Annotated in this window: 45 protein-coding genes (1 of these 45 running past the window's edge); 26 read left to right on the top strand and 19 right to left on the bottom strand. The window is 58.9% G+C overall.

Annotated features, from left to right (window positions below):
* The 3 genes from ACZCED_RS16045 to ACZCED_RS16035 form a co-directional block, all read right to left on the bottom strand.
* Nucleotides 1–214, bottom strand: part of the annotated coding region (locus ACZCED_RS16045) for an acyl-CoA dehydrogenase family protein (RefSeq protein WP_464861186.1) (this coding region is incomplete at its 3' end). Its footprint begins 256 nt before the window's first position; 214 of its 470 annotated nt are in view.
* A gap of 36 nt (nucleotides 215–250) precedes the next feature.
* Entirely contained in the window at nucleotides 251–1,543 is a 1,293-nt protein-coding gene (locus tag ACZCED_RS16040) for a thiamine pyrophosphate-dependent enzyme (RefSeq protein ID WP_464861185.1), read from the bottom strand.
* On the bottom strand, nucleotides 1,544–2,656 hold the full coding sequence (locus tag ACZCED_RS16035; RefSeq protein ID WP_462967579.1) for a transketolase C-terminal domain-containing protein: 1,113 nt from the start codon (nucleotides 2,654–2,656) through the stop codon (nucleotides 1,544–1,546). It lies immediately after the preceding gene.
* 356 nt (nucleotides 2,657–3,012) lie between these two features.
* Between ACZCED_RS16035 and ACZCED_RS16030 the strand changes: the two genes are divergently transcribed.
* From ACZCED_RS16030 to ACZCED_RS15990, 9 genes are all read left to right on the top strand, one after another.
* Nucleotides 3,013–3,462 carry a hypothetical protein gene (locus ACZCED_RS16030; protein WP_464861184.1) on the top strand — a complete coding sequence of 150 codons (450 nt, stop codon included), beginning with the start codon at nucleotides 3,013–3,015 and terminating at the stop codon, nucleotides 3,460–3,462.
* Between the two features lie 330 nt (nucleotides 3,463–3,792).
* Nucleotides 3,793–3,975, top strand: coding sequence for a hypothetical protein (locus ACZCED_RS16025; RefSeq protein ID WP_462967577.1), 183 nt, complete (start codon nucleotides 3,793–3,795; stop codon nucleotides 3,973–3,975).
* 331 nt (nucleotides 3,976–4,306) lie between these two features.
* A complete protein-coding gene (locus ACZCED_RS16020) occupies nucleotides 4,307–4,567 on the top strand; it encodes a hypothetical protein (protein WP_462967576.1) in 261 nt (86 codons plus the stop codon).
* An 82-nt stretch (nucleotides 4,568–4,649) separates the two neighbouring features.
* Entirely contained in the window at nucleotides 4,650–6,473 is a 1,824-nt protein-coding gene (locus ACZCED_RS16015; RefSeq protein WP_462967575.1) for a metal transporter, read from the top strand.
* A 48-nt stretch (nucleotides 6,474–6,521) separates the two neighbouring features.
* Nucleotides 6,522–6,998 carry a hypothetical protein gene (locus ACZCED_RS16010; RefSeq protein WP_462967574.1) on the top strand — a complete coding sequence of 159 codons (477 nt, stop codon included), beginning with the start codon at nucleotides 6,522–6,524 and terminating at the stop codon, nucleotides 6,996–6,998.
* 85 nt (nucleotides 6,999–7,083) lie between these two features.
* Nucleotides 7,084–7,977, top strand: a complete 894-nt coding sequence (locus ACZCED_RS16005) for a poly(R)-hydroxyalkanoic acid synthase subunit PhaE (protein WP_462967573.1) — start codon at nucleotides 7,084–7,086, stop codon at nucleotides 7,975–7,977.
* Nucleotides 7,978–8,108: 131 nt separating this feature from the next.
* Nucleotides 8,109–9,350 (top strand): class III poly(R)-hydroxyalkanoic acid synthase subunit PhaC, encoded by a 1,242-nt coding sequence (phaC, locus tag ACZCED_RS16000; RefSeq protein WP_464861183.1) that lies wholly within the window; start codon nucleotides 8,109–8,111, stop codon nucleotides 9,348–9,350.
* Between the two features lie 32 nt (nucleotides 9,351–9,382).
* Nucleotides 9,383–10,429, top strand: coding sequence for a GAF domain-containing protein (locus ACZCED_RS15995; protein WP_462967571.1), 1,047 nt, complete (start codon nucleotides 9,383–9,385; stop codon nucleotides 10,427–10,429).
* Nucleotides 10,430–10,569: 140 nt separating this feature from the next.
* Nucleotides 10,570–10,908, top strand: coding sequence for a hypothetical protein (locus tag ACZCED_RS15990; protein ID WP_462967570.1), 339 nt, complete (start codon nucleotides 10,570–10,572; stop codon nucleotides 10,906–10,908).
* 14 nt (nucleotides 10,909–10,922) lie between these two features.
* On the opposite strand, the gene ACZCED_RS15985 is transcribed toward ACZCED_RS15990, so the two are convergent.
* On the bottom strand, nucleotides 10,923–11,957 hold the full coding sequence (locus ACZCED_RS15985; RefSeq protein WP_462967569.1) for a DUF933 domain-containing protein: 1,035 nt from the start codon (nucleotides 11,955–11,957) through the stop codon (nucleotides 10,923–10,925).
* Nucleotides 11,958–12,275: 318 nt separating this feature from the next.
* Here ACZCED_RS15985 and ACZCED_RS15980 point away from each other — a divergent pair, with 318 nt between their 5' ends.
* Complete coding sequence (locus tag ACZCED_RS15980; RefSeq protein WP_462967568.1) at nucleotides 12,276–12,788, top strand: hypothetical protein; 513 nt, start codon at nucleotides 12,276–12,278, stop codon at nucleotides 12,786–12,788.
* A gap of 134 nt (nucleotides 12,789–12,922) precedes the next feature.
* Here ACZCED_RS15980 and ACZCED_RS15975 read toward each other — a convergent pair whose 3' ends face one another.
* From ACZCED_RS15975 to ACZCED_RS15940, 8 genes are all read right to left on the bottom strand, one after another.
* A complete protein-coding gene (locus ACZCED_RS15975) occupies nucleotides 12,923–13,936 on the bottom strand; it encodes a radical SAM/SPASM domain-containing protein (protein WP_464861182.1) in 1,014 nt (337 codons plus the stop codon).
* A 16-nt stretch (nucleotides 13,937–13,952) separates the two neighbouring features.
* Nucleotides 13,953–14,519 carry a cyclic nucleotide-binding domain-containing protein gene (locus ACZCED_RS15970; protein ID WP_462967566.1) on the bottom strand — a complete coding sequence of 189 codons (567 nt, stop codon included), beginning with the start codon at nucleotides 14,517–14,519 and terminating at the stop codon, nucleotides 13,953–13,955.
* A gap of 141 nt (nucleotides 14,520–14,660) precedes the next feature.
* Nucleotides 14,661–16,100, bottom strand: coding sequence for an amidophosphoribosyltransferase (purF, locus tag ACZCED_RS15965; RefSeq protein WP_464861181.1), 1,440 nt, complete (start codon nucleotides 16,098–16,100; stop codon nucleotides 14,661–14,663).
* Between the two features lie 53 nt (nucleotides 16,101–16,153).
* A complete protein-coding gene (gene carB / locus ACZCED_RS15960; RefSeq protein ID WP_464861180.1) occupies nucleotides 16,154–19,420 on the bottom strand; it encodes a carbamoyl-phosphate synthase large subunit in 3,267 nt (1,088 codons plus the stop codon).
* A 118-nt stretch (nucleotides 19,421–19,538) separates the two neighbouring features.
* Nucleotides 19,539–20,675, bottom strand: a complete 1,137-nt coding sequence (carA, locus tag ACZCED_RS15955) for a glutamine-hydrolyzing carbamoyl-phosphate synthase small subunit (protein WP_462967563.1) — start codon at nucleotides 20,673–20,675, stop codon at nucleotides 19,539–19,541.
* A gap of 166 nt (nucleotides 20,676–20,841) precedes the next feature.
* On the bottom strand, nucleotides 20,842–23,175 hold the full coding sequence (locus ACZCED_RS15950) for an FAD-dependent oxidoreductase (protein WP_462967562.1): 2,334 nt from the start codon (nucleotides 23,173–23,175) through the stop codon (nucleotides 20,842–20,844).
* Nucleotides 23,176–23,294: 119 nt separating this feature from the next.
* On the bottom strand, nucleotides 23,295–24,929 hold the full coding sequence (locus ACZCED_RS15945) for a glutamate synthase-related protein (RefSeq protein WP_462967561.1): 1,635 nt from the start codon (nucleotides 24,927–24,929) through the stop codon (nucleotides 23,295–23,297).
* Complete coding sequence (locus tag ACZCED_RS15940; RefSeq protein WP_462967560.1) at nucleotides 24,893–26,023, bottom strand: class II glutamine amidotransferase domain-containing protein; 1,131 nt, start codon at nucleotides 26,021–26,023, stop codon at nucleotides 24,893–24,895. The genes ACZCED_RS15945 and ACZCED_RS15940 overlap by 37 nt, the downstream gene beginning before the upstream one ends.
* A gap of 397 nt (nucleotides 26,024–26,420) precedes the next feature.
* Between ACZCED_RS15940 and glnE the strand changes: the two genes are divergently transcribed.
* The 3 genes from glnE (at nucleotide 26,421) to ACZCED_RS15925 (ending at nucleotide 35,306) form a co-directional block, all read left to right on the top strand.
* Complete coding sequence (gene glnE, locus ACZCED_RS15935) at nucleotides 26,421–29,330, top strand: bifunctional [glutamate--ammonia ligase]-adenylyl-L-tyrosine phosphorylase/[glutamate--ammonia-ligase] adenylyltransferase (protein WP_462967559.1); 2,910 nt, start codon at nucleotides 26,421–26,423, stop codon at nucleotides 29,328–29,330.
* A gap of 182 nt (nucleotides 29,331–29,512) precedes the next feature.
* Nucleotides 29,513–33,667, top strand: coding sequence for a response regulator (locus ACZCED_RS15930; RefSeq protein WP_464861179.1), 4,155 nt, complete (start codon nucleotides 29,513–29,515; stop codon nucleotides 33,665–33,667).
* On the top strand, nucleotides 33,648–35,306 hold the full coding sequence (locus ACZCED_RS15925) for a diguanylate cyclase (protein ID WP_464861178.1): 1,659 nt from the start codon (nucleotides 33,648–33,650) through the stop codon (nucleotides 35,304–35,306). Before ACZCED_RS15930 ends, ACZCED_RS15925 begins: the two co-directional genes overlap by 20 nt.
* Before the next feature lie 133 nt (nucleotides 35,307–35,439).
* Here the strand turns inward: ACZCED_RS15925 and ACZCED_RS15920 are convergent, their stop codons facing one another.
* Nucleotides 35,440–37,347, bottom strand: a complete 1,908-nt coding sequence (locus ACZCED_RS15920) for a propionyl-CoA synthetase (protein WP_462967556.1) — start codon at nucleotides 37,345–37,347, stop codon at nucleotides 35,440–35,442.
* A 495-nt stretch (nucleotides 37,348–37,842) separates the two neighbouring features.
* On the opposite strand from ACZCED_RS15920, the gene ACZCED_RS15915 reads away from it, so the two are divergent.
* Together ACZCED_RS15915 and ACZCED_RS15910 are read left to right on the top strand one after the other, a co-directional pair.
* On the top strand, nucleotides 37,843–40,122 hold the full coding sequence (locus ACZCED_RS15915) for an ATP-binding protein (protein ID WP_464861177.1): 2,280 nt from the start codon (nucleotides 37,843–37,845) through the stop codon (nucleotides 40,120–40,122).
* Nucleotides 40,119–41,258, top strand: coding sequence for a sensor histidine kinase (locus tag ACZCED_RS15910; RefSeq protein WP_462967554.1), 1,140 nt, complete (start codon nucleotides 40,119–40,121; stop codon nucleotides 41,256–41,258). The genes ACZCED_RS15915 and ACZCED_RS15910 overlap by 4 nt, the downstream gene beginning before the upstream one ends.
* A 53-nt stretch (nucleotides 41,259–41,311) precedes the next feature.
* On the opposite strand, the gene ACZCED_RS15905 is transcribed toward ACZCED_RS15910, so the two are convergent.
* On the bottom strand, nucleotides 41,312–41,764 hold the full coding sequence (locus ACZCED_RS15905; protein WP_462967553.1) for an RrF2 family transcriptional regulator: 453 nt from the start codon (nucleotides 41,762–41,764) through the stop codon (nucleotides 41,312–41,314).
* A gap of 360 nt (nucleotides 41,765–42,124) precedes the next feature.
* On the opposite strand from ACZCED_RS15905, the gene ACZCED_RS15900 reads away from it, so the two are divergent.
* The 11 genes from ACZCED_RS15900 (at nucleotide 42,125) to ACZCED_RS15850 (ending at nucleotide 52,851) form a co-directional block, all read left to right on the top strand.
* The gene (locus ACZCED_RS15900) at nucleotides 42,125–42,565 is read left to right on the top strand and encodes an RrF2 family transcriptional regulator (RefSeq protein WP_462967552.1); all 441 of its coding nucleotides are present in this window, start codon (nucleotides 42,125–42,127) and stop codon (nucleotides 42,563–42,565) included.
* Between the two features lie 52 nt (nucleotides 42,566–42,617).
* Complete coding sequence (gene hmcA / locus ACZCED_RS15895) at nucleotides 42,618–44,210, top strand: sulfate respiration complex hexadecaheme cytochrome HmcA (RefSeq protein WP_464861176.1); 1,593 nt, start codon at nucleotides 42,618–42,620, stop codon at nucleotides 44,208–44,210.
* A gap of 43 nt (nucleotides 44,211–44,253) precedes the next feature.
* Nucleotides 44,254–45,354 carry a sulfate respiration complex iron-sulfur protein HmcB gene (hmcB, locus tag ACZCED_RS15890; protein ID WP_462967550.1) on the top strand — a complete coding sequence of 367 codons (1,101 nt, stop codon included), beginning with the start codon at nucleotides 44,254–44,256 and terminating at the stop codon, nucleotides 45,352–45,354.
* A 47-nt stretch (nucleotides 45,355–45,401) separates the two neighbouring features.
* The gene (hmcC, locus tag ACZCED_RS15885; RefSeq protein WP_462967549.1) at nucleotides 45,402–46,571 is read left to right on the top strand and encodes a sulfate respiration complex protein HmcC; all 1,170 of its coding nucleotides are present in this window, start codon (nucleotides 45,402–45,404) and stop codon (nucleotides 46,569–46,571) included.
* 24 nt (nucleotides 46,572–46,595) lie between these two features.
* Nucleotides 46,596–46,724, top strand: a complete 129-nt coding sequence (gene hmcD, locus ACZCED_RS15880) for a sulfate respiration complex protein HmcD (RefSeq protein WP_462967547.1) — start codon at nucleotides 46,596–46,598, stop codon at nucleotides 46,722–46,724.
* Between the two features lie 109 nt (nucleotides 46,725–46,833).
* Complete coding sequence (gene hmcE / locus ACZCED_RS15875; protein WP_462967546.1) at nucleotides 46,834–47,511, top strand: sulfate respiration complex protein HmcE; 678 nt, start codon at nucleotides 46,834–46,836, stop codon at nucleotides 47,509–47,511.
* 27 nt (nucleotides 47,512–47,538) lie between these two features.
* A complete protein-coding gene (hmcF, locus tag ACZCED_RS15870; protein WP_462967545.1) occupies nucleotides 47,539–48,924 on the top strand; it encodes a sulfate respiration complex iron-sulfur protein HmcF in 1,386 nt (461 codons plus the stop codon).
* Nucleotides 48,925–48,936: 12 nt separating this feature from the next.
* Nucleotides 48,937–49,470: a hypothetical protein gene (locus tag ACZCED_RS15865; RefSeq protein WP_462967544.1), complete on the top strand. Its 534-nt coding sequence runs from the start codon at nucleotides 48,937–48,939 to the stop codon at nucleotides 49,468–49,470.
* A gap of 47 nt (nucleotides 49,471–49,517) precedes the next feature.
* Entirely contained in the window at nucleotides 49,518–50,447 is a 930-nt protein-coding gene (locus ACZCED_RS15860) for a universal stress protein (protein WP_462967543.1), read from the top strand.
* A 41-nt stretch (nucleotides 50,448–50,488) separates the two neighbouring features.
* Nucleotides 50,489–50,917: a response regulator gene (locus ACZCED_RS15855; protein ID WP_462967542.1), complete on the top strand. Its 429-nt coding sequence runs from the start codon at nucleotides 50,489–50,491 to the stop codon at nucleotides 50,915–50,917.
* A 2-nt stretch (nucleotides 50,918–50,919) separates the two neighbouring features.
* Nucleotides 50,920–52,851: a hybrid sensor histidine kinase/response regulator gene (locus ACZCED_RS15850; RefSeq protein ID WP_462967541.1), complete on the top strand. Its 1,932-nt coding sequence runs from the start codon at nucleotides 50,920–50,922 to the stop codon at nucleotides 52,849–52,851.
* A gap of 121 nt (nucleotides 52,852–52,972) precedes the next feature.
* On the opposite strand, the gene ACZCED_RS15845 is transcribed toward ACZCED_RS15850, so the two are convergent.
* From ACZCED_RS15845 to ACZCED_RS15825, 5 genes are all read right to left on the bottom strand, one after another.
* Nucleotides 52,973–54,040, bottom strand: coding sequence for a DUF362 domain-containing protein (locus ACZCED_RS15845; protein ID WP_464861175.1), 1,068 nt, complete (start codon nucleotides 54,038–54,040; stop codon nucleotides 52,973–52,975).
* 254 nt (nucleotides 54,041–54,294) lie between these two features.
* Complete coding sequence (locus tag ACZCED_RS15840; RefSeq protein WP_462967539.1) at nucleotides 54,295–54,831, bottom strand: cytochrome b; 537 nt, start codon at nucleotides 54,829–54,831, stop codon at nucleotides 54,295–54,297.
* A 162-nt stretch (nucleotides 54,832–54,993) separates the two neighbouring features.
* The gene (locus ACZCED_RS15835; protein WP_462967538.1) at nucleotides 54,994–55,905 is read right to left on the bottom strand and encodes a nitrilase-related carbon-nitrogen hydrolase; all 912 of its coding nucleotides are present in this window, start codon (nucleotides 55,903–55,905) and stop codon (nucleotides 54,994–54,996) included.
* A 55-nt stretch (nucleotides 55,906–55,960) separates the two neighbouring features.
* A complete protein-coding gene (locus ACZCED_RS15830) occupies nucleotides 55,961–57,319 on the bottom strand; it encodes an MmgE/PrpD family protein (protein WP_464861174.1) in 1,359 nt (452 codons plus the stop codon).
* Nucleotides 57,307–57,671 (bottom strand): GFA family protein (locus ACZCED_RS15825; RefSeq protein ID WP_464861173.1); only part of this gene is annotated, 365 nt, incomplete at its 5' end. The genes ACZCED_RS15825 and ACZCED_RS15830, both read right to left, overlap by 13 nt.

Below are 57,671 nucleotides of genomic sequence, written 5' to 3'. Positions count from 1 at the left end.
TCATCGCCGCCAGCCAGCCCATGTCCTCGCCTTCGTACTCCTCGGGTATCACCGTGCCGAAAAAACCCAGCTGACCCATGGGCTTGATGGCCTCCTCGTAGGGAAAGTAGTGGTCCTTGTCCCACTGGTCCGCGTTGGGCGCGATCCGCTTTACGGCAAACTCGCGCACCGCCTTGCGCAGCATCTCCAGTTCCTTGGTCGGCTGAAAATCCATGGGGTCTCCTTTGTTTCCGCGTTGATGATGTTTCGGCTAATCGGTGACTCGATCAACCAGTTCCACGGCTGTTTCCAGAATGGCCGTTTTGAACCGCACGGCCAGTGCCGCCTTGAGCATGTCCATTGAGATCACCCGGTCCTTTTTGGCCAGCAAGGCCAGGCTGGCCAACGCCCAGTCCTGGGTTTTGATCTTCTGGGCCTTGAAATCCACTTCCAGCACCGTGGCGCCGGTTTCGGGAAGCGTGACCCCTGTCGCCTTGATGATCAGGGTGTCGCCGCCCAGCCGGGCCAGCATTTTTTTACGCCGCCCCACCCCTTCGTCGGCCAGGGCCACCACCACATTGGGCCGCTCGATGCCGGTATAGTCCACCGGCTGCGGAGACAATACCATCTCGCTGACGCTGTGGCCGCGAAGCACGGTGATCGGATAGTCGTTTTTCAAGGTGGCATGCCAGCCGGCAGTCATGCCGGCCAGGCAGAAGATCTCACCGGCGGTGACGATGCGCTGTCCGGCGCTGCCCAAAATGAGGACTTCCTGGCGGCCGCGGGCGGGCGGCTGAAAGCGTGCCTCTATTTTTGCCGGCCGGGCCGGGGTGGGCAGTCCGGCGGCCACTTCCCGGTAGGCGCTGCCGTATTCCCGGCGTTGGTTTTCAGGTACCGGCCCCTTGAATCGGGGCAGGTTGGCCAGGTCCGCATCGATACTCTTGGGTGTGATTTTATTGCGCTTGGTATAGCGGCCCGGGCACATGCCCCACATGTCGACGACGGAAAACCCGTCGAAGCCGATGGCGGCGACCATCTCATCCACCAGCTCCGGCGCATACGAGGAGGTGCGGGTCACGAAGGCGGCGCCGGCCGCGGCGGCAAGCTGGCAGATGTCTACCGGTTTTTCCAACTGGTTGAGAAACCCGGATCCCACCACAGCCTCTTGGGGAGTGGTCGAGGAACATTGCCCGCCGGTCATGCCGTAGTTGAAGTTGTTGAGGATCAGCAGGGTGAGGTCGATATTGCGGCGGCAAGTGGAGAGCACGTGGGCGCCGCCGATGCCCAACCCCCCGTCGCCCATGGTGACGATCACTTTCAGGTCCGGACGGGCCATTTTCAGCCCCATGGCATAGGTCAGTGCCCGGCCGTGAAGCCCGTGAAAGGCGTGCGTGTTGAAAAAGGTATCGAACAGCCCCGAGCACCCGATATCGCTGACGATGACCACCTGGCTGCCGTCCAGGCCCATGCGTTCAAGGGCCTTGTCCAGGGTGTGAACGATGCGTTCATGACTGCATCCCGGGCAGAAGACCGGGGGGCGGCTGGTATTGATCAGACTGCTCATCTATATCACCTCCCTGATCTGCTCCGGTTTGATCAGATTGCCGTTCATCTGGCCCAGAAAGCTGACCGGCTTACCGGGAAGCAGCCGCTGGATCTCCCTGACGTATTGCCCCATGTTCATCTCCACCACCACGACCCGCTCGTAAGCGGCCGCTGTATCGACGATCAGCCGTTCGGGTACCGGCCACAGGGTCTTGGGGATCAGCAGCGAAACCGGCTTGCCGGCCGCCCTGGATGCGGCCACCGCCACTCTCGCCGCACGGGCGGTGACGCCGTAGGCCACTACCAGGGTCTCGGCCTTTGGGTCCAGGTCCTGTTCGAAAAAGGTGAATTCATCCACATGGGCTTTCAGCTTCTTCTCCAGCCTGATCTGGAAGGCCTGGATTTCATCCGGGTCCACGGTGATGTATCCGTTGACCCCGTGCGTAGAGGAGGTTTGACGCACCAGGGTCGCATCGCCGACCGGCAAAAAATCCGGGGCGGTGTGGTCGTTGGGAGCGGCAAAGGGCATAAACGGCTTGTCCGGGTCTGCCGTTTTGCGGGTGATGATATCCGGCAGGTTGACGGCCTCGAGATCGACGCTTTCACGCGTCATGGCGATCTCCTTGTTGGAGGCCAGAAAGACCGGACAGCGATACTGCTCGGCCAGGTTGAACGCGTGGGCGGTGAACCGGTAGCAGTCGGCCACGTCCACCGGTGCCAGAACGATCACCGGCAGCCCGGAACTGGAGCCCCAGCGCATGAACTGGATGTCACCGTCGGCCCCCTTGGTGGCCGAACCGGTGGAGGGCCCCAGCCGCTGGACATTGACGATGACAAGGGGAATTTCGCTGCCGATGGCAAATGAGATCTGTTCGCTGTAGAGGCTGATGCCCGGCCCCGATGTAGCGGTGAGCACCTTGTTGCCTGCCATGGATGCCCCCAGGCAGTACCCGATTGACGCGATCTCGTCCTCTCCCTGAAGGCAGACACCGCCTTCCGGGGGCAGGTATTTGAGCATGGCGTTATAGACGGTGGTGGCCGGTGTGATGGGGTAGCCGGCAAAAAACCGGCAGCCGGCAGCCAGGGCCCCCAGTGCGACCGCTTCATTGCCCTCGATGAAACTCAATGCCATTTCAATCCTCCACAAAATATATTATCATAAATTTGATCAAATTTAGGATCAAACGAACCCACCCATAGCGAACCCGAATTTGGGTGTCAACGATTTTTAATTCGCCCCAATCTCAAAAATAAAAATCAGGGTTCAGGGCAAGGCATGCAACGGCAAAACAGCGCAGCAACCAAGTAAGTACGTGAGCATGTTGAGCTGCTGCCTAACGCCGCCCTTGCCACTCAGACTATTTTTCGATAGCTTCTAACAGGGAATCGGTCAAGGGTGATCTGGTCGCCCACCTCCTGATTCGGCGTATCGCATCAGGGCGTGGGCGTTGTAAAGCGGATGGGCGGCTATTTGAAAAGGCTCAGGCCGTGCCGGCAGCCGTCATCGATGTAGGCTTTGAAATCGGTGCGGTTGGTCTTGCAGGCATCGACAGAGCTGTCGCAGATTCTGCGGCTTTCGCGGGGCATCCATGCCGCATGGCCCATCAGTTGGTCCACGGTGCTGGACGTTTGTGTCTGCGCAAGATCCCACATGCTCTAAAAAGTGTTGACGGCTTGTTTGTGGAAAGCCAGCATCTGTCGGGTAACGGTCAAAGGCTCCATCTGTTTTTCCTCCTGTTGAGCACAGCAAGTCGTTTTTTGTACCGCAAAGTCATTTGCATTTATAATTACATCCTTATATTCGAAATATTCGAATTTCATCTCATGCCAAGCATTTTTTGCATTGCAACATTTTTTGACAAGATCGTTAAAACCCTGCTTATCCGTGGGGCATTCGCAGGCGCCACGCGTCGAACCTGTCGCGAGCCGATGTTTTAAGCTTGCGCGTTTCGGCCGGGCAGGCTAATATGAAAATATAAACAGTTGCGCCACAGATGTTGCAACATCATCTCCTCTCACCTCTTTTTGTGGCTAACTCTTGCTGGCGTCACGCTTAGGCGCGACAAGCGAAAGCAACCCGGACCGACGGACTGCCGATGCTTCCACAGGTGGTGCACATAAACCCCGATCACGGTTAAAGGCCCGTGCTGACTCCGGGCAGGCAGGGTCGCCAGAAGGTACCGGTAGCCGGGCACCCGTCACGTCCATGATGTGTCGGCAACCGCCCGCCCCCCCTTTTTTTGACGGGCCCTGCGAAGGAGGTGTGCCATGACAGGCCAGCAGGAAAAACGTCACCGCCATGAAAAAAAAGCCGCAGCGGCCAGGGATCAGAACCAGCGCAAAAAGAACCGGCGCGAACGGGAATGCGAAGGTTACACCTACATTGAAATGGTCGGTTGGATGGATCGTCGTGAAAAATGCCGCCGAAATGATGACCGCCTCAGCGAATGATTGCCTTGGACCGCATGGTGGGCTTTATCTACGGCAAATCGATGGCAGGTTTTTTTTGTCGCCGCATTTTTTGTGCATCGCAACATTTTTGTATTGACACGGCTGTGGGGCCGTTTATGATGGGCACGGCGGTACCCGCCAACGTCGAGCCGCGGCCGCAGCGGCTACACGTCCGGCAAGGGCTGCTTCCTGAGCGGATCACCGGAGGGCTTGATTTGGCGGCGCTAAGAGCTGGAGGGGGACGACATCGCCGCACCCGGTGCCGCCCATGGGTTGCACCTGACAATTGTGTGTCGTAACTTATTAGAACAATCCGGTGGAGGGAAGACGCATGGACAACAAGCAAATCGCCAAGCAGATGATCCAATTCAACAAGGCGGTCTTCGACAACAGTTTCAAGGCCATGACTATGGTCGCCGATCAGAATGAAAAGATGATCGATACCTTTTTTGCCCAGGCGACGTGGCTGCCGGAAGAGGGCAAAGCGGCCATAAAAAAATGGGTGTCAGCCTATCGCACCGGCTGTGATGATTTCAAGAAACTGATGGATGATAATTACACCAGGGTCGACAAATTTTTTGACAACGCCTGATCGATCACTGACAAAATGGGAACGCACCGCTGCCGTGCGGCCCCAACGGCTGCCAACGCGTGACAGCTACAAGGAGGACCGTATGCCGGGCGTAAAAAAACACTCCACCCAGACCACTGCCAAGGATGACCCGTTCGGTAACGGGATCTCTGTCCTGCAAAACATGTTGTCCGCATCTCAAACCTATCTGAAGGGCATGCTGGCTTACACCGACAGCTTCTACACGCCCTACCTGCTTGCAACCCGTTATTTTCAGCAGGCGGAGGCGCTGCGTTTATCGGAAAACCCGCCGGCGGACAGCCTGGAGGCCTACATGGGTCTGCTGGAGAACAACATTGAATTGATGACGCGCAGCCTGAACGGAAGCGCCCGGATGATGGAGGCCTATGCCCGAAACGAGGCCGACGGATTGGCTGAAGCCCTGCACCAGGGTTTTTGGGAATTCAACCCCGACAAACTGGCACAATTCACCGCACGGCAGGCACAATTGCTGGACCTGGTGGTCAATGTCTACCCCAAAGCCATCGATGCCATCGAGCCCGAATATGGTTTTCATTTTGAGCGCGGCGAGCATGCGCTGGTGGATGAAACCGATCGTTTCTTGCTCTACCGGGTGGCCCCGTCCCTGCCTGGCGTGAAAACGCGCAGCGGCGCCAAACCGGTCCTGATCTTGCCGCCCTATGTACTGGGCGCCAATATTTTGAGTTTTTTGCCCGGCGAACAGCGCAGCTACGCCCACAGTTTTTCCAATCAGGGCATCCCCACCTATATCCGCATCCTCAAGGCGATCGACGCGACACCCGCGCTCCAGACCATGAGCGGAGAGGATGATGCCTTAGACACCCAGCGCTTCTGCCGGACCATATTCAAGGCGCATGGCAAGGGGGTAACCCTTAACGGCTATTGTCAGGGCGGCTTCAATGCCCTGTGCGATCTGCTCAGCGGGAAATTGGACGACCTGGTGGATGCCTTCATCACCTGTGTCTCCCCCATGGACGGTACCCGCAGCAAGGGACTGGCCCGCTTCCTGAAACGGCTGCCCCGACGATTCAACGACCTGGCCTATGGCACCAAGTCGCTGCCCAACGGCAATCAGGTAGCCGACGGCAAGCTCATGGGATGGGTGTATAAACTGAAGAGCATCGAACAGGAGATCCCTGCAGCGGCCTTTTATCGCGACCTGATGATGTTCGCCCGTCAGAAGTCAGGCGATCATCCGATCAGCAAAACCGCCGCGGCCTTGAACTATTGGCTCCAGAACGAGCGCAACGACCTGCCTCTGGAGATCACGCGCATCAGCTTTGCATCCTACAACACCCCCATCACCCGAGATGGTACCCTGCCGGTGCGTCTGTTCGACGGCAAGCTGAATTTAAAGCGCCTCAAGGAAAAAAAGATCCCATGGTTGATCTGCTATGGCACCCATGACGACCTGGTCGAAAAAGAGACCGCCCTGGCGCCCCTTGACCATATCGACGCCGAGGTGACACCCTTTCCCAAAGGGCACGTGGCCATCGCCACCTCCTGGTCGTTTCCGCAGTCCGCCTGCGCCCTGCACACGCGCTTTGGCGACGGCGACTATCGCGGCCCGGTTCGTTTTCACATGGATTTGGACGCAGCCCTCGACGAAGCCAGAAACCAGGCGGCCAACGCATCCCGTCCCCGGCCTTCAACACCCGCTGTAACGCGCGCCGGGGAGGCCGCCCCACACGCGGCCGAAGAGACCGCCACTGCCCGCAAAGCAGCCCCGAAGGCCAATAAAAAATCATCCGCGCCCAAGCTTGCTGCCAAAAAGAAGCCCACGCCAAAGGCCAAGGCGGCTCCGGCAAAAACAAAAAAGACCGCGGCATCGCGTGCCCCATCCGCCAAGCCGACCGGTCATCGCGGGAGGGGCACGCCCGGCTAACATTCACCCCGGCATCGGGGCAATGCCCAAAAAGGAGATGTGAATCCCATGAACACACAGTTCCTTGAATTCTGGGGCCAATTCCTGATCAATGTCGCCCAGGGGCAGAAACAGCTCGATGAGATGTCGACCTGGATGAAGCGGGGATACGCCGACGCAGACGACCTGGCGGCCCTGTTCCGTCGCTGTTACGGCCTGAACGCACCGAATACCGGCAGCGCCCAGGACCCACAGGCCTGGCAAAAAGCCGTTGACGAATTTCAAAAAACATTCACCCAATTTGCCGCCCAGTGGGGATGGGTGCCCCAAGTGGCGCATCAAGAGACGCTCGACAAATGCGCCGCCCTTGAAAAACAGGTTGCGGAGCAGCAGGCCACTATCCGGCAATTGCGGGACCTGCTAGCACAAAAAGGGCTCGGATACAGCGAGTTGCTGCAACACATGCAAGGGTCCCTCAAAGACCAGAGCGATCAGTTTCAGGCGCTGATGGAAACGGTTCGCAGCGCCTTTAGCGACAAGCCTTAGCCAACTGCGCTGATGGTTGAAGATTAATCCAGACATCTCCACCGGGCCGGCATAAAAAGCCCCGATGATGGGAAAGAGGCTTTCCATGAACAAGACGAACGAAGATCCTTTCGGAATGGCGACGATGCTCACCACCTGGGTGAAATCCATGGGTGAGCTGTGGGGGAACACGGCCGGTCAATGGGGTGCCCCCTCCCCGGGACAACAACAGGCCGGGTCAAAGACGAGCCATGGGGCCACTCCCAAGGCCCAGGCGGCCATGGCCGCAGCGCTCAAGAATTGGCAATCCCTGGCCGGTGCCATGGCAGCACCGGAATCCATGACCGCGCTTTTCAAAGGCAGTGGGGCCATGCCGGAGCTATTGCTCAAACTGGCGCAGACATCCATGGGCAGTTGGATGGAATTGCAGCAAAACATGCTCCAGCGCCTGGGCCGTCTGGGAGAATCGGTGGAGGCGTATCAATTCCAGGACATCGATGAGAACCTGTTTCGCGTGTGGACCGATATCTATCAAAAGGAGTTCCAGCAGTTCTTCCAGATCCCGCAACTCGGCCTGATGCGCACCTACCAGGAAAAGGCCAATCAGGTGGCCGACAAATACAACCTGTTTCAGTCCACGTTGTCTGAATTTTTAAATTTGCTGGGTCTTCCCTTCAACCGATCCATGCAGGTCATGCAGGAAAAATTGGGTCAAATGGCCGAAAACGGCGAACTGACCGACGACACCAAGGTCTATTACAACATGTGGGTAAAGGTGTTGGAAGGGCATTTTATGACCCTTTTTCAAACGCCTGAATATGTGGAAACGCTGACCCGCACCGTCAATGCCCTGGCTGATTTTTCGGCCGCCCGGAATGCGGCCCTCGAAGATATGCTGAGTGCGCTGCCCGTGGCCAAAAAGACCGAGATGGATGATATGGCCCGGGAACTCTTTGAATTGAAAAAGCGCCTTCGACGACTTGAACAAGCACAAAAATAATTAGGTTCTAAATTGTAGGCACCGTTGTCATGAAACCGAACTCGCTGTTGAACGCACCTGAACCTGAAGCCGCCGAATGTCGATAAGTAACGGGCCTCATCCCAACAACCCGGCTCCCAAGGGGGTAGTGCATGTCGCAAACCAAAATACCTGTGGATCTGATTCTGTCGAAGCTGGCGGAAGATGCCGAAAAAGTACAATCTCGCGCCCACAAGGCGTCTGAAGTATTACTGGACGATCTGGACACGGACCTGGCCAAAACCGCCTATGACGTCGTCTACCAGGAAGACCGTGTCAAATTGAAGCATTACCTGCCCCGCGCCAAAATCCGCTACCAGACTCCCCTGCTGGTCGTCTATGCCTTGATCAACCGCGAAACCATGCTCGACCTGCAGCCTGGACGCAGCGTGGTCGAGCGTTTTTTGGAGGCCGGAATCGACCTGTACATGATCGACTGGGGCTACCCCACGCGCAAAGACCGTTTCCTGGGTTTTGACGATCACATCAACGGCTACATGGATAACGTTGTCGATTTCATCCGTGAAAAGCACGCGGTTGAGAAAATCAACCTGATGGGCATCTGCATGGGCGGCACCTTCAGCGTCATCTATTCCGCCCTGCACCCGGACAAGATAAAAAATCTGGTCACCACGGTGACGCCCACCAATTTTGACACCAATAAGGGGTTGCTGCACGTGTGGATGGAGCATCTCGATGTGGATCGCGTGGTGGATACCTACGGCAATCTGCCGGCCGACATGATGAATCTGGGTTTCCTGCTGCTCAACCCCGCCCGCCTGATGATCGACAAATACGTCGGTTTCATGGAGAACATGGACAACAAGCAGTTCGTCGAAAATTTCGTGCGCATGGAAAAATGGATTTTTGACAGCCCCGACCTGCCGGGCGAAGTCTTTCGCCAATTCATCAAGGACTGCTATCAGGGCAACAAGCTCATCCAGAGCCAGCTCGAGGTCGACGGCCAGCGGGTCGACCTGAAAAAACTGACCATGCCGCTGCTCAACATCTATGGCAAATACGATCACCTGGTGCCGCCCGAAGCCTGTGAGCAGTTGGTCAATCATGTGGGCAGCGCGGATACCGAAAACCTCTGCCTGGACACCGGACACATCGGCATCTATGTCAGCTCAAAATTCCAGGAGGCCTTTGCCCCCAAAATCGCCAATTGGCTCAAAGCACGCGATCAGGACCCCGAAAAAAAGCCATCGCATAAAAAAACGACGACGGCCAAGTCGTCTGCCGGATTGAGAAAGACCGGGCGGAAGACCATCCCCGACAAAAAAGCGACCCGACCGACAGCCAAACCAAAATCATCCCGATCCAAAACTGTTAAAAATGCGACCAATGGGTAATGCGGAAATAACACACCAGTAGGAGGTACCCGATGACCAGGGAGACGGACTATTTCAAAACCTTTTGCAAAATAAGTAAAGCCTTCGGCACCACCGCAACGAAAAATGAGCTGCTGAAACTGATTGTGGAGAGTGCGGTGGACTCCCTGGAGGGCAAGGCCGCCTGCCTGTTCCTGGCCGATGAACGTCAGGGGATCTTCGTCCCGACGGCCCAGACCGGTTTATCGGACAACTACCTGCATGCCAATCCCCTCCAAGCCAAAGGGATAATGGCGTCGCTGGAAAAGGAGGGATACCTGGCCTTTCCCGATGCCACGTCCGACCCGCGCCTGGAAAATCATTCAGCCAAGAAAGCCGAGGGCATTGCCTCGCTGCTGACGGTTCCCGTTACGGTGAATGACCGCACCATCGGGGTGTTGTCACTGTACACCGGCACCCGGCGCGAGTTCAAAGCGGATGAAATCGAATTCCTGCGCGCATTGGCCGAGCAAGGGGGAATCGCCATCGAACACAACCGCCTGCTCCGGCGCATGCAAAAAAACGCCATGCTGTTCTTGGAGTTGGCCTCCAACATCAACTCCACGCTCGACATCCAGAAGGTGCTCAGCAACCTGACGGAGAACATCTGCGACACCCTGGGAATGAAGGGGGCGCTCATTCGCCTGATGGACGAGGACACCGGATCACTGAAACTGATGGCCAGCCATGGCCTCAGCTCGGAATTTCTCGAAAAGGGCGCCATCACCACCACGGAAACCGCGGCCCGCGCCCTGAAAGGGGAGACCATCGTCATCAGCGACGCCACCACCGATAAACGAATTCAGTTCAAAGATGCCATGAAAAAAGAGGGCATCGTCTCCATGATCGTGACCCCCGTTCTGGCCCGGGACAAGGTGATCGGTGTGATGCGTCTTTACAGCGGTGTCCAGCGGGAATTCCCCTCGGATCTGATGGTGATGGTAGAGGCACTGGCCCACCAGGGGGGCCTGGCCATCCAGAACGCCTCCATGTACCTGAAACTCCAGGAAGACAAAAAAAGCCTCGAAGAAGACATCTGGAGCCATCGATCATGGTTCTGATCATCGCATCGCTTGGGCACACGCGGGGTCGGTGCGCCCCCCGCAACCAGGCTCCCGCGGGCAGGGCTTGACAACCGTCCGTGTCAGAACGATCTTGACCCCATGGATTGCTTACCCCCATGGTGAAAGGATCGGTTGTCATGAAGACGATGATCATATTTTTGTGCTTGGCGGCTTTGTACGGAGCACTCAAAATCATACTGGAGCGTCGCCTGGCGCCGCTGGATGTGATCGGTGAAGACGGAGATCTGTCGGATGTGGCCTTTTCCTGTGGTTGCAGCGTGCATGCGCTTTTTCAACAGGCCGGCGGCGTGTGGCCCTTTTCCATGGCCAGAATTGAAAACGATTTCAAAACCTATCTGAACACGGGAGAGATACCCGGTTACGTTCGCCAGTTTATCAGGGCGCAGCCCGTGCAGGCAAGGGACCGCACCTACAGCAAGCTGATCTTTTCCGGTGGCCGGCCGCCTTACCTGTAATGGGCCGTGCGGCGTCAGACGTTGAAACGGAAGTTGATGATATCCCCGTCACAGACCTTGTAAGTCTTGCCTTCCAGCCGGACGGTTCCCTTTTTGCGGGCCTCGGCATAGGTTCCGGCCTCCATGAGGTCGTCGTAGGCCAGCACCTCGGCCCGGATGAACCCTTTTTTGATGTCCGAGTGAATCACCTCGGCCGCATCCACGGCATCGGTATCCCGGCCGATCGTCCACGCCCGCACTTCGTCTTCACCCACCGTGAAAAACGAGATCAGCCCCATCAGATCGTAGGATCGCACGATGACCCGGTCGGTCGCCGAGGCGTTGATATTGAACTCGGCCAGGAATTCGAGGGCCTCGTCGTCGGACATCTGGGCCAGTTCCTGTTCCAGCTTGGCCCGGATCACCATGCACGCCTGCCCATCGGGCAGTTGGTCGGCCGCAGGCAGGCTGTCATCATCGTCTTCATTGTTGCACAGGACCAACATGGGTTTGGCCGACAGAAAAGCGAATCCACGCAACAGCTTGGCCGTGGCGATCTCGGGAAAGCGGCGCAACGGGATTTCATTGTCCAGGTGTTCCTTGCAGCGATTCAGCAGGGCGATCTCCTCGGGATTGGGTTTCTTGCCGCGACGCTCGTCCAGGGCCAGGCGTTCCAGGCGCTTTTCCACCACGACCAGATCGGAGATGATCAACTCCTGGTCCAGGGCAGCCATATCGGCGCTGGGTGTCGGCGCATCCATCCCGTAAATGTTGAAATTGCGCACTGCGTGGATCAGGGCATCGCAGTCCCGTACCTGGGTCCAGAGAAGCTGGTCCTTTTTGGCGGCCCCAGCGTGATCCCCCTTGCCGGGCAGGAAGTACTCCACCTGGGCGAAGATGGTTTTGCGGGGATTGTACATCTCGCTCAAGACCTCCACCCGCTTGTCCGGGACGGTGATCGTGCCGATGCGGCTTTCCTGGCGGTTGCCGTCGGCGGCGACACTGCGGGTCAACGCTTCGAAAACAGTGGTTTTGCCCGACTGGGGCAGGCCGATGATGCCAAGTCTCATGGTTGTCATACTCCTGGTTGCAGCACGTTTGGCGCTTATTCCGGACGCGGATAGTGTGCTGCGAAATCGAAGGGGTTCATGTGTTGCCGGTTCAGTTTAAAGGAAAAAGCAGGTATAATTATCTGTTTTACATCAAAGACCCAAGACGGCAGAAATACTATTCTGGGAACTTGCCTTGCCCGGCGGACGGATCCGTTTTTGTTCCATCGCTGCGAGGTCAGTTGCGAGTTTGGCCTTCTCATATCCGCATGCATCCGTCAAGGCAACAAATAAGGCCGGGAATTTGAAAAACCGATGGAAAGGGGGTATGAATCGGCCATGGCTTCCCACCTTTCATCGGTCCCCTGGCACACGCCCGCCCTGTGGCAGGAGGCCAATACCTGCCTGGCGCACACCATTGGGAAAAACCGGGCGGTGCTCATCGAATCCCACCTGCAGGCCCACCGGATGAAACGCCGACTCGAATCGATTTCCCCCCTCATGGAGCGCCTGTGCCGGACAACCTGCCCCGGCTGTAGAGACGTCTGCTGCCGGCGGGCATGGGTGTGGGCCGATTTCAAAGACCTCCTCTTCCTCCACCTCGCCGGCCTTCCGGTGCCCGAGCGGCAGCTGCTCGACCGGCAGGCAGACCACTGCCGCTACGAAAGCCCGCACGGCTGCCGACTGGATCGGATCCAGCGACCCTTTGTCTGCACCTGGTACCTGTGCCCGGCACAGACACGCATCCTGAAAAAAAAGCCTGCAGAAATGCAGATCCTTCAGGCGTCCCTCAAAAGAATCAAAGGACTTCGGCAAACGATGGAAATGTCATTTATTCGGGCCGTGACTTGAACCGGACATCACCACCGTAGGCCGACGTCCATGGCGTTGCGATAGCCGGAGGGCTTCAGAGCCAAGGCGCCACGGGTGAAGCCGTAGCAATTCTACTGCGAACCCTTGACAACACAGGATCTGGAGGCCGCCGGCTATTGCAACTGGGGGGTGATCTCTTCTTTGAGCATACAGCAGGCGATTTGATAAGGCAGTTCGCCATTCACGGCAGGGGGAAGGTTGCGCGGCTGGATGATGCGGTTCATGACACATCCTTCGGGGATCAGCAGGGGAAACAGGTCCAACTCGTTGACCTTGGCGGTCTCAATCAGCCGGTCATCGCGGATTTCGAGGCTGTGCAGGGCGTAATCCTCGCACAGGGGGCACCGGTAGACCCGGCCGTTAGGAAAGATGAAGTAGTTGTCCGCCACCAGTCCGGCGCATTCGAAAGGCTCGTCGGGGTCCAGGAACACCTTGGGAAAAGTGACGGCAATTCCCCGCCGGGCAACGCTTTCGGCCACCGGAGGGATGACTGCCAGCCAGGTGTCCCGGTCTACCTGGGAAAGGGTCTTTACCCGTTGGGCATCTTCTTTCCACTGCCCCCGAACGCCGATGACCTGAATGAAAAAGCGGTCCACCCCCAGTTTTGCCAGCAGGGGCGGCATGCGCTGCAGATGATCGATGTTGGCCCGACTCACCGTATAGATCAGGCTGACTGAAAAACCATGCCTTTTGGCTGCCGCAATGCCCTGGGTGCACTGCTTGAAACTACCGTCTCCGCGCAGGGGGTCGTTGACCGAGGGATCGGGTCCGTCCAGGCTGAAGCTGAAGTAATCCACCTCCTCGGGCGACACCCGACTCAAAATGTCGTGAAAAAGATACCCGTTGGTGTCGATGGTCACCGAGGCGTAGCCCAGCTGCCTGGACCGCTTGACGGCAACCGACAGATCCGGGTGCAAGGTGGGTTCGCCGCCCAGAAAAATCACATTGGGCAATGGGTGCCGGTGGGCAAACAGCGCCAGCCACCGCTCAATGGTATCGATATCAAGGGTATTCCGGCCATGCTGATCGGGATTGATGTAGCAATGGCGGCAGCGAAGATTACACCGGGTAAGGATATGGAAGAAGATGTTGGCGGAATGACGGGTAAAAGAGACGGTTTTTCGCATCGGGTGATGTCCGCCCCTACATCGATTTCATGAAGTTTTCCAAATCGTCGTCGTCCTCCGGGTCCGAATTCGGACTGGCGGCACCGCCCAGACGCCGCACTTCTTTTTTGGACCGGATCAGTTCTTCATTGGTCAGGCGCAGGCGGTAGGTCATATACTCAGCGAAAATCCGGTAGAGCAAAAGCAAAAAGTCCAGGCGCTCGTCCTTTTGCTCGGAGGTGGATAGCCGGTTTCCGGCCGAGGTGTCCACGGCCAGGCAGATGGTCTTGCCGTCGGCCAGTACCGTGGCGCTGCGCGTCTGGTCGTCGATAATGCGCATTTCACCGAAGATTTCACCTTTTTTGCTGATGGTGCTGATCTCCTCGCCTTCTTTGGTGATCCGGATTTTCCCGGACAGCAAAAAGTAGAGCCAGGGATCCATGTCCCCTTCCTGGATGATGATTTCCCCGTCTTCGTACTGGCGTATTTTGCTGAGGCGAAGCAGCTTGCCCAGATTGCGGGTCTCGAAATGCTTCAGCGCCGAGATGGACATGAGCCGTTGAATATTTTCGATATTTTCCTTCAGGTATTTGGACTCGATCATGAAATCCCCCTGGCGATAACGATTCGTTGATGTTCCTATACAACGTATACTAATGTGACGGCGCCGGAAAGGCAAGCGTCATGGGCATCATTAACGGAACACAAGTCGGCTGTCAAAGCCCGGACCGAAAATCACGGATCCCTATTTTGCTTCCATGCAGTGCTTGGACAGGTTCTCATCGAACTGGACCGGGTAGCATCCGTCGAAGCAGGCCTTGCAGAAATGGTCCTCCGGGTTTTCGATGCCGGTGGATGAGAGCAGTCCTTCCAGGCTCAGGTAGTTCAAGGTGTCGAGTCCTAAATGCGTGCGGAGTTCCTCCACGCTCATTCTGGCCGCAATCAGTTCGCCTTTGGTGGAAAAATCGATGCCGTAATGACAGGGAAAGCGGTGGGCCGGCCCGCTTACCCGCAGGTGAACGCGCTTGACGCCCAGCTCCCGCAGGGCCTTGACCCGGGTCTTGACCGTCGTGCCACGGATAATCGAATCTTCGATGATGATGATGTCCTTGCCCTTGAGCAGTTCCTTGATGGGATTGAGTTTTACCCGGACCCCGAAGTCCCGCATGCTCTGGGTGGGCTGGATAAAGGTTCGCCCCACGTAGTGATTGCGGATCATGCCCGTTTCGAAGGGAATACCCGAGGCTTCCGAATAGCCCAGGGCCGAGTAGGTGCCGGAATCGGGAAAGGGCATGACCAGGTCAGCGTCCACCGGGGACTCTTCGGCCAGCCGCCGGCCGTGGGCCTTTCGCGTGAGGTAGACGTTGTGGCCGAAAAAGGTGCTGTCCGGCCGGGCGAAGTAGATGAACTCGAAAATGCAGAATGACCGGCGCTTGGGGGTTTTGGTGTGGACGCTCTTGACGCCCTCGCTGCTGATGATGACGATCTCGCCCGGATCCAGTTCCCGGACGAATTCCGCCTGCACCAGATCAAGCGCGCAGGTTTCCGATGCCAGCACCCACGTGCCGTTGAGTTTACCCAGGCACAGGGGACGGAAGCCGAGAGGGTCCTTGATGCCGATAATTTCTCCCCGGCTGGTGAGCACCACCATGGAAAAAGCCCCTTTCATCCTGGCCACGGAGGCCTTGAGCGCCTCCTCGAAGCCGAGATTCAGGTTGCGCACGAAAAGGTGCAGGAACACCTCGCTGTCCATGGTGGTCTGGAAGATGGAACCACTATCCTCCAGCTCCGCTTTCAAATGGTGAGCGTTGACCAGGTTGCCGTTGTGGGCCACGGCATAGGCTCGATTGCGGTGGCGGGCCACGAGGGGCTGGGCGTTGGCCACCACCGAACTGCCGGTGGTGGAGTAGCGCACGTGTCCGATGGCGCTGGGACCGCTAAGGCCCTCCAGGATGTCCATGTCGAAGACGTCGGGAACCAGTCCCATGCCCTTGTATTCATCGATGGCGCCAGACTCGGCAACGGCGATACCGGCGCTCTCCTGGCCGCGGTGCTGAAGGGCATAGAGCCCGAAATAACACATTTTCGCCGCATCCGGATGATTGAACGCCCCGAAAAGGCCGCAGGCTTCGCGGGGTTTGTCATCGCCGATGGATTCCCGGCTCATGGTCGCAGATGGGTTCATGGTCTTTTGCCTTGCAGGCCTCAAGGCTGCACACGGGAAACCGGCATGGCCCGTTACCCGTGGTAGTCCTGAATCGCCTTGACTTCAAAGGGTTTTTCTCTCAAGGCGCCGACCGCCCGGCATACCGCCAGCGCGCCGGCGGCGGTAGTGGCGTAAGGCACCTTGAATTTGAGGGCTGCCCGACGGATAGTATAGCCGTCGCGGCGCGGTTCGTCACCGGTGCCGGTGTTGATGATCAGCTGTATCCGTCCGTTCTTGATGGCATCGGCGGCATGGGGTTGGCCCTGGGACACCTTGTTGATCCGCTCGGCCGGGATCCCATTGGCGCAAAGATGGGACCACGTGCCGTCGGTGGCCAGAATGGTGAATCCCATCTTATCAAATTGATCGGCCACCGCCAGAATGGCCGCCTTGTCTTCGTCGCCCACACTGATGAAAACCGTTCCGGACAGGGGCAATCGCTGACCGGCCGCCAACTGTGCCTTGGCATAGGCCAGGCCGAAATCGGTCCCGATGCCCATCACTTCTCCGGTGGATTTCATCTCCGGCCCCAACAGGGTATCCACATCCGGGAAGCGGTCGAAGGGAAGCACGGCCTCCTTCACCGACTGGTGTAGGGGCACCACCTCTTGGGTAAGTCCCAGTTCGGCAAGGGTTTTACCCAGCATGACCTTGGTGGCCAGCTTGGCCAACGGGATACCGGTGGCCTTGCTGACGAAGGGAATGGTCCGGGACGCCCGGGGATTGACCTCGATTACATAAAGCTGGTTGTCCTTTAGGGCATACTGGACGTTCATCAGCCCCACCACCTTCAGTTCGGCGGCCATGGCCTTGGTGGCCGCTGTGATCCGGGAAATCATGTCACTGCCGATGCTGTAGGGGGGCAACACGCAAGCGGAGTCGCCGCTGTGGACACCGGCCGCCTCGATGTGTTCCATGATGCCGCCGATAATGGTGACGGATCCATCAGAAATGGCGTCCACATCCACTTCCATGGCCGCCTCCAGGAATTTGTCGATGAGCACCGGGTGACCCGGAGAGGCCAGGATGGCCAACCGGGTAAACGTCTCCATATCTTTGGGATCGTATACAATCTTCATGGCCCGCCCGCCCAGGACGAAGGAGGGGCGCACGATCACCGGATAACCGATGGTATCGGCGATCGCCAGCGCCTCGGCGATGGACAGGGCCGTGCCGTTGGCCGGCTGCATGAGCCCCAGCTTGTTGAGCATGGCCTGGAACAGCTCCCGGTCTTCGGCCCGGTCGATGCTTTCCGGCTGGGTACCCAGGATGGGAACGCCCTCTGCGTGCAGCGGGGTGGAGAGATTCAGCGGGGTCTGGCCGCCGAACTGGACGATGATGCCGGCAGGCTTTTCCTTCTCCACGATGTGCAGCACATCCTCTCGAGTCAGCGGTTCGAAGTAGAGCTTGTCCGAGGTATCGTAGTCGGTGCTCACCGTTTCCGGGTTGCTGTTGACCATGATGCTCTCCACACCCATCTCCCGCAGGGCGAAGGAAGCGTGCACACAGCAGTAGTCGAACTCGATGCCCTGGCCGATGCGGTTGGGCCCGCCGCCCAGAATCATCACTTTTTTATGATCCGACACCCGGGCTTCGCATTCGGTTTCAAAGGTGGAATAGTAATAGGGGGTGGCGGCCCGAAATTCCGCCGCGCAGGTGTCCACCAGTTTATACACGGGCCGGATGCCCAGGTCTTTGCGTGTCCGCTCCACCGCTTTTTCCGTACTGCCGATGAGATGGGCGATCTGGACGTCGGAAAACCCAAAAGCCTTGGCCCGGGTCAGCCGGTCGGCGGTCAGGGCGGACAACCGCTCCTCTGCCGGGGCGCCGGACCGTCCTGCCGTCTCGCCGGCCTTCACCAAGTCCTGCTCCATACGGAAAATCTGTTCCAGCTGGAAGAGAAACCAGGGGTCGATAGCGGTCATCTGGTATATCGTCTCGATGGACATGCCCGCCTGAAGGGCGTAACGCAAGTAGAACAGCCGCTGGGAATTGGGAATGACCAGCTTCTGCTCGATCTCGTCCAGGGAGGGTGACGCACCGTCCGCCTCCGGCAGATCCTTGCCGTCGGCGCCGAAACCGAAACGGCCGATTTCCAGGGACCGCAGTCCCTTTTGAAAGGCCTCCTTGAAGGTCCGGCCAATGGCCATGGTTTCACCCACCGACTTCATGGCCGTGGTCAGCAGGTCCTGGGTTTCCGGAAATTTTTCGAACGTCCACCGGGGAATTTTAACCACGCAATAGTCCAGGGTGGGTTCGAAGGAAGCCAGGGTCTCCCCGGTAATGTCATTGGGAATTTCGTCAAGGGTGTAGCCCACGGCCAGTTTGGCGGCGATTTTGGCGATGGGAAAACCCGTGGCCTTGGAGGCCAGCGCGCTGCTCCGCGACACACGCGGATTCATCTCCACGACGATCATGTCCCCGTTCTGCGGATTGACGGCAAACTGGACATTGGAGCCGCCGGTATCCACCCCGATCTCGCGCATGATATCCAGGGAGGCGTCCCGCATGGCCTGGTACTCCCGGTCCGTGAGGGTCTGAGCCGGGGCCACGGTGATGGAGTCCCCGGTGTGCACGCCCATGGGGTCCAGGTTTTCGATGGAACAGATGATCACCACGTTGTCGGCGTGATCGCGCATCACCTCCAGCTCGTATTCCTTCCACCCCAGCACCGACTCTTCCAGCATGATCTGATGGGTCAGACTGGCGTCCATACCCGATTTGGCGATGTTTTCCAGGTCCTCGGGATTATAGGCCACGCCTCCGCCGGTGCCTCCCAGGGTATAGCTGGGCCGGATGATCAGCGGGAAACCGATGTCGTCGGCAATGTCGCGGGCCGCTTCCATGGAGTTGGCGATACCACTGCGGGGAATGCGCAAGCCGATGCGGTGCATGGCATCACGGAAGCGGTCCCGGGATTCGGCCTTTTCGATGGCATCCAGGGAGGCGCCGATGAGTTCCACGTTGAAGCGTTCCAGAACCCCTTGCCGGGCCACCTCCACGGCGGTGTTCAAGCCGGTCTGCCCCCCCAGGGTGGGCAGTAGGCCGTCCGGGCGTTCTCTTTCGATTATGCGAGCCAGGACTTCCACGGTGAGCGGCTCGATATAAACAACATCGGCGATGCCCTCGTCGGTCATGATGGTGGCCGGGTTGGAATTCACCAGCACCACCTCGTAGCCCTCTTCCTTGAGGGCTTTGCACGCCTGGGTGCCGGAGTAGTCGAACTCACAGGCCTGGCCGATGATAATGGGGCCGGCGCCGATGATCAGGATTTTATGGATATCCGTGCGTTTGGGCATTTGCGTTTGGGTAGAATCCGAAAGTCAGAATCCAGAAGTTGGCGTCATGAAATTGTCTTCAGCCGGGTCACCATTATGCAGAGAAAAGTCTTATTTCCTGCGAATCCGTCTGCCATTTTCAGATGGTTTTCATCATGTCCCTGAACTGATCGAACAGGTAGGCCGCATCGTGCGGCCCCGGAGATGCCTCCGGGTGGTATTGGACTGAAAAGGCCGGCAGCCGGCGGTGCCGGATGCCCTCCACGGTGTTGTCGTTCAGGTTGATGTGGGACACCTCGACGGTATCGGCTCCCAGGCTGTCCATATCCACGGCGAAACCATGATTCTGGGAGGTGATCTCCACCTTGCCAGTGGCCAGGTTCTTGACCGGCTGATTGGTACCGCGGTGGCCGAATTTCAATTTATAGGTACGCCCGCCCAGGGCCAGACCCAGAATCTGGTTGCCCAGACAGATGCCGAAGATGGGCAAGCGGCCCAGCAGTTCCCTGACCGTATCGACGCCGTAGACGACCGGTTCCGGGTCGCCGGGGCCGTTGGAGAGAAAGAGGCCGTCCGGCGCCATGGCCATGATGGCCGATGCATCGGTTGCGGCCGGCACGACCACGACCTCGAATCCGACGCGCTCCAGGCATCGGGCAATATTGTACTTCAGGCCGAAATCAATGGCCACCACCGATGGGCGATCCCCGCGATGCCGCCAGACGCCGGCATTCAATTTCAAGCCAGCGTCCAGCTGTTCAGGTTTGCCGCCGTTCCAGCGGTAAGCCTGCGCGGTGGTGACGTCCCGGGCCAGGTCCATACCCACCATGCTGGGAACAGCCTTGGCACGCCGTGTCAGGGATACGGGATCCCGGTCAGTGGTGGAAATAATGGCGCGCATGGCGCCGCCATTGCGGATATGGCGGGTCAGGGCACGGGTATCCAACCCTTCGACGCCCAGAACCCCCTGGCCGGCAAGGTAGTCGGCAAGGGATTGCGTGGATCTGAAGTTGCTGGGAAACGGCTGGTACTCCTTGACCAGAAATGCGGCGACCTGGATCCGTGCGGACTCGACATCTTCGTCGTTGACACCGTAGTTGCCGATCAGCGGATAGGTCATGGTGACCATCTGGCCGCTGTAGGACGGGTCGGTGAGCACCTCCTGATAACCGGTCATGCTGGTGTTGAACACCACCTCGCCGCTGGCTTCCCCGGGGCCGGTAAAGGATCGGCATGGGAACGTGCGGCCGTCTTCAAGTACTAACAATGCTTGCATACTGTCTGCTTTTTTTAGCGGGTCGGACTCGCCGCTGTGCTTATGTACAATTGATGAACACGTCAAAGTCCTGTGGTCAATTACCACATCTGCCCGGCAAATCAACCCCCTAAAAAAGGCAGACCAACCGGCCTGCCTTTTCAGTCAATCAATTAGGCGGCCGACATCACCCCATGGGGGTATTCTCCACCAGATCCCAGATGCCGCAGGGACAGGCGCCGGCACAGAATCCGCAGCCGATGCAGCGGTCCGGGTCCACCACATATTCGAAGGAGACATCCCCCATAGCCTTCCGGCTGATGGCCGCTTCCGGACACATGGCCACGCAGATGCCGCAGTCCCGGCAGGTGCCGCAGGAGGAGCACTGGGAACCGCACTGATCCATATCTTCATACTGAATAATCCGGGGGTCCAGGTATTCCAGGGAAATGCGGTTGATGTCGATGACCATCTTGCGGTCCGCGCCGGGCCGCTTGCCGGCCAGGATCTCCGAAATGGTTTCGGCAGCCCGCCGCCCGGCACCGATGGCGTCAGTGAGCAGTCCGGGCCGCACCGCGTCACCGATGGCATACACCTTGGGGTTGGATGTCTGGTAGTCCTCGTTAACAGCCACGAAGCCACGCTCCGTAGCCACGTCGCCCGGCAGGAAGTCCAGATCCGGTGCATCGCCGATGGAGACGACCACCGTGTCGGCGGGGATCAGCTCCCCGGATTCCAGTTCCACGCCCCGGTCGGTAATCTGGCGGGTAAACACCGGCCAGCGGAACAGGGCGCCCGCCGCCTCGGCGTCTTCACGCTCCTTGCCGAAGCTGGCCGGCTCCTGGACGTCCAGCAGGGTAATCTGCCTGGCGCCCAGGCGGGCTGCCTCGGTGGCCACGTCGCAACCCACGTTGCCCGCCCCGATGATCACCACCCGATCGCCCGGCTTGACCCGGTTTTGCTTGGCGTCGGACAGAAAGTCCATGGCCGTAACCAACCGCTCTCTGCCCGGAACGGGCAGGGTCCTCGGTTTTTGTGCACCGGTGGCCACAATCACGAAATCATAATCGGCAACCAGTTGGGCCATATCGGACTGGTTCAGCTGCTGCTGGAGGTGAACATGGGGGATCACCTCGGCCGCCCGTGCCAGTTCCTTTCCCACCACCTCGGCTGGAATTCGGCTGTTCGGGATCACCGATGCGATCTTGCCGCCCAGCGTGGGGGCGTTGTCGAACACCACCGCCTCATGGCCCAACCGCCGCAGTTGCCAGGCCGTGGATATGCCGGCGGGACCGCCGCCGACCACGGCGATGCGTTTGCCGGAAAGGGGCGGCAGCTGCGGCATGCTGGCATGGATGCTGGCCCGGCCCAGTTGGGACACGTCCACCGGCGTCATAAAGGCCGACCCTTTGGTGCATGCGGTCATGCAGGGGTGGGGGCACAGATACCCGCACACAGAGGCCGGAAAGGGGGTGAAGGCCAGGGCCAGGTCCACCGCCTCATCGACCCGCCCCTCGCGCACCAGCCGCCAGCGCTCCTGCACCGGTATCCCTGACGGGCAGGTGGATTCACAAGGAGCCTTGAATTTGCGGTTTTCCCACACGGGAACGAAGCGCCGCAGGTCACCGTGGGTGATCAGCGGAATGGCGCTGCGGTCAAGGTCGGTGAGATCGCCGACGATGCCGCCTTTGCCCAGCTTGACATCCCAGACGTTTTTTCTGAAGTCGGCCATGGAGCGCCGTTCGACGCCAATCTTGTCCTGGGGCGTCCGGGCGGCAATCAACTGCCAGGTGTCGCGGACCGTCAGGCGCTCGAGCAGTTCAAGCCGGTCGATGGCCCCCAAAAAACCTTCAAGCCCGTCAGCCAGCCAGCGCCAGGTGTCGTCATCGATGGGCACCATCTTGGCATCGGCATGACTGAAACCCTGATGCGGGCCGCGAAACAGCACGCGGCCGCCAACCATACCCACCATGGGGCGGTGGCCCAACACGTTTTCGGGATTCTGGGGTTCGTGGCCGCAGATCACGGCCACGCCTCCGGCCATGAACTCGGCGAAATAGTCCCCCGCAGACCCCAACACCCAAAGCTCGGGCGGCTCGAAGCGGGGGTTGAACTTGGTCATGGTCATGCCCCGGGCGCCGATATTGCCGGCAATGTATACCTTTCCCTGGGCCATGCCGTTGGCCACGCCGTTGGACGCGTGACCGTGAACGGTGATCGTCGCACCGGCGTTGAGCCAGCCCACATCGTCCGAGGCCGGACCCAGCACGTCGATAAACGTACCCGGATATCCCATGGATCCCAACCGCTGGCCGGCATGGCCGTCGATCGTGACCTGTACGGGCTCGCCATCGGACCGCCAGAGACGGCCGCCGATGCCGTGCTGGCCAAAGGCGCGAATGACCAGCTGACGATGGCCGGCCTGCACGGCTTGTTGAATCTGTTCTTCGAGGACCCGTGAAGCCAGGCGCTCCCCGTCACGCTTTCCCGATATACTGAAAGGCTGTCTGTTTTCCGTCATCAGGTGTTCTCCGATGGATATAAAAAGGTGTTCAGGTTGTTCGCCTATAGGCTGCAGAAACATTCGGCATTGCTGCCGGTTTTTTCTTTAGTCTGAACCGCTGCAGCCTACCAACCTGTTTACACCACATACTTGATGTCAAGCCGCTGGGCGGCATGGTAATCGCTGATGCCCAGGGCGTCCGACATACCGATGGGCAGCGCCGTGGACCGGCCCAGGGGGGCCATGATTTTTCTCAGTTCCGTGTCAAAGGCCAGGAAAAGATCCACCACCCGTTCGGCCACCAACTCGACATCCAGGCGCCGGTAGAGGCGCGGATCCTGGGAGGTGATTCCCCGGGGACAGCGGCCGATGTTGCAGATGTTGCAGCGATCCGTCTCCGATCCCAGGCAGCCGGCGGCGGCCTGCATGATGTATTTTCCAGTCTGGACGCCGCTGGCCCCAAGCATGATCAAAGCGGCGGCATTGGCAGCCAGATTGCCGCTTTTTCCGACACCGCCCCCGGCAAAAATGGGGATCTCGTTCTGCATGCCCACCTTGACCAGGTTCAGGTAGCTGTCCCGGACGTTGGTGGCGATCGGGTGGCCCATGTGATCCATGGAGACGTTGTAGGCGGCACCGGTGCCCCCGTCCTCTCCATCGATGGCCAGACCGGCGGCATAGGGATTCCGGGTAAGGTTGTTGAGTACCGCCATGGCCGTGGATGTGGCCGAAATCTTGGGATATACCGGGACCCTGAAGCCCCAGGCCATGTACATGGATTGAATCATCTTGGCCACCGACTCTTCAATGGAGTACTGGGTCTGGTGGGTGGGCGGACTGGGCAGGCTGACCCCGGCCGGCACACCGCGGATGGCGGCAATCAGTTTGTTGACTTTATGCCACATGAGCAATCCGCCGTCGCCGGGCTTGGCCCCTTGGCCGTACTTGATCTCGATGGCGCAGGGATCTTCCACCATCTCAGGTATGGCGTGGATGATCTCGTCCCAGCCGAAATAACCGCTGGCGATCTGCAGGATCACGTATTTCAGAAAGGGGCTTCTGAGGAGGCGCGGCGGACAGCCGCCTTCACCGGTGCACATGCGCACCGGCATGCCCATTTCCTCATTGAGGTAAGCCACCCCCATCTGCAGCCCCTCCCACATATTGGGGGAAAGCGCACCGAAGCTCATGCCGCCGATGATCAGGGGGTAGATCTCCCGAACCGGCGGGATCCATCCATTCTCATTCACGAACTTCAGGTTCTGTTCCGGAGGCAGGATCCTGCCCAGCAGGGTCCGCAGCTCAAATTCGTGACGGCCGGCATCCAGGGCCGGGTCCGTGAGCATGGAGATGCGGATAAACTTGATCTGGTCCAGGATACCGCCGGGTGTGTTGCGCCGGCCGCCGCGGCTGCGCGGCTGGCCGCCGCGGTTGATGTGGTAGCGAAGCTTGTCCGCCTCGTCGGACCGCATGGGGAAAATGGCGTCGTTGGGGCACACCAGACTGCAGGTGGCACAGCCCACACAGGCATAAGCCGGGTCGGTCTTCTGACGGATGCCGTGGTAAACGTCGAAGCTGCTGGCGGGGTTGCCCTGAGGCTGCAGGGAGACCTTGACGCGCCGTTTGCGGAACACGCCCAGTTCGATGGCATTCACCGGGCATACCGCCGTGCAGCGGCCGCACAGGGTGCACTTGTCTTTGTGCCAGAGGATCTGCCATGGCAGATCCTTAACGCTCAGTGTAGAAGGGCTAATGGTTGCGTTTGGCTGCATATGGAAACCTCCTGGCGCTGCGGTCCGACAATGACCGTGTCCAGATGCATGGGTTGAAAGTCTTTGCTCTTGTCGCGATCGGGAACCGCAAAGTCCAGGCCGCAAATTTCAGAGGAGAAGGCATATCGACCAGGTCGGCCGCCCACCACGCCGGGACGCAGCTTCTTGCGGTCCTGGACCATGAAGAGACTGTGATCCGGCAGGCATCCGATAACGCAGTTGGGCCCGTCGATGATCAACCGACGGCATGACTGCTTGAGCTGGGTCAACAGCTCGGCGTCGGGGTGCGCCGCGATATCGGCATCCTGCAGCGGCGTAATCACGTGTTTGTAGGCCGAAATATCCAGTCCCAGCCGCGTCTGGGTGTAGTGCAGGATGTGGGTGAATACCTCCGAGTCGCTCTGGTAACCCGAGTACCCGGGAAAGTTGCGCGACAGCAGGAACTCCCGGATAGGGGTGAATGCCGTGCATTCGCCGTTGGTCATGGAGGCGTAGCCTTGGATGAAAAACGGGTGGCAGGCGTACAGGTTGATGGCATAGTTGGTGTTCTGCCGGCCCTGGGCCATAATGACCCGGGCGTGCAGCTCCTTGCGGTCCAGTTTCAGGTAGTTGGCTACCTGCAGGGGGTCGCCGATCTCCTTGAGCATGATCACGTCCGGCCAGAAGGAGAAAACGATCATATCATCCTTCTCCTCGCCCATGGTCCGCAGCCGGAGGCGAATCTCCAAAAGCTTTTCATAAAGCGCCGCCTGGGTATAGTCATCCCACTCTTCGGGGTATTCGTAGGCGCGAATCAGGTAGATGTCCCGCTTGGGGACGCCGGGGGGCGGGTTTTTGGGGACCTTGATGGTGATCTTGTATTTGGTCATGAACCCGTTATCCATCATGAAGGAATCCAGACGCCGCAGTCCCGCTTCGCTGAAGATTCCGGACAGGATGGGTGCGTCCTTGATCTCCTCGAAGGGCCCGCCAAGGTCGCGCAGAAACAGACCGACCCCGGATCCGTCGTGGCCCTCACGCATGACGTCCATGGCTTCCAGGGCGATCATGGGAGAGACGGGGGTGTCACTGGTCATGGCAAACAGTCGGCACATGGTTGATAAACTCCTTTGGCTGCCGTGGCAAAAAAGGCCGCCATTGACCTGTCAATGACGGACCGGGAGTGAACGAATGAGCAAGTTGCATACCATAATATAGAACTCACTGAAATCCAATTGCATATTAACCTGGCGAATCGGTCAGATCACTGTCTATAGGGCAAGTTTTTACATTACTGCAATATAATTTTCAATCAAATGACAATATTGTAAATTCCAGGGCTGTCGTCCAGAGGGATTGTAACCTATCGAAAAAATACTGATCTTGGCAAATTTCAGTGAATCTGATACCCTCCTGTTACACCTGCCGCATCCTGTTCAGCAGTTTTTTCGGGCAGCTACCGGCACCTGACCGATCATTCCATTATACCACAAAAACGAAAGCCCCCTTGCCATGAAAACCCTCCCCGCCGAATTCCTGGACCGACATCAACACGATCAATGGCTGGTCTTCTGCCGGGAAGCCCGGGCCACCGGCAGGCCTTTTTCCTCCACCTCGGCCGGCGCAAAGGCACTGGCAGCGGCCTTCGATTTCAGCGAGTTCGTCTCGGCCAGCTGCATCCGCAACGCGCACATGGCCTTGGATCTGGTCGACAGCAACGATCTGTTCAACTCATACGACGACGGCCACATGGCCGTCCGCCTGACGCAGTTGCTCCTGCCGGTGTCAACGGCGGCCCCGGACATCCCCATGGACGACCTGCTGGCACGCTTGAAAACCGCCCTGCGTCAATTCCGGCGGCGGGAGATGGTGCGCATTGCCGTGCGGGACCTGGCCGGCATCTGCGATCTGGACGACACCATGGCCGATCTTTCCGCCCTGGCCGCGGCGGCAATCGATGGGGCCCTGGGGTTGCTGTTTGACCGCATGCGTGCGACCGACGGCGTTCCCGAGAACGAAGCCGGCACCTGCCAGCACCTGGTGGTCATCGGCATGGGGAAGCTGGGTGCCGGCGAGCTCAATTTCTCGTCCGATGTGGATCTGATTTTCACCTTCCCGGCCAGCGGTGAAACCCGGGGCGGCCACCGCCCCCTGTCCAACGAGGCTTTTTTTACCCGGCTGTGCCGCTACCTGATCCAGGCCATCGGTGAAAACACCGCCGACGGCTTTGTGTTCAGGGTGGATACACGGCTGCGACCCTATGGAGACGGCGGTCCGCTGGTCATGAATTTCGACCATATGGAAGACTATTACCAGTTCCAGGGCCGTGAATGGGAACGTTACGCCCTGATCAAGGCCGATGTGGTGGCCGGAGACCGGGTTGCGGGGCAAAAGCTGCTTCGGCGCCTGCGGCCGTTCGTCTATCGGCGGTACCTCGATTTCGGCGTGTTTGAGTCGCTAAGGGAGATGAAGCAAAAGATCACCGCCGAAGTCCGCAGAAAGAAGCTGCACGACAATATCAAGCTGGGCAGCGGCGGCATTCGGGAAATCGAATTTTTTGGCCAGATGTTCCAGTTGATCCGGGGCGGCATTCTGCCGGCGCTCCAGCAACCGGCAATCCAGACCGTGTTGGATACCCTGGGCAAAGAGGGGTTTGTACCCCTGCCGGTGTGCCGGGAACTCATCCATGCCTATCGCTTTTTCAGAAAGACCGAACACCGGCTCCAGGAGGCCAGCGACCAGCAGACCCATGCACTGCCGTCGGACCCGCTGGCCCGTTTACAGCTGGCCCGGTCCATGGGTTTCGACACCTGGGAAAGCTACGCGCAGGTCCTCGACAGACATCGCGAGCGGGTCCGGTCGCATTTCGACGGCCTGTTGGAACCCGAGGCCAAGGCAACCGCCGACAGTGGTGCCGGCCAGGCGGCAGCGGATATGTCGGATGCCTGGTCCTTTTCCACAGCAACCGCCGAACGCCATGGGCTCCTTGAAGCGGCGGGATTCCATGACAGCGCTACCGCCGCCACCCTTCTGGACACCTTTAAGTCCGAACCGGCCACCCGCTCGCTGAGCAGCGCAGGGAAGCGCCGCCTGGACCGACTGATCCCGCGGGTGTTGAAGGCGGCCGGTGGCTGCGACGATCCCGAAACCGTGCTGAATCGCGTTCTGCAGCTGCTTAAGGGCATTCAACAGCGGATCAGCTACCTGTCCCTGCTCCTCGAATACCCCGATGCACTGACCCACCTGATTCGACTGGTCAGCGCCAGCCCGTGGATCGCCGCCTTCCTGAGCCGCCACCCGGTGGTGCTGGATGAGCTGTTGGATTCACGCACCCTGTACGCCCCCCCCGGCCCCGATGCCTTGCGCAGCGGCCTTGCCCGACAGCTGGCCAGCGTGCCGGATGACGATCCGGAATACCAGATAGAGGCCTTGTGCATCTTCCGCCAGATCAACACCTTGAGGGTGGCGGCCTCGGACATCACCAATGTGCTGCCGTTGATGAAGGTCAGCGATCACCTCTCCTGGATTGCCGAAACGATCCTTGACAAGGTGGTGGAGATCTCCTGGAACCATCTGGTCGAAAAGCATGGCCGCCCGTCATGCACCCTGAAGGGCCAGACCTGCGAACGGGGCTTTGCCGTCATCGGCTACGGCAAACTGGGGGGAATCGAGCTGGGATACGGATCTGACCTGGATCTGGTCTTTCTGCACGCAGCCGACCCCGGTGAAACCGTCGGCGGCAAGCGTCCCATCGACAACACCCACTTCTTTTCCCGGCTGGGTCAACGGGTGGTCCACATGCTTTCCACCCACACGGCCGCCGGCACCCTTTACGAAACCGATATGCGACTGCGGCCCAACGGCGCGTCGGGACTGTTGGTCAGCCATGTCAACGGATTCCACACCTACCAGATGAACGAGGCCTGGACCTGGGAACACCAGGCCCTGATCCGGGCCCGCCCCATCACCGGCGATGGCCTGCTCACAGAGGCCTTTTCCACGATCCGGCGCCAGGTGCTCTGCCTGCACCGGGAACCGGAAACATTGAAGGCCTCTGTGCGCGAAATGCGCGAACGCATGCGCGAAAGCCGCTTGTCGGCCGGACCTGACCAGTTCGACATCAAAGAGGATGTCGGCGCGATGGTGGATATCGAGTTCTTGGTCCAGTACCTGGTCTTGCAGCACGCGGCCGGCCATCCGGAAATCTGCCGCTGGACGGACAATGTCCGCCTGCTGCAGGCACTGGCCGAAACCGGTGTAGTCGACGGGGTAACGGCCTACCGCCTCCGGCAGGCCTACCTGATTTTCAGGGCCGTGGTTCACCGGCTCAATCTGCAGGAACGCTCGCCCCTGGTCGATCGCCATCGATTCGAACACCTGAGGAATCTGGTCCGGCGTTTCTGGCAGCAGACCTTGAGCTGAAGAACGGGGGGCTGACGATGCCTGCTGAGCATGAAAAGTATACTCAATTCGTCCGGAGACCGGTCGATAATACCAGGGTGGGCATTCGATTCGATCGCCGCGGCCATCGCGCGGTCCGATTCTGCCGGCCGGTTGAGGCCGTGCAACGACTGCTGAACGAAAATATGCCTTGAAGAAAGGCCATGGCAATGGAAGACAGGTCTCCTGAACGATTGTTACCCTTCACCCTGAACCCGGTGTTTCGCCGGGGTTTGGGTCGGCAGCTGCTGTTTATCTGTTTTGGCCTTGCCATGGTACCCATGGTCCTCGTCGGGTTGATCGGCCACCAAGCGGCCTACCAACGCTTGGAGCAGGAAGTCCGCCAGAACATCCGCATGGCTGCCGAACTGAAAAGCCGTCAGCTTCAACTGTTTTTCGATGACCGGTTGGCTGACGCCGACAAGCAGGGCCAGGCACACGCCACGGTCTCTTTTTTCAACACCCTGGTCAGAAAGCATGCAGCGCTTGAGGCACCGGTTGCCGAGTTCGTTGGCAGCGTTCCCTGGGCCATGGCCGCTTCCGCATACGGATCCGACATACAGCTGCACGCCAGCCTGCACGGCTACAGTGACATTCTGATGATTGATCCGACCGGGAATATTCTGTTCTCCAGCGCCGGGCAAGCGGACCTGGCGGACAACCTCAATCAGGGAGGTTTAGCAAAAACCCGCTTTGCCGAGGCCTTTCGCAGAACCCTTGAATCAGGAAATCCCGGGTTTGCCGGCTTTGCGCCCTATACCCCTGCCGGCGAAACCGTAACGGCCTTCGTGACCGCCCCCATTCGCGATGAAAACAGCCCGGTCGCCGGCGTTATTGCCTTTAAAGTTCCCCACAGCAGCGTGCAACAGATGCTGGAAGCACCGTTGGCTATGGGGCCGGGTTCGCACCTGTACCTGGTGGATTCCGACCTGGGCCTGCTGGCGGGCGCCACCGGATCGCCGCATCTTCAGCGGGGCGCCACCATAGACACCGCGCCAACGCGGTTGTGGCGGGAAGGCCTGACCGGTGAGGGTTTCGCGTCGTCCCTGGCGGAGCCTTTTGCCTATAAAGGGCCGGGTGGCAAGCCGGTGATCGGCACCTACGCAGGGATACGTCCGGGCGACACCCATTATGCCTTGATTGCGGAAATCGAAACGGCGGCTGCGTTCGGTGCCATCCATCCGTTGCGGGCGATCACCCTTGGCATCGTCATCCTGACTGGCGTGGGAGCATTGGTGGCATCTGCGATCCTGGCACAAGCAATCGTTGAACCGGTGCGCGACCTTTCCCGAAAGACGGCGATGGTGGCCCAAGGCCGCTTCGACCAGACCCTCCATATACCCGCCCGCCATGAAATCGGAGAACTGGCAGCATCCTTCAACAGGATGATTCAGCATCTCAACACGCAAGACCAGACCCAGTCGCGGTTCATATCCGGCCTGGCCGACCTGCACCGCATGGTCGGCGATGGACAGGAACTGGGGGAGCTGTGCCTCAATTCACTCGAATGGCTTTCCGGGTTTCTCGATCTGTGTCAGGCGGATTTTTTCATCATGGATGACAAGGGTGTGCTGACATGCATCAGCCGCTTCCCGGGCCATCCGGATGATGCGCGGCAACCGGTCATGACCCCGAAAGATGGACGGTTGGACCGGAGGCCCCGTACAGGAACCCCCGCGATGTTTCACAAGGAGGCGCGCGGCAGCCTGGTAATGCCTGTTTCCACGCCTGACCTGGCCAATCTGATCGTGGCGCCGTTGATGTGCCGGCAAACCGCCAACGGGGTTCTGGAATTGTCGAAAACAGGCGTATTCAGCCGATTTGATTACCATTTCGTAGAGGCGGCGGCGGCAGTCATTGCTGGTGCCGTCGACGCCGCAGCAACCCGGCAGGAGGCGGAAGCACTGCTGGAGCGGTCCCGCAAACGGGCTCAGCAATTGAAAGCGCGTGAAGCCTCGCTGGAAGAGAGCACCCGCGAACTGAAGGTGCAGAGCCGAGCGTTTCAGGCGTCCGAGGAAAAGCTCCAGCTCAAGCAGATGGAGTTGGAGGCGGCCAACGCCCAGATGGTGAAAAACGCTGCCGATCTTGAAGCTCACATGGCCATCCTGGAAAAACAGAAGCTGGACATGCTGAAGCAAAATACCGAACTGGAAAAAACCCACCGGGAACTGGCGGAAAAGGCCCAACAGCTCGAGATATCAAGCCGCTACAAAACGGAGTTCATGGCCAATATGTCCCACGAGCTGAGAACACCGCTCAACAGCATCCTGCTGCTCTCCCGGCTGCTTCTGGAGAACAAGGAAAAAAACCTGACTTCCAGGCAGTCCGAGTTTGCACGGACCATCCATTCGGCGGGAGAAGACCTGCTGAACCTGATCAACGAAATCCTGGATCTGGCCAAGGTGGAATCGGGGAAAATGGAGGTGGAGCTTCAAGCGGTGCGGGTCCAATCCATTGCCGACGCCGTTCAGGTGAGCTTTGCTCCCCTGGCCGAACAGCGCGGCATCCGGTTTACCGTAGATGTGGCACCGGACGTACCGGAGCGACTGATCACCGACCGCAAGCGGATCGAGCAGATCCTCAAGAATTTTCTCTCCAATGCCTTCAAGTTCACCGCCAGGGGAACCATCCGCCTGGAAATCACGGTTTCCCGCGAGCTGGTCATCTGCCGGGGTGCCGACGACACCGGTGACCATGGCTGCCTGGCCATCAGTGTCGTGGATACGGGAATCGGTATTCCGGCGGCCAAGCAACAGATGGTGTTCGAAGCTTTCCAGCAGGTGGACGGCTCCACCCGGCGCAAGTATGGCGGCACAGGATTGGGCCTTTCGATCTCACGGGAACTGGCCCGGATGCTGGGCGGCATCATCACCCTCGAAAGTGAAGATGAAAAGGGCAGCCGGTTTACGCTTCACCTGCCCATCATCCCCCTGGCGGAGAGCCAACCGGCGGTGATCCGCAAAGATACGCACCAGCGCACGTCCGTCCGGACAGCGGCGGCTTCTTTCCCGGATGAGAAGGAAGCACCCCCCGGAGTGGATCCGGTTCCGGATGACCGCAATCGACTGTCGCCCGGGGACAGATGTGTTCTTATCATCGATGCGGATCCGGCTACGACCGAGCCGATCAAAGCCCATGCTTGCCAGAACGGGTACAAGGTGCTGGTGGCCGAGCAATTAAAAACCGGCCTCCATTTCGCCGATTACCATCTCCCGGCTGCCATTTTCGTAAACCTGAAGTTGACCGATGCCAACGGCTGGACGATGGTCCATCGAATCAAAGCCAACCCCAGGAGCCGGCACATTCCCGTTTTTACTTTTTCTTCGCAAGCCGATGACTTTGCCGCGGCGGTTCACGGGGCCGCCGGCCATGTGATCGCGCCCATCACCACCCATCGCCTAAAGGCGGCCTTTCACCGGATCGGCCAATTGCAATCGACGCAGGATCGAACGATCCTCGTTGTCGCCCCGGATGCGGACGCCACCGCCCAGGTCACCGACGCCGTCAGCGGCAAAACGATTCGCACCCTAACGGCAGCCACGGCTGCCGGGGGTACGAGGGTACTGAAAACCAACGCCGTCCACGCCGTGATCGTAAATCCTGTCATCGGTGCAGACCAACTGCACCGTTTTCTGACCAGCCTCCAGCAGGATCCACTGCCGGTGTTCCTTTTCCCGGGGACTTCACCGGACGGTAAACCTGCAGGCGGCATCGATCCATTTTCAAAGGTCGTGAACCTACAGGTGATCGACACACCGGAGCAACTGCTGCCAGCGCTGGTCTCGCGTCTCCACCTGCGGCCTGAAGCACTGCCCCCCCACCACCGGGATCGGCTGCTGGCCGCGGACAACCACCAGTCAGGGTTAAAGGGCCGTAAAGTGCTCCTGGTAGACGACGACATGCGAACGGTGTTTGCCGTATCCAACGTTCTGGAGGACCAGGGTGCAGTGGTGATCACCGGAAAATCCGGCAAGGAAAGCCTTGACAAACTGGACAGGTTTCCGGACATTGATCTGGTCCTCATGGATGTCATGATATCCGAAGTGGACGGCTACCGGGCCATTCAGGAAATTCGAAACCGGGATCGCTACCGATCCGTCCCCATTGTCGCCCTGACTGCCAAAGCCATGCGAGGAGACCGAGCCAAGTGCATCGAGGCCGGCGCCGACGATTACCTGGCCAAACCGGTGAACCTGGATAAACTGACGTCCATGCTCAAGACCTGGATGGCCCCGCAACCGGCCAACCCGCAAGGGGCGGCGCAGCGCCTTTCCGTCAGTGAACCCACAGGACGCGACCATGACCATGACATCAGATGAAAAGATAAAAATCCTGGTTGTGGACGACAGGCCCGAGAATCTCATGGCCATCGAAGGCGTCCTTGAGCGGCCGGAGCTGTCCATCATTACCGCCACGTCCGGCAACGAAGCGCTTGGACTGGTTTTGGAGCACCCCTTCGCCCTGATTCTCCTGGATGTTCAGATGCCGGGAATGGACGGCTTCGAGGTGGCTGAACTGATGCGGGGCAGCGAAAAAAGCCGCCATATCCCCATCATCTTCCTCACGGCCATCAGCAAAGACGACACCCACGTCTTTACCGGCTATGAAAAAGGGGCGGTGGACTACCTGTTCAAGCCGCTGGACCCGCTCATCCTCAGAAGCAAAGTCAATGTCTTCGTCGAATTGTTTCAGCAGCGCAAAAAGCTTCGGCAGAGCAATTTGGAGCTGAGCCGTGCCGTGGCGGAACTGGAGGCCGTCAACCGCCAGATCCGCGAGCAGCAGAAATCGGTGGTCGAGGAGGAACGCCTGAAGGTTCTGCTTCAGATGGCCGGTGCCACGGCCCACGAACTCAACCAGCCGTTGATGATCCTGATGGGAAATGTCCAGCTGATGGAAATGGACGGCAATATCCCGGCCCATTTGGCCGGGCGGGTCAGCAAAATCACCGAGGCCGCCAACCGGATTTCCGACACGGTGAAGAAGATCCAGACCCTGCGCCACGACCAACCCAAAACATACGCCGGCGGGAAGACGATCCTCAACCTGGACCAGCATGTCTCTATCCTTGCCATTGAGGACAAGGATGATGATTTCGCCAAAGTCAGGCAGATCCTGCGAAATCACGGGCAGATCGCACTGACCCGGGTGAAGTCCATCCGGGAAGCCCTGGCCAGTCTGGACAAGGATAGCTTCGATCTCATTTTTCTGGATTACCTGCTGCCCGACGGCACCGGCCTGGACTTTCTAGAAGCCATCCACAGCAAGGGATTGGAGACGCCGGTGGTGGTTATCACCGGCCAGGGAGACGAGCTGATCGCCTCGCGGATCATCCAGGCCGGTGCCTATGACTATCTGCCCAAGGCCAAGGTGAGCGGCAAGGCCCTGCTGCGTATCATCCCCAATGCCCTGGAAAAAGCCGGTTTGAAGCGGGAAATGCGCATGGCGCAGGAGAAGCTGGCAGAGATGTCCGTACGGGATGAACTGACCGGCATGTTCAACCGGCGCTATTTTCGTGAAGCGCTGGAACGCGAGATCTCCGGTGCGCAACGCTACGGTCACGGGCTGGCGCTGTGCATGATCGATCTGGATCATTTCAAGCGGGTCAACGACACCCACGGTCATCTTTGCGGTGACCGGGTGCTCCGAGAATTCGGGCGGCTGCTGAATGACAGCATCCGAAAATATGATGTGGGCTGCCGCTACGGCGGCGAGGAGTTCGCCGTCATCCTCCCGGACACCCCGCTGGAGAAAGCCTCGGCCCTGTGCGAGCGTTTTCGCGAGCGGGTGGAGGAGCACCCATTCACCTACGAAAAGCTGACCCTTCAGATCACCGCCAGCGTCGGTGTCGCCGCCCGGCCGGCCGATGGAATAATCACCGGCCGGCAGCTGGTGGACCTGGCGGACAAAGCCTTGTACCAAGCCAAGAGCCAAGGGAGGAATCAGGTCGTAGCCATTTAGTCATCGGGTGAAAAATGTGGGCGACGGTCAGAATGGAACCCATGAATAAAAAGAGAAACGCCGGGGCTTCTTCGACAGATGCGCCCGGCGTTTTTTGTCGCGTTTAAATCGATCGCTCAGGACCGGTTAACCATCAGGATTTCCTGGCACTGGCATAGCCGATGCCCTTGAGTGCCTCTTCCATTTCTCCCAGGATGGTCGGGTCGTCGATGGTCGCCGGCACATTGTAATCCTTGTTGTCGGCGATCTTCTGGATCGTGCCGCGCAGGATCTTGCCCGAGCGCGTCTTGGGCAGCCGTTTGACCACCGTCGCCGTCTTGAAGGCCGCCACCGGACCGATGCGATCGCGCACCATCTGGATCACCTCCTTGACGATCTCGCCCTCGGCCTTGGTCACGCCGGCTTTGAGTACGACGAAGCCCACCGGCACTTGGCCCTTGAGGTCGTCATCCACCCCCAGCACCGCGCACTCGGCCACGTCCGGATGATCCGAAAGCACCTCCTCCATGGCTCCCGTGGACAGACGATGACCGGCCACGTTGATGATGTCGTCCGTGCGGCTCATGATGTAGGCGTACCCTTCGGCATCGATGTACCCCGCGTCGGCCGTCTTGTAATATCCGGGGAACTCTTCCAGGTAGGACTCCACGTAGCGCGCATCGTTCTGCCACAGCGTCGGCAGCGTGCCCGGCGGCAACGGCAGCTTCACCACCAGCGCACCGATCTCCCCCGGCGCCACCTGCTTGTTATTTTCGTCCACGACCTGCAGGTTCCAGCCCGGGGCCGGCTTGGTCGGCGAGCCCTCTTTGACCGGAAATACGTGCAGCCCCATGCAGTTGGCGCAGATCGCCCAGCCCGTCTCCGTCTGCCACCAGTGATCCACCACCGGCACCTTCAGGGCATCTTCGGCCCAGTGCAAGGTGTTGGGGTCCGTGCGCTCGCCGGCCAGGAACAGGGCCTTGAAGTTCGACAGGTCGTATTTTTTCATCAGTTCCGCCTTGGGGTCCTCGCGCTTGATCGCCCGAAACGCCGTCGGCGCCGTGAACATCGTCTTGACCTTGTGTTCGCCGATCACCCGCCAGAACACGCCCGCGTCCGGCGTGCCCACCGGCTTGCCCTCGAACAGGATCGTGGTGCAGCCCTTGAACAGCGGACCGTATACAATGTAGCTGTGGCCTACCACCCAGCCCACATCGGAGGCCGCCCAGTACACGTCGCCCGTGTCCACGTTGTAGATGTTCTTCATCGTCCACTTCAGGGCCACCACATGTCCGCCGTTGTCGCGCACCACCCCCTTGGGCTGGCCCGTGGTGCCCGACGTGTAGAGAATGTAAAGCGGATCGGTGGCCGCCACCGGCACGCACTCGGCCGGTGTTGCCGCGGACATGGCTTCCACCCAGTCCACGTCCCGCCCGGCGATCATCGACGCCTTTTCCATGGGCCGCTGAAAGATGATGCATTTGCCCGGCTTGCTCGTGCTCATGTCGATCGCCTTGTCCAGCAGCGGCTTGTAGGCGATGACCTTCTTCACCTCGATGCCGCACGACGCCGTCACGATCACCTTGGGTTTGGCATCGTTGATCCGCGTGGCCAGCTCTTTGGCCGCGAATCCGCCGAACACCACCGAGTGCACCGCCCCGATGCGCGCACAGGCCAGCATGGCCATGGCCGCTTCGGCGATCATGGGCATGTAGATCAGCACCCGGTCACCCTTTTCCACCCCCTGGGCCAGCAGCACGCCGGCGAAACGGGCCACTTCGTCGCGAAGCTGGCTGTAGGTGTATTTCTTGATCGTGTCGGTGACCGGGCTGTCGTAGATCAGGGCCAGCTGGTCGCCCCGCCCCTGGTCGATGTGATAGTCCAGGGCATTGTAGCAGGTATTGATCTGACCGCCGGTGAACCAGCGGTAAAACGGCTTGTTGCTGTCGTCAAGCACCTTGTCCCAGCGCTTGTACCAGTGGCAGTCTTCCGCCGCCTTGCCCCAGAATCCGTCCGGGTCGTTGATCGACTGTTCAAATGCCGCTTCATAGGGATTGGTCATGTGGCCTCCTTTAGCCGTTGGTTGAAATATAGAAGGGAAACACCGTTGTATCGTGACTGTGATATTTTGGATCCATCGGCTCCGGTTTCTCTCCGGATGAAGCGGTTTTAGGGATAACCGCCCGTGATCGTTCGGCAGCCTTTTAGCTGTGGAGAGGCCAGACCGCCAGCAAACAATAGAGAAAAACAACGATTAATGTCAAGTGTAAAAGATGAATTTCATCCAGTATGTGAACGCTCGAATTTGTCTGCCCCGTCCTCGTCTCAGACAAAATTGCTGCAGGAGCAATCCATGAACGGACGTGCCGCTTAACCCGGAAAAACCGCCGCAACCGCGATGGGGCGGAGGGCCTTTTAGCAATCACGATATCGATCGACGCGCCACCGCCGAAGGGAGCGTGTTGACCCGTGATGGCTTTTCGGATATCGTCTCCCCATGCATCCTGCCGCGGGTCAACCTGCTGGTTTCCTGCGACCCTTCCAAGGAAATGACCGCATGCCGTCACTGAAAGCCATTGTTCACAAGAGCCTGTCGCTCAAACTGCTGATCAGCGTCGGCTTGTTGCTGCTGCTGTCGCTTACCGTGTGGGGCTTTTTCAATTTCAGATACATGCAAAAAAAGATGATCGACAACATCACCGCCGGCACCCAGCGGCTGAGCAACACGATCCGACTGGGCACCCACTATGCGATGATGATCAACTCCAGGGATGACATCAAGCAGATCATCAACAACATCTCCAAACAACACGACATCGTCAATATCCGCATCTACAACAAGCAGGGGGAGATCAAGTTTTCTAATCGGGATGCCGAGATCGACACCGTTACCAACATCAAGGACGAGGCCTGCTTCATCTGCCACCGCAGCGAGCCTCCGGTGCACCAGGTGTCACTGGCCGAAACGGTCCGCACGTTCCGTTCGAAAAGCGGCTATCGACTGATGGGTGTCATCAGCCCGGTATACAATGAACCGGGCTGTTCCGCCGATGCCTGTCATGTTCATCCGCCGGATAAAAAGGTGCTGGGTGCCATCGACCTGGTCGTTTCACTGGAAGAAGCGGATCTCGAGCTGGCCCGCTACGAAAGGAATCTGCTGGCGTTGGCGGCATTCATTTTTCTGGCCACTTTGGCGATGATCTTCCTGTTCATTGTCCGCTTCGTGAAATATCCGATTAAAAAACTCATCAACGGCACCCGAAGCATCGAAAAGGGCGATTACGCGACTGCGGTTGACGTTGATCAGGCCGATGAAATGGGTCAACTGGCCAAAGCCATCGAACAGATGGGCACGGCCATTGACAACAAGCAGCGCGAACTCAACAAACAGCGCGACCAGTTCCAGAACTTGTTTGAGATGGTGCCCTGCATCATCACCGTCCAGGACCGGGACTACCGGCTTATCGGCTACAACCGTGAATTCGCCGACAACTTCGCACCCAAACCCGGTGACTTCTGCTACCGTGCCTACAAGGGACGCTGGGAAAAATGCGTGGACTGCCCGGTGGAGGCCACCTTCGCCGACGGACAATCCCATTACAGCGAAGAGACCGGTGTGGACAAGGACGGCAGCATCAAGCACTGGATCGTTCGCACATCGCCTATTCGCGACGAAACCGGCCAGATCGTCGCCGCCATGGAAATGAACCTGGACATTTCCGAGCGCAAACAGCTGGAAGAGAAGCTGGAGCTGTCCGAGAAAAAATACCATGCCATCTTCAACAATATTCCCAACCCGGTTTTCGTGCTGGAAATCCGCAGCCTGGAGATCCTGGACTGCAACAAGAGCGTCCATGCCGTTTACGGACTGGACAGGGACCGCCTGATCGGCACCTGTTTCCTGACGTTTTTCGAACCCGATGAACGCGAAACCATGGCCTTTCGCATGGCCACCGCGTCGGTTTTGAACCAGGTGCGCCATGTGGGCGCTGATAATCGGCTGCTTTATGTAGACATCCGCATTTCCCCTTCCGAATACACCGGCCAGCAGGTGCTGCTGATAACCATCAGCGATGTGACCAAGCGGCTGGAGGCGGAGCAGCAGCTGATCCAGGCCAGCAAGATGGCCACGTTGGGCGAGATGGCCACCGGTGTTGCCCATGAGCTGAACCAACCCCTGGCTGTGATCAAGACCGCCAGCAATTTTTTCATGCGCAAATTAAGGAAAAAGGAGCCTATCCGCGAAGAGATCCTGATGACCATGTCCGAGGAGATCGACAGCCATGTGGAGCGGGCCGCCAGAATCATCAGCCACATGCGCCAGTTCGGCAGGAAGACGGATCCCAACCTGGAGCCGGTCCTGCTCAACGAGGTGCTGGAGCGGGCCTTTGAAATTTTCAGCCAGCAACTGAAGGTGCGCGGTATCGACGTCATCTGGCAGACGGATCCTGACCTACCGAGGATTATGGGCAACCCCAGCCGTCTGGAGCAGGTAATCATCAACCTGCTCATCAACGCACGAGATGCCATCGAAGAGCGCTCGGAACAGATGCCCGACAACACGACGGCGGACAGGATCGTGCTGGTCACCACCCGTGACGCCAAGACGGCCACCCTGTCCGTATGCGACACGGGGATCGGCGTTCCGGAACCGATCCGGGGCAAGATCTTCGAACCCTTCTTCACCACTAAAAAGGTGGGCAAGGGCACCGGCCTGGGGTTGTCTATCAGCTACGGCATCATCAAAGAATGCGGCGGCTCGATCGATGTATCTGCCAATCCGGATGGCGGCGCGTGTTTCAACCTGCATTTTCCCCTGGTGAAAGAACCTTCATGACCGCTGACATTCTATTGGTAGACGACGAAGCGGGGATCCGCAAGGTACTGGGCATTTCCCTGGCCGATCTGGGATACACGGTCCATGCAGCGGAGGATGCGGCTTCAGCCCTGTCCATCATCGAAGCGGTCCGTCCGTCCATCGCCCTCACCGACATCAAGATGCCGGGCATGGACGGCATCGAACTGCTCAAGGCCATCAAAGGCCGCTACCCGGACACGGAAGTGATCATGCTCACCGGCCACGGCGACATGGACCTGGCCATCGAGAGCCTGAAGTTCCAGGCAACCGATTTCATCACCAAACCCATATCCGACGATGCCTTGACCGTTGCCCTGAAGCGGGCCGGCGAACGCATCGAGATGCGGCGTCAGCTGAGGGCCTACACGGAAAACCTGGAACACCTGGTGGAAGAAAAATCCCGTCAACTCATCGAGGCCGAACGCCTGGCCGCAGTGGGGGAGACGGTGGCGGGGCTCTCCCACACCATCAAGAATATCACCGGAGGGCTGGATGGCGGGATGTTCGTTCTGGGCAAAGGCATCGAATTGGAAGACACCGCTTATTTGAAACAAGGCTGGGAACTGGTGCGGACAAATGTGGACCGCATAAAAAATCTTTCCCTGGACCTGTTGAATTTCGCCAAAACCGACCGCCTGGAATATCGGCAGGTGAATCCCGAGCAACCCGCCCGTGCAGTCTTCGACCTGATGCAATCGCGGGCCCGGGACCACGGCATGGATTTTATTTTGGACGTGGCAGCCGGACTGGCCCCGATGCGAATGGATCCTGAGGGCATTCATCAGTGCCTGATGAACCTGGTCACCAATGCCATCGATGCCTGTATGGAAACGGAACCGGCGAACGGGGCTCAGCGCATCACCCTCTCCGTCCGCCCGCTAGAAGACGGTGGCGTATGCTATCAGGTGGCGGATACCTGCTGCGGAATGGACGAACCCACCAAATCCCGGCTGTTCCAGCGGTTTTTTACCACCAAGGGTGAACGGGGCACGGGCATCGGGCTCATGCTCACCCGAGCGATCGTTCACCGCCACAAGGGAACCATCCACATTGCTTCGCAACCGGGAAAGGGGTCTGTCTTCACCATCAATCTGACGGGCAATCCAACCGGGTGACCGGTCACCGGCCGGTCATGCCGTAGGCCGGGCGAACAAGGAGGCGGCAGCCGTCATTCCACCCGATCGCGGGGATGATTCGAAGCGGTCTTAAGTTTTTCCTGATCGATCAGGTCCTGGATGGTCGCCTGATCATACACGGCATCCATGGCGTGCTGGGCCTGGTCCCATAGTTCCATGAACACGCAATTTCCCAGGAAGGGGCAATCGCCCTTGGACGCACAGGCCATACACCCTTGTGCATGATCTGCCTGGTCCAGCAGCTGAAAGATGTCCCCCACGCGAATCCGGTCCGGCGGCCGGGTGAGTGTATACCCACCGGAAAAGCCCCGTCTGGAATCCACCAGTCCCGCCCGCTTCAACTGGCCCATGATCACCTCCAGAAAACGCAGGGGTATGGCCTGCGCCTTGGCGATCACGGAGCTTTTTACGGGTTCTTCATCCTGCTGCCTGGCCAGCTCGAAGATGGCTCGCAGGGCATATTGTTTTTTTTGGGTTACCAGCATATTGGATGCGGTTCCTGGACCGTCGGCCAGCCACCCCGCAGGCCCCGGGGCAGATGCGGATGGTCCCGATAATTGTTTCCATTGATTATTCCTGAATATGAAAATTAGGCGGCAAGATAACCGATCGGCAGAAAAATCGCAATGCCGAGGGACATTATTTTGGGTATTTGCCCTTAATTCGGGTAGCGGCGCATGACCCCTCGCCGTTTGATAAGCCACCTATCTTACTTATATCCCTGATATTTTGATATTTGAAAAAAATAGGGAAAAAAATAATTGACAAGCAACAATTATCCCGACTATTAAAGTCAGGAAAGAACCTGATCAGATGAGTCAAGATATCAGTCAAGAAGGATTCGGATGCTGGTTCCACCCAAGAAAAACCAGTATGCCCTGCGCGCCATCTTCGAACTGGCCAAACACATGGACCAGGGGCCGGTGAAGATTTCGGACATCGCCGCCGCCCAGTCCATCCCGCTGCGATTTCTCGAAGTCATCCTCAATCAACTCAAGGCCAGCGGCATCGTTGATTCCAAACGCGGATTCTATGGCGGCTATTTTCTGGTCAAACCGCCTAACCAGGTTTCTGTTGGGGATGTGCTGCGTTTCCTCAGCCGGGATCTTTCACCCAGCGACTGTATCGCCTGCGTATCAAAGACCAGTTGCCCATTTGACGGACGATGCGCCTTTTCATCCCTGTGGATCCGGGTGAAGCAGGCGGCCTTTGACATATATGATGAAACCTCTTTTCAGGACCTGATCGACCGGGAACGGGATGCCGGGTGGCCAGGTGAGCAATGAGGGCGGGCTTCCCGCACAAAACGAAGAACTGCATACCCTAAGGATGTCAACGATGCGGAAAGGAACAGTTCATTTGAAAGCTGGCGGCATGTTGCTGGTCATGGCCATGGTTTTTCTGTTTGCCGCAGGGACCGCCAAGGTGGGCTCGTCGGTAAACGGCCCCCTTGAAAGCGGGGCGGATCTGATCATGATCGATACCATGAAGGCCATGGGTCCGCTGGAACGGCCGCCGGTGGTCTTTTTCCACAGCCGTCACACCGAAGCCCTGGCACGGATCAACCGTGACTGCAGCGCCTGCCACATGGCCGACGAAAAAGGGCGCCTGTCGCCCAAATACAAGCGGCTGGTCGATGCGGATCGGCAGACGGTGGCCGACACCTACCATATCAACTGCATTGCCTGCCACCGGGAACTGGCCGCACCGGACCAAAAGAGCGGGCCACAGACCTGCGGGGGGTGCCATCGGGAAAATCCTGCGGTCGCCTCCACCTGGAAGGATATCGCCTTCGACAAATCCCTGCATTACCGCCACGTGAAGGCCAACGCCGAAAAATGCGAAAGCTGTCACCACAAATATGACAAGCAGGCCAAGCAGCTGGTTTCTGCCAAGGGTGAAGAGGGCGCCTGTGTCTATTGCCATAAAGACACAGCGCAGGAGAACACGCCGGCCCGCAAAGAAGCCTCTCACTTCCAGTGCATCGGCTGCCACCGCGACAACATGGCCAAGAACAAAAAGGCTGGGCCCGTCAGTTGCGTGGGTTGCCACGATGCCGATTACCAGATGGGAATCGAGGTGGTCCCGGAGATACCCCGGCTCAAGCGCAACCAGCCGGACGTCGTCCTGGTTAAAAGTGGTGAAGAGGCGCTGCCCGACGGCCAACGGTCGACAGCCATGTACCCGGTTCCCTTCGACCACCGATCCCACGAAGCTTACAGTGACAGCTGCAAGGCCTGCCACCACGCCAGCCTGCAGTCCTGTGCCAGCTGCCACACCAACGCCGGCAAACAGGAAGGCAAATATGTCAAGCTGACCCAGGCCATGCACAGCGTGACCGATCAGGCCAGCTGCATCGGCTGCCACCAGGAGAAACAGAAAGCGCCCGAGTGTGCCGGTTGTCACGCGTTTATCGCCAAACCGGCCAATCGTCAGGACGCATCCTGCATTGCATGCCACATGGCGCCGCTGCCCGTCTACGTAAACCCGGCCAATACCCAGGAGACCATGGACGTGGCCACGGACCTGCTGCGGGCGCGCGATCTGGAAACGAAAACCTTCGCTGCCGACCAGATTCCCGAGAAGGTGACCATCGGCAAGCTGTCCGATCGGTTTGAACCAGCCACCCTCCCTCACGGCAAGATCGTCAAGGCGCTGATCGACAAGACCCGGGACAGCAACCTGGCCGGCTACTTTCACAGTGAAAAGGGGACCTTGTGCCAGGGCTGCCACCACCACAGCCCGCCGGCGGAAAAGCCGCCGGCATGCAGCAGCTGCCATGGCGAGACGATTGAAGGCGCAGACGCCTTCAGGCCAGGCCTGGTGGGAGCCTATCATCAACAGTGCATCGGCTGTCACACGAACATGGGTATCGAAAAGCCCGATCCCCGGGACTGCAATGCCTGCCATGTGGAAAAGAACAAAGGATAGGGGCCGGTCCTTACGGCCATAAACCGCAAGTTGAGGGTGAACCATGTCACTTTCCAGGAGAAAATTTCTCGGTTGGATCGGCGCGGCAGGCATGACCGCCGCGGCCGGCAGCAACGCGTCTGCCGCAACCACGCACCATTTCGAAGGCTATCGGGAATCAATGGCGGTGCTTCACGACACCACGTTGTGCATCGGCTGCCGCCGGTGTGAAGGCGCCTGCAATGCGGTCAACGAACTGCCGGCACCGGAGGTGCCGTTTACCGATCTCACCGTTCTCGAGAACCGGCGGCGCACCACATCCAAAACCTACACCGTGGTCAACCAGAAAGCAGGCGACGGCGGCCGACCGGTTTTTGTTAAAAACCAATGCAACCATTGCCTGGAGCCGGCCTGTGCCTCGGCGTGCTTCGTCAAGGCCTTTACGAAAACCAAAGAAGGAGCGGTGGTCTACGACGCCTCCGTCTGCGTGGGCTGCCGCTACTGCATGGTGGCCTGTCCCTTCGAAATCCCGACTTACGAGTACGACAGTGCCTTTTCACCGCGGGTGATGAAGTGTACCATGTGTCATCCCCGGGTGCTGGAAGGCAAGCTGCCGGGCTGCGTGGAATCGTGTCCCACTGAAGCGTTGGTTTTCGGAAAGCGCCACGACCTGCTGAAAATTGCACGGCAGCGCATCACCCGCCGTCCGGAAACCTACGTGGACCACATTTACGGCGAACGGGAGATGGGTGGCACATCCTGGCTCTACCTGTCCGGCGTGCCTTTCGAAAGCATCGGCATGCGCATGGATCTGGGAGTGACGCCGGCACCGGAGCTCACGGCCGGTGCCCTGGGCGCGGTTCCCATGGTGGTCGGCCTCTGGCCGGTGCTGCTCACCGGCATCTACGCCATGAGCAAACGCAAGGAGAAAATCGCCGCCGAGGAGAAGGCTCAAGCGGTGGCGGCCGCAGTCACCGAGGCCGAGGAAAGGGCAGCGGCCCGGCTTGACGAAACCCTTGAAAAAGCCAAACAGGAAAAAACCGCCGCCGTTGAAAAGGCCGTGAAGGAGGCCCTCGAGGCCGACGCCAAGGCCCGGGCTGAAAAACAAGTCGAAGCGGCGCCGCAGAAACCGGAAGAGACAACCGGCGACGAAAAAGATGCGTAACCGGCATATTCGCCTCACCAAGCGAAACCTTTCAGGAGGAATCCTTTATGTCTGAGAATACAGCCACCATGGGCAAACCGATTTTCTCACCGTTCAATATCGTGGCCGGTGCCATTTTGCTGGTGGGAGGGATCCTGACCATTCTGCGCTTCACCCAGGGGCTGGATGCGGTCACCAATCTGTCCGACTATAATCCATGGGGTATATGGATCGGCTTCGACCTGCTGGTGGGTGTCGCCCTGGCGGCCGGTGGATTCGTCACCTCGGCCACCGTGTATATCTTCGGCATGAAGCGCTACCACGCCGCCGTTCGTCCGGCCATCCTGACCGGCTTTCTGGGCTACGCCCTGGTGGTCCTGGCCCTGCACTACGACGTGGGCCGCCCCTGGCGCCTGCCCTACCCGTTCATCATGCAGCGCGGCACGACTTCCCTGCTTTTCGAGGTGGCCGCCTGCGTGGCCTTGTACCTGACCGTCCTCTTCATCGAATTTTCACCGGCAGCCCTGGAGTGGCTGGGACTCAAGCGCGCCCGCAACATCGTCGTCAAGCTGACCCTTCTGCTGACCATCTTTGGGGTGGTGCTGTCCACCCTGCACCAGTCCTCCCTGGGCGCCCTGTTTCTCATCGCCCCATCCAAGCTTCATCCCCTGTGGTACACGCCTTATCTGCCCATTTACTTTTTCGTCACCGCAGTGATCGCCGGGCTCTCCATGGTGATCTTCGAAAGTACGCTGTCCCACCGCTTTTTCTCGCACAAGATGGATGCAGCCCACCTGGCTGAAAAAGACACCGTACCCCTGGGCTTCGGCAAAGCGGCGGCATTTGTGCTGGCCGGCTATTTCATCATCAAGGTTATCGGCATCAGTGCAGGCAACACCTGGCATTACCTGGCCACCGGATACGGTGCGTGGTACCTGGTGGAGCTGTTGGGTTTCGTGGCGCTGCCGGCCTTTCTCTATGCGGTGGGGGTGCGGGACAAAAACATCACCCTGATTCGCTGGACGGCCGCCTGGACCGTACTGGGAATCGTCGTCAACCGGTTCAACATCTGCCTGGTGGCCTTTAATTGGCATTTGCCATCCAGTGAACGCTATTTTCCTCACTGGATGGAGATCGGCATCAGCGTGTTCATCGTAACGTTAGGCGTCGTGATCTACCGGTTCATCGTCACCCGCATGCCCGTGCTCTATGAACACCCGGACTACGACGCCCATTAACCGTCAAAGGAAAAGCAACCACCCATGGAAACCATCTATACGCTTCAGGAGTTCATGCTCCATACCAAGAATATCACCTATGTACTTATGGTCGTTGCCTTGCTGGGAATTACGGGATTCTGGCTGTTCCTGACTGAACGGGACGATGACTGAATTGAATTAAGGAATTGGGGGATTAGGGGATTGAGGAATTGATTGGTTGGCAGCCAATTCCAAAATCCCTCAATCCGGAATTCCTCAATTGCTATCAAAGGAGTACCCCATGTATGAATTTGTAACCGGTCCCCTTGCCTGGCTCTCTTTCGGCATCTTTTTTTTCGGCCTGCTCTATCGCCTGGTGTGGTATATCAAGGGGCTGAACTGGCAGTTGGACCGCGTCACCTATTCGAAGAACGTGGCTTACGGCGTTAAGGGCGCCCTGCGCTCGATCTTCTTCTGGCTGGTGCCCTTCGGTACCCGCGGCTGGCGGTTTTACCCCGGGTTTACCATCCTGGTGTTCGTCTTTCACATCTGCCTGCTGGTCACCCCGGTGTTTCTCATGGGCCATAACGTGCTCCTGCTGGAACGTTTCGGCTTCAGCCTGCCGACACTGCCCGAAGGTCTGGCCGATGCAATGACCCTGGCCGTGATCCTAGCGGCGGTGTTCATCATTCTGCGGCGTATCGCCCTGCCGGAGGTGCGCATTCTGACCAAACCGTACGACTTTCTGGTGCTGGCCATCGCCGTGGCACCATTTTTGACGGGTTTTCTCGCCTATCACCAGGTGGGCGACTACAATTTTTGGATCGTGGCCCACGTGCTGTGCGGCGAGATCATGCTGGTGGCCATCCCCTTTACCAAGCTGTCCCACTTTCTGCTTTTTTTCCTTTCCCGGGCACAGTTGGGCATGGATTACGGGATCAAGCGCGGCGGTATGAAAAACAAGGGAATGGCCTGGTAAAGGCCTTTGTAAAAAATAGGTGATAAAATGCCCGAAGGAACACTTTGCAACAAACAGGTTGTCGATACCAAGGAAAAGCTCAACGCCCTGTTGGCGGACAAAAGCGGCAAGCAGTATTACGCCGAAATGAAGAAGCTGGACGTGGACAGCAGCGCCCTGGCGGCCACGCTGGAGAAAACCTGCAAGTCACGGCTGCGGACCTGGCTTGAGATCTGCGCCCACTGTGGCATGTGCGCCGACAGCTGTTATTTCTACCTGGCCAACGACAAGGATCCCACGCAGGTCCCGTCTTTCAAGATCCAATCCACCCTGGGTGAAATACTCAAGCGCAACGGCAGGGTGGACAACGATTTCATGCACATGGTCATGGACACGGCCTGGTCCAAGTGCTCCTGCTGTAACCGCTGCGCCACCTACTGCCCCTTCGGCATCGACATGGGGGTGATGTTCGGTTACGTTCGGGGGTTGTGCTTCGCCCAGGGATTCGTACCCTGGGAACTGAAGATCGGCTCGGGCATGCACCGTATCTACAATGCCCAGATGGACATCACCACCGAGGACTGGGTGGACACGTGCGAGTGGATGGCCGAGGAGTACGAGGAGGACTGGCCGGGGCTGGAGATCCCTATCGATAAAGAGAATGCAGACATCATCTACACGGTCAACGCCCGCGAGCCCAAACACTATCCGGAAGACCTGGCCGAAGCGGCGATTCTCTTCCACCTTGCCGGCGAGAACTGGACGGTTCCCAGCCAGGGATGGGAGGAGACCAGCCTGGCCATGTTTGCCGGTGACTGGGGTGCCTGCAAGATCCAGGTGGAAAGCGTCTACGCGGCCATGGAACGCCTCAAGCCCAAGCGCATGGTAGTCACCGAATGCGGCCACGCCTACCGGGCGACAGTCATCGAAGGGCCTTACTGGGCGGGGCTCAAGTCGGGAAAGACACCGGTCGAAAGCCTGCACTATGTGGAGTGGGTGGCCGAGGCGCTGCGCACCGGCAAGCTGAAGATCGACCCGGCCAAGAAAATCAAGGAACCGGTGACCTACCAGGATTCATGCAACTACGTCAGAAACGCCGGCCTCGGTGACTTTGCCCGCGAAATCATGAGTTACGTAGCCGAGGACTTCCGGGAGATGCGCCCCTGCAGAGAGCACAATTTCTGTTGTGGCGGCGGAGGCGGGCTCAACGGCATCGGGCTCTACCGCCAGCAGCGCAACACGGCCTTGAAAGTCAAACGGGACCAGATCCTGGCCACCGGGGCCAAACTGGTGGTGGCGCCCTGCCACAATTGCTGGGATGCCATCCGGGATCTGGAGGAGGTTTACAAGATCGGCATCCGCTGGACCTTTCTCAAGCCGATGCTCCTGGGCATGGTGGAGGTCCCGGAACATTTGAAGCCCCAGGACGAATAGCGTAGATGCTCAATGGACAACGTCCGCCTCAACATCGATGGCACCATTGAAACGGTCTCCAAGGGGGATCGGGCCGCCGTGCTGTCATGTCTGGCGCGACAGGTGGAGCTGGCGCCGGGGTATACCCTGCGCAGCTTTTTCAGAATGCTGGACACCTATGAGCCGCTGGTTCAGCTGAATGCCTTCTTCCCCGACCTGCTGGAGCAGTTTCATGCGGGGCCGGACGATGGCTGCCGGGTCAGCGGCATTGACTGCCTGCTGCTGGAAAAGACGGTGGAAATGGTCGGTTTTCCCGGGGAACCGCGCCTTGACATCTACCGCCGCTTTACCGGATGGAACGGCAACAAATCGGTCCCTATCAAAGAATTTCAGGTGGATATGCTGCTTGACACCCAGGTGCGCCTGGGCAAGCTGAAGCATGTCATTTTCGGAGACCAGGTCGATGTTTTCGAGTTCGATACCGTGTTCACCCTCTTTGAATTGGTCGAGGGAATCGGCTGGGAACTCGGATTTCACGGGACACCCAGGGAATGCCACCTGAGTTGAGCGATGGTTCGTTCGCCGAATTCAGGTGCCAGATAAGGAGACAACCCATGTTTAAGAAAATCCTGTTTGCAACCACGGCGTCACCCGCATGCGATAACGCCGCCAAAGTGGCCTTCGATCTGGAGATGAAATGGGATGCCAAACTCTGCGTGTTTCACGTACTCGGTGTTCCCACGCGTGGGTTCAGCTCCTTTGTCACCGACGTCCGCACAGGAGAAAACGAGCAGATCGACCCGGACTATGTGGATTGGGTGAAGGAGGAGATGAAGCATACCTACGCCGACCTTCTCAAGGACAGCGATAACACCACCCTGGAGGCGGTCATCGGCGTTCCACATCGGGAAATCCTGAGAAAAGCCCGAGCCGATGACGTGGACCTGATCATCATGGGCGCCCATACCCGGGACGAAGACATCGGTGCCGCCCGCTATCGCAGCGTGGTGGGCAGTACCATGCAGAAGGTGGCCAAGAATGCCCGCTGCCCGGTGGTCATCATCAGCCGTCCGTGCACCACCTGCTGGAAGCTTTTCTCCAACATCGTCGTGGGCACCGATTTTTCCAAACCAGCCACCAGTGCCTTTCTCTGGGCCGCCCGGCTGGCCAAGGAGGTCAATGCACGGCTGCACCTTTTTCATGCCGTTGATATCAATGCATCCGAACCGGGAAGAGTGAAGGGCCAGGTGGAAATAGAGGAGCGCATCGAAACGGCCCGGCAAAAAATAGACACCAAATACCTCTCACAGCTCAAAGGGTTCGACAATTACGAAATCGGCATCCGGGAGGGAACGCCTTACGTGGAAATACTCAAATTTGCCCGGGAGAAACAAGCCGACCTGATCGTCATGGCCCACCACACCCGGGAGATCGATCCTGAGCTGGCCCTGTTGGGATCCACCGTGGAGCAGGTGGTGCTGCGATCTTCCTGCCCGGTAGCCAGCGTCAATCATCCGGACAAGGTCCAGGACGATCCGGCCTGATCCACGCTGTCCAACCAATGACCGAATAAGGCGATAATTCCATGACGTCACCCGGACCGGATTCGTCCATGGGGACCATTCTCATCGTCGACGACGCCATGGACATGCGGGTGTTTATATCCGCCTTGTTTAAAACCAGCGGTTACTCGGCGGTGAGCTGCCGGGACGGTTCGGCCGGCCTGGCAAAAGCCCGGGAAATCAATCCCGACCTGATCGTTCTGGATGTGATGATGCCGGGAACCGGTGGTGCGCTGATGTACAAAAGCCTCAAATCGGACCGCCGGCTTAAGCACATTCCCGTCATCATGCTGTCGGCCGTGGGACAGCGGTCTTTCCAGCACTACCTGAAGATGCTCAACCTCAAACTGGCGGAGCCGCTTCCCGACCCCGACGCTTACCTGGAAAAACCGCCCGAAGCCCAGCACCTGCTGGACACGGCCGTGAGACTCATGGCTTTACGAAAAAGGTAGAAATGAAAGAGAAAATCCTGCTGGTCGATGATGAGGAGGGTATCCGCAAAGTTCTGGGCATCTCTCTCATGGACATCGGCTACCAGGTGTTCACCGCGCAGGACGGCAAGGAGGCCCTGGCGGTTTTCCGTGAGCACAGCCCCCCCATCGTGCTCACGGACATCAAGATGCCCCTGATGGACGGCATCGACCTGCTGCAGCAGATCAAGGCGGAAAGTCCGGATACGGAAGTGATCATGCTCACCGGACACGGGGACATGGATCTGGCTATCAAGTGCCTCAAGCTGGAAGCCACCGACTTCATCACCAAGCCGATCAACGACGATGTCCTGGAAATTGCCCTGAAACGGGCCAATGAGCGCATCGGCATGCGTATGCAGTTGCGGGCCTACACCGAAAACCTGGAAAACCTGGTGCGCGAACAGACCGCCCGCCTGATGAAAACCGAACGGCTGGCGGCCGTGGGTCAGGCCGTTGAGGGCCTGTCTTCGGCCCTTCGGGGCATTGCCGGCGATCTTGATGCCGGCGTCAACTGTTTCAACGAACTGCCCTGCTTCGTTGCCATCCACAATCGGCGCCAGGAGATCATCGCCATCAATCCGCTCTACCGGGAGCGGCTGGGGGATCATGTGGGCAAGGCCAGCGCAGCTGCTTATCCACCGGACAGCGTGGAGACCTCGCCGGTAAAAGAGACCTTTGCCACCGGCACGGGCATGCGCCGCCGGGTCACCGTGGTCTATGCCGACGGCAGCCGGGGGCCGGTGATGGTCCACACCGCCCCTATCCGCGACAGCCGGGGCGATGTGGAACTGGTGGTGGAGATCGGGGCCGACATCGACGAGGTACGGCGGCTTCAGGAGCGGCTCCAGGCCACCCAGCAACGCTATCAGCAGCTCTTCGACGAAGCGCCCTGCTACATCACGGTACAGGACGCCGACCTGACCATCCGGGCGGCCAACCGCCGCTTTCAGGAAGACTTCGAGCCGGCCGTCGAGGCCTTCTGCCACCAGATTTACAAGAACCGCGACGAGGCCTGCTCCGACTGCCCGGTGTCCAAAACCTTTGCCGACGGCCAGTCCCACCAGTGCGAGATGGAGGTGACCTCGAAACGCGGCGAGACCTACCGGGTGCTCATCCAGACCGCACCCATCCGCGACCTGGACGGCAACATCACCCACGTCATGGAGATGTCAACCAACATCACCCGCACCCGCCGCCTCGAGGACCAGCTGGCCTCGTTGGGGCTGATGATCGGCTCGGTTTCCCACGGCATCAAGGGCCTGCTCACCGGCCTGGACGGCGGTATGTATCTGCTGGACTCCGGGTTCAAAAAGGAAAATCAGCAGCAGATCCGTGAAGGGTGGGATATCGTACGTTTCATGGTCGGGCGCATCCGTGACATGGTGTTGGACATCCTCTACTACGCCAAGGAAAAGGACCTGAAATGGGAGTCCGTGGAGGTCCTCGGTTTTGCCGAAGAGGTGCTGAACACCGTGGGGCCCAAGATAAAGGACCATGGCATTACCCTGAGCCACCGTTTCGACCCCGCCATCGGCCGGTTCCAGGTGGATGCGGGTATTGTTCGCAGTGCCTTGACCAATATCATCGAGAACGCCGTGGAAGCCTGCCGGTCGGATCGGTCCGGACGGCCCCACGAGATCTGCTTCGATGTCACCCAGGATGAAGACTACATCTATCTGAACGTGTCGGACAACGGCATCGGCATGGACGAAGCCACCCGGGCCAACGTCTTCACACCCTTTTTCTCATCCAAGGGCGAACGCGGCACCGGACTGGGGCTGTTCATCTCCAACCGGATCCTCAGCCGGCATGGCGGCGGTATTTCGCTGCAGTCAGAACCGGACACGGGGTCCCGATTTTCCATCAAGATTCCCAAGAAAGCGAACCTCCAATCGGGTACGCCTGCGTCCTGATGAGGCAGGGTGACAAGGCATCCGGGGTTTGAGGGTCCTTGTGAAAAACCAGCATTTCAAAAGGATGGATAGCAGCGCAACAGGCCTTTAGTCTAACGCCTGCCCTCCCATGGTGCAGGGTTTACGTCAACACCATGGCCTTTTCCGGGCAGATCTCCTGGCAGCAGAAGCAGGTGACACACAGGTCAATATCCACTTGAGGCAGGTCGTCTGGCATGGACAGGGCCTGGGCCGGGCACTGCTCCACGCAGGTCCCGCAGGCCGTGCAGCCCTGCGGATCCGCCCGGGGCGTGAGCCGGGTTTTGCTTTCCAGCATGTCCTGAACCGCCGCATTGTCCTGGATGGCCTCGCCACCCAGTGGCGGCAGCTTGAAATTGTCCAGGGGCACGAGATTGCCGTCGATGCGGATCTCCTCCAGGTTCCAGGTGCCCAGACCGGCTTCGGCGGCTCGCCTGAGAAACCGCAGCCGCCCGGGATCCAGGCCCATCATGGCGGCCATGACCGCATCCACGGCCACGGCGTTGTCCCCAGCCAGAACCAGGCCGATTTCGCGCAGTTCGGGCGAGGCCGGACCGTTGCCCTCCATGCCCACGACCGCATCGACGATGAACAGGTCCGGAACCCGCAGCTTGAACACCTCCACCACCGCATCGTGAAACCGGGATGGACTGCCGGCGAGCCTGTGCAGTCTGGCCTTCTGGGCGCCGGGCAACATTCCGTAGCTGTTCTTGATGGCGCCGGTCATGACCGTGAGCCCGTGGGTTTTGAACTTGGGCAGGCTGATGACGATGTCCGCCTCGACGATGGCACGGGAGACGTTCACCGTCTCCATGAATTCGTTATGAAAGGGCAAGGCAACGGCATCGAGGCCGATATTGCGGTAATAGCCGCGGGCGGCGGCCATGAGACCGGTCTGCTCGAAAGCCGCCTCATTGGCGCCGTAACTGAAAAGGCCGGGATTGTCACCCACGACAATCGATGCCGGTGTCAGCGTTTCCACCTTGTCGACCACCGCAGCCAGCACGGCCGGATGGGTGACGATCCCCTCGGCGGCCTCCGATCCCCGCAGCACGTTGGGCTTGATCAGAACCTTCTTGCCGCCCAGGTTTTGGGGAAACAGATCGAACGCCCTGTCTATGGCCGCGCGGAGGGAATCATAACTTGCCGGATGAATCATGACCTGGTGCATGGTGGGGCTTCTCCTTTTACCGGAAAGATTGCCATTCAGAGGCACGCTTACCACGGGCCGACCGGATTCTCAAGCCTGCCGGAAAATGGTTGGGCTGCCGTCCTCGATAGACTCGTAAACCGTCTCATTTCCAATGGATTTATAAAAACGTCGTGATCAAGGCTTGCGAATTCCGAGGAGTGAGGCGTAGTTACGGTACGCTGCAGTGACGAGGGATGAAGCGTAACGCAGATATCGGCGGTTTTACCTATCCGTCACCCTTTGAGCATGCGCATCAGCGTTCCATCGCCATCGACAACGTGGTGTTTCAAGGCGGCCGCAATATGGACGGCGATGAAGGCCGCAAGCAGGACGGCGGTCACGCTGTGAGCCTCCCGCAAGAAATTTCCCAGCGACGAACTTTGCCAAACCAAAGGGGGCACTGTGAAAATTCCGAAAACGGAGACGGGATAGCCATAGGCCTGGGACATGAGGATGCCCACCAGCGGCTGGAGGAGCAGCAATACATACAAAAAAACATGCACCAGGTGGGCAATGTAGTTCAGCACCGGGATGCTGCCCAGGTCACGGGGTTGTGGATTGATGCGCCGCCAGGCGATGCGGCCGATCATCAGCAGCAAGATGATGACGCCGATGGATTTGTGGCCGGAAATCGCAACGGTCTTAAGCCCACCGGACGGCAGAATGGACAGCAGGCTGCCGCCAAGGAGCATGCCGATGGCCAGCACAGCGATGAGCCAGTGCAGCAGGCGCGCAATCAAACCATACCGGTCGCGGGTATTCTTGAACATGCAAACCTCCTTGGTCTTTGCTTGGGAGGGTGGGGATGCCGGTGGCCTCCGGGGCCGGACAGAAGAAACGGCAGCTCGTATCCTACGGTGCTTTATGGTAGCGAAATGCGATGCTGAAGGCAAGCCGATGTTGAGCGTCAACCACGGCACGGGCCGTCTTTTTTATTCCGGATGGTTTTTGCCATAAAGGATTCGGCCCAGTTCCCGGTGGGTGAAATAGGGGTCGTCGTTGCGCAGGTAAGGCAGCAGGATGCGTTTCTTGCGGACGATGTCACGGGAAATCTCCGCGAAGATGGCGTCGGGATCGAACAGGGCCGCCGTGATGATGGCCTGCCCGAAGGGGTTGATGATTTCGCTGCCGCCCCAGAAGCGGAAAGGGTTCTCATCGACGGTATCGGGAGCCGGGTCGGCCTGTTCACCCTCATCGGACCTGAGGTCTTCAAATACCTCGCAGCCCACCCGGTTGGCGCACAGGTTGTATACCCCGAAAACCCTGGAGTAGAACCGGTTGATGATGTTCCAGCTCTCGATGTTGGAAAACTCGTTGCCCATGGACCCCCGGGAGGAGTTGAACATGGTGATGAAGATGTCCGCCTTCTGGGTGACCCCCAAATATGGCAGCGAGGGGTGCCACAGGTCGTTGCAGATAAACGGGGCGATAGTCAGGCCCTTGAGTTTGAAGACGCGGACATGCTTGCCGCCGGAGAAGATCTTGCGCTCTTCGAAGACGCCATAGTTAGGCAGATTGAGCTTGCGGTAGGCGAACAGGATTTCACCGTCTACGGCCACCAGCGCCGAATTGTAGAAATTCATGGCCTGGGATTCTTCGATGAATCCGACGACGGCCGCCGTCCCTTTGGTCGCCCCGGCCAGTTGCCTGATCTCCGGCGAGTCCATGCGCAGGGCCGCTTCGTGATATCTTTCCCGGACAAAATAGCCGGTCAGGGAAAGCTCGGGGAAGACCACCAGGTCGACCCCTTGCGCCTTGGCGGCCTCAATTTTTTCAATCGTGGATGCCAGGTTGGTTTTGACATCCAGGAGGACCGGATCGGTCTGGTAGACGCCCACTTTCATTGGTGGAGCCCTTTCTTCGTCGTGGATGAAGGATCATCGTGAGCACCATCACCGGTCAGGTGGTTTCGGCCCTGCAGCCGGTGATGACGGGATCGATGGATGGCCATTGGTCGGCCGACCAGATTTGTTGTATCAGATCGCCGGCTTTCAGCTTACCAATGATCGGGCCCGTCAGCCAGAGAAATTTTGCTTCCAGCTCGCTGTCCGAAGGCAGCGTATCCGGCGGTTCCCATATGGCTTCGATACGGCCGGATCGGAATATCTCACCGGTGAAGGTCTCGACGACCACTTCGGCCGGGGCCTTGGTCGGAAACTCGGCTTCAAATTCAGCGGCGACTTCGGTGGAAACCCGGTCCAGCAGGCTCAGCAGATCGGGCTCGTGAAGGCGGGGCGGCAGGACCTGGCGGGGACCGACCTCCCCATCCAGCAGCGCGGCGGCCACCGGGAAGGCCAGGCTGTACTGGGCCTCCTCCGTGTTGCGGGGGTGGCCGTTGGGCAGGCGCGTAGCCGCCTCGAACGTGCGCACGCGGATATGCCTGATCTGATCCGGCGTCAGGTGGTTGTCCCGGACGATGGTGAGCGCGCCGGCCACGGCCGGTTGCCCCCAGCGACAGGCGGCATAGGGTTTGAAATAGAGATTGAGGATCTCCCATTGCTGCCCCAGACTGCGCACCAGCTCAGGATCCGGCGCATCGTCGAATAGCGGTTGGACACCGGTGAACCCGTCGCCTGCCATGAGGGCCGACAGGATCGCGACCATGCAGCCCCAGCCGATGCTGTCCTTTCCCATGGCGGGCGTATCGATGCCTTTCATCATGGGAGCGATGGGTGCATGATATTCGGCGGCACCCATGGCGTGAAAAAGCTGTTCCCCGGAGAGCCCCATCAACCTGCCGGCCGCGGCGGCACCGGCGACGGCGCCCCAGCTTCCTGACGAATGGTAGGCCTGGTAGGTGGCATGCCGGATCACTCCGGCGCGGGTACCCAGTTCGTAGGCCACCACCAAGGCGGTGAGAAAGTCCTGTCCGCTGCAATCGCCGGCCAATTGGGCGGCGGCCAGGACCGGCGGCAGGGCGCAAGCGCCGGGATGCCCCTTTACCTTGCGATAGCCGTCGTCGATATCCAGGGCGTTGCCGGAAAAGCCGTTGGCCAGGGCGGCACCGGCAGCGGCCACCCGTTCTCCGGAAACCAGGATGGTGGCCTGATTGCCGCTGAATTGTTCACACGCCGTTTTTCGCATTATTCCAGCGACAGGCGTTTGGGATCCGGCGATCAGCGCCCCCAGGGTGTCCATCAGGCAGCGCCTGGCCTGGTGCTGAACCGCGGCGGGCAGGTCCCCCCAGCGGGCGTTCAGTGCAAAATCGATGGCGTGAGATGTCAAATGGCCCATGGTTCGATAATCTATTGCCTCCATCGTTCATCAAATTGGGGAAGACCGTCTTCAATTTGATAATAATCGGACATCTGGCCGCACCAAATATGACCGATCGTTTTCAGGTGGGTGGGTGGTTCCAATGAACCGGCGACGATCGACATGTGCGGATTATTTTTGGGGTGCCAGAAAAGTGATGATCCGCAGGTCGAACAGAAACCGCGGCGAACATTCTCGGTTTCATCGGTAACGGATTCATACCATTTCAAGCCTTTCTGTTCGATAATCTGCAGGTTTTCAACCTTGACGCTGGTGTAGGCGCCGAAATGGCCATGGAACCGCCGGCACGTCGAGCAGTGACAATTCACGACGTCTCTCAACTCACCATGAATTT

The organism is Desulfosarcina sp. (assembly GCF_055467485.1).
The sequence above is the reverse complement of the archived record's forward strand: the minus strand, read 5'-3'. Positions and strand labels throughout refer to the sequence as shown.

Coding starts and splice junctions, on each gene's coding strand:
- ACZCED_RS16040 (WP_464861185.1), bottom strand. CDS start 1,543: ATGAGCAGTCTGATCAATACCAGCCGCCCCCCGGTCTTCTGCCCGGGA.
- ACZCED_RS16035 (WP_462967579.1), bottom strand. CDS start 2,656: ATGGCATTGAGTTTCATCGAGGGCAATGAAGCGGTCGCACTGGGGGCC.
- ACZCED_RS16025 (WP_462967577.1), top strand. CDS start 3,793: ATGACAGGCCAGCAGGAAAAACGTCACCGCCATGAAAAAAAAGCCGCA.
- ACZCED_RS16020 (WP_462967576.1), top strand. CDS start 4,307: ATGGACAACAAGCAAATCGCCAAGCAGATGATCCAATTCAACAAGGCG.
- ACZCED_RS16015 (WP_462967575.1), top strand. CDS start 4,650: ATGCCGGGCGTAAAAAAACACTCCACCCAGACCACTGCCAAGGATGAC.
- ACZCED_RS16010 (WP_462967574.1), top strand. CDS start 6,522: ATGAACACACAGTTCCTTGAATTCTGGGGCCAATTCCTGATCAATGTC.
- ACZCED_RS16005 (WP_462967573.1), top strand. CDS start 7,084: ATGAACAAGACGAACGAAGATCCTTTCGGAATGGCGACGATGCTCACC.
- phaC (WP_464861183.1), top strand. CDS start 8,109: ATGTCGCAAACCAAAATACCTGTGGATCTGATTCTGTCGAAGCTGGCG.
- ACZCED_RS15995 (WP_462967571.1), top strand. CDS start 9,383: ATGACCAGGGAGACGGACTATTTCAAAACCTTTTGCAAAATAAGTAAA.
- ACZCED_RS15990 (WP_462967570.1), top strand. CDS start 10,570: ATGAAGACGATGATCATATTTTTGTGCTTGGCGGCTTTGTACGGAGCA.
- ACZCED_RS15985 (WP_462967569.1), bottom strand. CDS start 11,957: ATGAGACTTGGCATCATCGGCCTGCCCCAGTCGGGCAAAACCACTGTT.
- ACZCED_RS15980 (WP_462967568.1), top strand. CDS start 12,276: ATGGCTTCCCACCTTTCATCGGTCCCCTGGCACACGCCCGCCCTGTGG.
- ACZCED_RS15975 (WP_464861182.1), bottom strand. CDS start 13,936: ATGCGAAAAACCGTCTCTTTTACCCGTCATTCCGCCAACATCTTCTTC.
- ACZCED_RS15970 (WP_462967566.1), bottom strand. CDS start 14,519: ATGATCGAGTCCAAATACCTGAAGGAAAATATCGAAAATATTCAACGG.
- purF (WP_464861181.1), bottom strand. CDS start 16,100: ATGAACCCATCTGCGACCATGAGCCGGGAATCCATCGGCGATGACAAA.
- carB (WP_464861180.1), bottom strand. CDS start 19,420: ATGCCCAAACGCACGGATATCCATAAAATCCTGATCATCGGCGCCGGC.
- carA (WP_462967563.1), bottom strand. CDS start 20,675: ATGCAAGCATTGTTAGTACTTGAAGACGGCCGCACGTTCCCATGCCGA.
- ACZCED_RS15950 (WP_462967562.1), bottom strand. CDS start 23,175: ATGACGGAAAACAGACAGCCTTTCAGTATATCGGGAAAGCGTGACGGG.
- ACZCED_RS15945 (WP_462967561.1), bottom strand. CDS start 24,929: ATGCAGCCAAACGCAACCATTAGCCCTTCTACACTGAGCGTTAAGGAT.
- ACZCED_RS15940 (WP_462967560.1), bottom strand. CDS start 26,023: ATGTGCCGACTGTTTGCCATGACCAGTGACACCCCCGTCTCTCCCATG.
- glnE (WP_462967559.1), top strand. CDS start 26,421: ATGAAAACCCTCCCCGCCGAATTCCTGGACCGACATCAACACGATCAA.
- ACZCED_RS15930 (WP_464861179.1), top strand. CDS start 29,513: ATGGCAATGGAAGACAGGTCTCCTGAACGATTGTTACCCTTCACCCTG.
- ACZCED_RS15925 (WP_464861178.1), top strand. CDS start 33,648: ATGACCATGACATCAGATGAAAAGATAAAAATCCTGGTTGTGGACGAC.
- ACZCED_RS15920 (WP_462967556.1), bottom strand. CDS start 37,347: ATGACCAATCCCTATGAAGCGGCATTTGAACAGTCGATCAACGACCCG.
- ACZCED_RS15915 (WP_464861177.1), top strand. CDS start 37,843: ATGCCGTCACTGAAAGCCATTGTTCACAAGAGCCTGTCGCTCAAACTG.
- ACZCED_RS15910 (WP_462967554.1), top strand. CDS start 40,119: ATGACCGCTGACATTCTATTGGTAGACGACGAAGCGGGGATCCGCAAG.
- ACZCED_RS15905 (WP_462967553.1), bottom strand. CDS start 41,764: ATGCTGGTAACCCAAAAAAAACAATATGCCCTGCGAGCCATCTTCGAG.
- ACZCED_RS15900 (WP_462967552.1), top strand. CDS start 42,125: ATGCTGGTTCCACCCAAGAAAAACCAGTATGCCCTGCGCGCCATCTTC.
- hmcA (WP_464861176.1), top strand. CDS start 42,618: ATGCGGAAAGGAACAGTTCATTTGAAAGCTGGCGGCATGTTGCTGGTC.
- hmcB (WP_462967550.1), top strand. CDS start 44,254: ATGTCACTTTCCAGGAGAAAATTTCTCGGTTGGATCGGCGCGGCAGGC.
- hmcC (WP_462967549.1), top strand. CDS start 45,402: ATGTCTGAGAATACAGCCACCATGGGCAAACCGATTTTCTCACCGTTC.
- hmcD (WP_462967547.1), top strand. CDS start 46,596: ATGGAAACCATCTATACGCTTCAGGAGTTCATGCTCCATACCAAGAAT.
- hmcE (WP_462967546.1), top strand. CDS start 46,834: ATGTATGAATTTGTAACCGGTCCCCTTGCCTGGCTCTCTTTCGGCATC.
- hmcF (WP_462967545.1), top strand. CDS start 47,539: ATGCCCGAAGGAACACTTTGCAACAAACAGGTTGTCGATACCAAGGAA.
- ACZCED_RS15865 (WP_462967544.1), top strand. CDS start 48,937: ATGGACAACGTCCGCCTCAACATCGATGGCACCATTGAAACGGTCTCC.
- ACZCED_RS15860 (WP_462967543.1), top strand. CDS start 49,518: ATGTTTAAGAAAATCCTGTTTGCAACCACGGCGTCACCCGCATGCGAT.
- ACZCED_RS15855 (WP_462967542.1), top strand. CDS start 50,489: ATGACGTCACCCGGACCGGATTCGTCCATGGGGACCATTCTCATCGTC.
- ACZCED_RS15850 (WP_462967541.1), top strand. CDS start 50,920: ATGAAAGAGAAAATCCTGCTGGTCGATGATGAGGAGGGTATCCGCAAA.
- ACZCED_RS15845 (WP_464861175.1), bottom strand. CDS start 54,040: ATGCACCAGGTCATGATTCATCCGGCAAGTTATGATTCCCTCCGCGCG.
- ACZCED_RS15840 (WP_462967539.1), bottom strand. CDS start 54,831: ATGTTCAAGAATACCCGCGACCGGTATGGTTTGATTGCGCGCCTGCTG.
- ACZCED_RS15835 (WP_462967538.1), bottom strand. CDS start 55,905: ATGAAAGTGGGCGTCTACCAGACCGATCCGGTCCTCCTGGATGTCAAA.
- ACZCED_RS15830 (WP_464861174.1), bottom strand. CDS start 57,319: ATGGAGGCAATAGATTATCGAACCATGGGCCATTTGACATCTCACGCC.